Here is a 54525-nt window from a genome sequence, read left to right as displayed (position 1 = left end):
GCCAAGACGGCCGGGTTCCCCGGTTACCGGGTGAGCGCCGGCACGATCGAGCCGGAGCGCGTCTACTCCGTGCGGTCCACCACCTGCGGCGTGGTCTACACCTGCGGGACCGTCAAGGTGGCCGGCACCGTCACCGAGTTCACCATCAAGCTGCGGGCCCGCGACGTGCGCTACGGCGCCGGCGGGACGAACCCGCAGGTATGGGGCTCGTTCAAGCTCTCGCTGACCGAGGACGTCTCCGACGCGCCCGTCTCCTACGGCGCGGCCGCCCACGCGATCGGCGACTCCTTCCTGGGCCGGTCCGTGAGCGCGGACCACGGTGCCGCGGTCGGCACGCGGGTGCGCGGCCTGCCCGCCGGCACGGACGACGACGACGCCGTGACCGGCTCGCCGGCCCGGGTCGCGAGCTGCGACCTCACGTACTCGCTGGTGGTGCCGGTGCGCTCGCAGTCCCCGGCCTACGTCGCCGGCTGGATCGACTTCAACCACAACGGCCGTTTCGACGCCGACGAGCGGGCCGTCACGCGGGTCGCCGACGGGGCGCTGGCCGCCACCCTCAAGTGGACGGTCACGCAGACGCCCCGCACCGGTCCCGCCTGGATGCGGCTGCGCCTGGTCACGAGCGCCGGGGCGACGGCGTCACCGACCGGCTGGGCCGACGGCGGCGAGGTCGAGGACCACCAGATCGAGCTGGTCGAGGGCACTGTCGGCGCGGACACGGCCGAGTCCGGCGCATGGCGCGCCGAGGCGGCCACGAACTGATCACCGGGCGGTGCGCGGGGAACTGAGCGCGGGGAACTGAGCGCCGGACCGCTTCCGGAGAACGCGACGGGCCGGCGACGCATCGCCGGCCCGTCACCGTGTCCGGGATCGCGGGCCCGTGGCCGGTCGCGGCCGGTCGGTGAACGCGAACGGCCCAGCCCGGCACGAGCCGGGCTGGGCCGCGAGCCGTCGCCTAGTCGTTGAGCTGGCCCCGGTAGCCGACCGGCCCCTCGTTCGGGAACTGCGCCGTTCCCTCGAACCTGGAGCCGCTGTCGAAGAAGGTCACCGAGCCGTTGCCCGCGTGGGGGCTGTTCCAGGTGACCGTGGTGCCCGCCTGCGGCCGGCCCCCGTCAGGGACGACCTGACCGCGGTTGGCGATGGACAGGACCAGCGGCTTGTCCTGCTGCCATCCTCCGCCGCCCGTGTGGATCTCCGTGTCGTAGGTGGCCATCGTGGTTCTCCTTGCGTGCTCGGGCGAGGGCGCGGTGCGCCTGATCGCCGTTGTTGGGCGCTTTCATCGTCACACCACCGTTCGCGTTCGCGGCCTCACTGACGGTTAGTGCCAGGTGATGTTGCCGTGCCGATTGGGACAAGGGATAACAGGTGCGCCCACAGGCCAACCTACGGGTGCATGGCAGGCGTCTCGTCCCGGTCAAGGGGTTCGCCGATCGGCCGCGCCACAAGGCGATGCGGGACGGGCGGTGCCGCCACCGCGTCAGCAGCGCGGGGCCACCGCGTCGATCTTGCCGCCGAAGTCGTTCTTGTACACCCGGCGGTAGTCGCCCTTGCGCACGATGCGGGTCTCCTTGCGGTCAGGGACGTGGATCCAGTTGATGAAGCAGCCGTCGGCGTCGGCCTTGAACGAGCCCACGTTGTCGTGCAGCGCCGGCGGCACGTCCACGTAGCCGTTGCCCGGGTTCCAGCACCACGACGCGCCGGTGAAGTCCTTCCCGCTCCACAGGCAGATGTCGCCGGGGCCCGCCTGGGCGCCGGCGGGCGCGGTGGCGCAGGCGAGCGCGGCGAGCGCGATCGCGCCGGTGAGCGCGGCGATCCGGGTTCTCTTCATGAGCGTCCTCCTGGTTGGTTCGCTGGGGAGGCCGTGTTGCGGCCATGTCACAGCATGTATTCGAGTGAACACGTTACGCATCGACCTGGGGGATACAAGGTCGGCGACCGGGGGTGGCCAAGAACTGACGTACTGGTCAGCCCTCTGCCGGAGGTCAGCCGGCGGGGGCGAAGGTGAACCGGGTGAACTCGCGGCTGCCGGTCACCACGCCGTCGAAGGGCTTCAGCCACTGCTTGCCGTCGAGCGGGTTGGTGACGTAGTTGCCGGTGCCATGCTCCTTGAGGTACCAGCCGCCGCCGGGGGCGGCGGCGAAGCTCCAGCGGGTGGCGCAGTTCGAGTCGCCGAGGAAGATGCTGGCGTTGCCGGCGCACCAGGTGTCGTAGCCGCCCCAGTTGAAGCCGGTGGACCTGATGCGGTACGCGTCGCCGTCGCGTTCGAAGACCAGGGCGTCGCCCGTGCCGCCGTCGTCGTCGCTCAGCCGGACGTGGTCCCAGCTCTCGTAGACCTCGTAGGTGGCTCCGCGCTGCCCGCTGCTGGTGTGGCCGATCGCGTGGTAGGGCTCGCCCGGGGTGATCGGGGCGGCCTCGGCGTCCGCGGGCAGGGGCGCGGCCGGCAGGGTCAGGCAGGTCGCGGCGGCGGCGGGCTGCAGCAGCAGGTGGCGGCGCGTGAATCGTGAGGTCATGGGTGGAGTGTGGTCCTCTCTCTGGTTCCGTCCTGGGGATGCGGCCCGGGTGGGTTCCGGGCCGCCATGGACGTCACACAAAGTAATGGATCAGTGACTCTCCGCTTACTATCGGTTTGGTGATCTCTCCCTGACCGGTCCTAGGGTGATGGGGTCCGCCGAGTTCGCGGGCGAAGCCGACGAGAGGAAGGCGGCCGGTCGGTGTGGGGCTGGGAGTGGTTGATCGGGATCGGGGTCGCCCTCTGCGTCGCGTGGCTGGCGCTGATCGCGGCGCTGGCGATCGTCCGGCCGCGTGGCGGGTTGCTGCGCGAGGCGCTGCGGCTGCTGCCCGACGTGCTGCGCCTGGTGCGCCGCCTGGCCGCCGACGACGGCCTGCCGCGCGGCGTCCGGGTCCGGCTCGTCCTGCTGCTGGCCTATCTGGCCGTCCCGATCGACCTGGTGCCCGACTTCATCCCGATCCTGGGCTACGCCGACGACGCCATCATCGTGGTGGCCGTGCTGCGTTCCGTGGTCCGCCGGGCCGGGCCGGCGGCCGTGCGCCGGCACTGGCCGGGCACCGACGACGGCTTCGCCGCCCTGGTCCGGCTGACCGGGCTCAATCGAGGCCGGCGACCTGCCTGAGGAAGACGATGCCGTCCATCGTGCCGAGCTGGGCCGGGTCCAGCGGGAAGTAGGCGAAATCGGGGGAGACCCGCGCCACTGGCTCCGCGCCGGCCCCGGCCAGGCGGCGGGCGTCGATGAGGGCACGTTCCCACGGGAGCGTGGCCAGGAGGCCCTCGACGGTGTCCGGGGGCGGGGTGTGCGCGCCGATCGTGCCGAGGGCCGAGGCCAGGAAGGCGTACCGGTCGCCCAGGTGCGCCCCGGCGATCGCGCCCGCGCTCCACCACTCCAGCGTCTGGTCGCCGAACGGCATGAGGCTCAGGTTCCGCTGCAGGTGCAGGTTGTGGGAGAAGACCAGGGCCGGGCCGTGCTCGGCGACGGCCCGCAGGTTGGCCGCCATCATCGCGTCCCGCAGGGCCGACAGCCGGGGCCACCGTAGCGGGGACGCGTCGGCCAGCCAGTGGTGGTAGCGGAGCAGGCCGGTGGCGGTACGCGCGTACAGGGCCGCGCGTTCCCTGTCGTGCGCGCTCAGCCGGGGCGCCTGGGTGTCGAGCAGCGCCACCAGGTCGTCGGTGATCAGCCGCAGCCGCCGGGCGTCGGCGGACCGGCCGATCGATCGGGACGGGTCCGTGGCGGTGGCCTCGTCCGACCACCGGTCGTCCGGGCCGAGCAGCGTGTCGAGGGTCTCCCCGGTCACCACCGCGTCGGGGAACGGGCCGTCGAGCAGGGCGTGGAGGGCGGTGAGCGCCTGACGCGGGCTGGCCGCCCAGTACTCCAGCGGGCCGTCGAACCCGAAGAAGCGCAGCTTGCCGTCATGCTCCGCGTTGTAGGCCCGCATCCAGGCCACGAGCTCCCGGTTGGCCGGTGACGCGCCGAAGCCGTGGCTGAAGCCGCGTTCCATGACGTCGTCGAGCGTGCCCGTGCCCGTCGCGAGGTAGTCGTCCACCACGAGGCCCATGAGGCAGTCGCTCTCGATGGCGAAGGCCCGGTAGCCCTCGTGCTCGACCAGATGCCGGAAGAGCTCGTTGCGCGCCTGGCCCAGTTCCGCCACGAAGTGCCTGGCCTCGCCCAGGCCGAGCAGCAGCGGCCGGGCGGGGAGCGAACGCAGGAAGGCCGAGACGCCCGGACCGTCGAGCGGCCCGGCCATGTCCTTGATATTCATGCCTTCAACGCTATCGTTGAACACTCTTTGTAAACTTTTCCGCCGAATTCCGGCTCCCTTCACCGTTTACCTTCAAACGGATGACGCGCCTGCTGCGCGGCGCCAGGCGGCCCCGCGCAGCAGGCGCAGCCCGTTCAGGCCGACGATGACGGTGGAGCCCTCGTGCCCGGCCACGCCGAGCGGCAGCGGCAGGTCGCCGAACAGGTCCCAGGCCACCAGGACGGCGATGAAGGTGAAGGCGATGACCAGGTTGGCCACGACGAGCCGGCGGGCCCGCCGGGCCAGGGCGAGCACGGCGGGGACGGCGCTCAGCTCGTCGCGGGTGATGACCGCGTCGGCGGTGTCGAGCGCCAGGTCCGAGCCCGTGCGGCCCATGGCGATCCCGGCGTGCGCGCCGGCCAGCGCGGGAGCGTCGTTGACGCCGTCGCCCACCAGCGCCACGCGCGCCCCGTCCGCCTGCAGCTCGCGGACCGCCGCCACCTTGCCGGCCGGCAGCAGCCCGGCGCGGACGTCGGTGATGCCGGCCTGGCCGGCGAGCCGGTGCGCGGCGCGCGGGTTGTCACCGGTCAGCAGCACCGGCGTGGTCCCGGTCAGCGTCGTGAGCCGGGCGACGGCTTCGGCGGCGCCGGGGCGCATGCGGTCGGCCAGCGCCAGCACGCCGGCCGTCGTGCCGTCCACGCGGGTCACGACCGCGGTGTGCCCGCCCCGCTGCAGGTCGTCCACGAGCCGGGCGGCGGCCTCGTCGCCCGCGTCGAGCAGGTGCGCCGGGCTGCCGACCTCGACCAGGCGGCCTTCGACGCGGGCGCGCACGCCCAGCCCCGGCCGGGAGCCGAACGCGACGGCCTGGCCCGGCGGCAGCCCGGCCGCGCGGGCGGCCCGGACCACGGCCCGGCCCAGGGGATGTTCCGAGCCCTGCTCGGCGGAGGCGGCCAGCGCGAGCAGCCGTCGCTCGTCCAGGCCCGCGCCGGGCAGCACGTGCACCCCGGTCACGTGGGGACGGCCCTCGGTCAGGGTGCCCGTCTTGTCGAAGGCGACCTGGGTGACGGAGCCGAGCTGCTCCATCGCCACGGCGGACTTGACCAGCACGCCGTGACGGCCCGCGTTGGCGATGGCGGCCAGCAGCGGCGGCATGGTGGCCAGGACCACCGCGCACGGCGAGGCGACGATCATGAAGGTCATCGCGCGCAGCAGCGCCTCCTGCAGCGGCACCCCCCACAGCAGCGGGACGGCGAACAGCGCCACGGTGGCCGCGACCATGACGACCGAGTAGCGCTGCTCGACCTTCTCGATGAACAACTGGGTGCCCGCCTTCGTGGCCGTGGCCTCGCGCACCATGGCCACGATCCGGGCGATCACGGTCTCGGCCGCCGGTCGCGTGACCCGGACGCGCAGGACGCCGCTGCCGTTCAGCGTGCCGGCGAACACCTCGTCACCGACGGCCTTGTCCGCCGGCACGCTCTCGCCGGTGATGCCGGCCTGATCGACCGCGCTGGCGCCCGCGATGACCTGGCCGTCCGCGCCGATCCGCTCTCCCGGCCGGACGAGGATCGTCTCGCCGACGGCCAGGTCGGCGGCCGGGACGCGGTCCTCGCCGTGCTCGCCCAGGCGGGTGGCCTGTTCGGGCGCGAGATCCAGCAGGCCGCGCACGGCGTCCTCGGTGCGTTTGGTGGCCAGGGCCTCCAGCGCGCCGGAGGTGGCGAAGATGACGATCAGCAGCGCGCCGTCGAAGACCTGCCCGATCGCCGCCGCGCCGATCGCGGCGACCACCATGAGCAGGTCCACGTCCAGGGTTCGGTCCCGCAGCGCTCTGAGGCCAGACAGGCCGGGCTCCCAGCCTCCGGCGGCGTAGCAGGCGAGGTACAGGCCCCACCACGACCACGACGGAGCCCCGGCCAGGTGGAGGATCCCGCCCGCGGCGAACAGGACGGTGGCGGTCGCGGCCCAGCGCACCTCGGGCAGCGACCACATCCCGTCCCGCCACGCCGAGGCCGCTCGCGGGACGGGCCCGGAGCCGGCGGCGGGGGAGGTTCGCACGTCTGTTGTCACGCTGGCAGCATATATGCGCATCAATGCAGATACGCAAGTAGCGGGGTTCGCGGGTATCGTGGCCGCATGCACACGTCGCTGCCGGATTTCGACATGCCGAACGAGGAGCAGGTGCACCTGGCCGCCGAGTCGTTCCGGCTGCTGTCCGACCCCACCCGCATCAAGATCCTCTGGGCGCTGCTGCAGGGTGAGTCGAACGTCGCCTGCCTGGCCGAACTCGCCGACGCCGCCCCCACCGCGGTCAGCCAGCACCTGGCCAAGCTCCGTCTGGCCGGCCTGGTCAAGGGCCGCCGCGAGGGCACCTTCGTGTACTACAGCGCGGCCGACGATCATGTGCGCCGCCTGCTGACCCAGGGCCTCTACCACGCCGACCACGTCGATCGCGGCGACCTGTCCTCCTCCGCGCACACCTCCGGCTGAGCGCCCGTCCGCCCCTCTCGGAGGGGGCGTGCGGCCATGTAACTGAATGGCGGGGTTTATGTGCCTACTGGGACAGACGAGCTGCCATAGCTGCATGAGGTAGTCGAGCCGATACTGACGGTGACAGACGCTCGACGGAGAGGATCCCCTCATGCCGACCGCACGTATCGCCGCAGGACAGACCGCCCCCGGGCAGGGCTGGCAGCCCTACGGGGCCAACGGCATCTACATCGACGTCAACACCACCGACGGCCGCTTCACCGGCAAGCCCATCTACGTCACCTCCATCGGCGGCGCCGGTGGCAACCAGTGGAACCTCGTCGGCCCCAGCGCCGTCTACGAGGTCACCACCACCAAGTTCCGCGTCTACGTGCAGTGGAAGGACGGCTCCGCCCTGTCGCCCGCCAGAGCCCAGGAGTACGGCTGGTACATCAACTGGATCGGCTACGACAACCCCTGACACCTTGAGGCGGGCCCGCCGGACTCGCCGGGTCGCCGGCCGTCCCCGCGCCTGATCGCCAGGCTGGGCGTGACCTGCCTCGGACGACCATGACAAAAGAGGTGGAGCCCCCGGCGCGCGCCGGGGGCTCCGTCGTGTCCGGGATGGACGGCTACCGATGATCCGGCGGGGTGCGCAGGACCTCGCGGGCCTGCTCGGCGGCGCGGGCGATGCTCTCGGAGACGAAGTCGAGGAAGCGGGCGATGTTCTCCATCCGGACGGCGGCCTGGGTGCCGGGCCCGAGGACCCCGACGCCCTGCCGCGCGATCTCGACCAGGTGGGCGGTGCCCCGGGCGCTGGCCATCATCGACTGATACCAGACGTCGTCGTCCACGACGTAGCGTTCCCGGCGGCGTTCGTCGCGCTCCCGGCGGACGAGGCCCTGGCTCTCGAGGTAGGCCACCGCCTTGGAGATGGACGCCGGGCTGACCTGCAGTCGCTCGGCGAGTTCGGCCGCGGACATGCTGCCGCTGTCGGTGATGGTGAGGCAGGCCAGCACCCGGCCCATCATCTTGGGCGTGCCCGACTGGATGAGGACGGTGGTGAAGATCTCCTCGTACTCGCGCACGGCCTCGGGGTCGCGCCCGTGGGCCTGCCGGGACGCCTGCGGCCCCCGGGGTGTGGCCTGCCTGCGCCGGTGGGCGCGGTGCTCGGTGGCGCGGTGGGCCAGGTCGGCGCGGTAGGCGGTGGGGCCGCCGTTGCGCATGACCTCGCGGGTGATCGTCGAGGTCGGACGATCGACCCGTCTGGCGATCTCCGCGTAGGCGAGGCCGTCGGCCAGCCCCAGCGCGATCTGTTGGCGTTCCTGCTGGGTGAGCCTGCCTCCCGGCATCACGGCCTCCTTCGTGTGTCCCTGATACCGGCAGACTAGCGTTCGCGTTCAAGTCATTGCAACATATGGATCGGCTCATGTTGCGTTACCGAGGAAGCCGTTGCAACGATTATGAGTCATTGACCTGCAATTATGCGTGTAACGTGCAACGAACGACTTGAAGAAACTGCGAAGGCAACGTAGCGTTTGCGTTGTTCGAAACGACAGCCGCAAGGAGCACACCATGCAGAAGTTCGACACCTCCGCCCCGATCACCACCGTCCTCGACATCCCCGCGGGCCGCGTGCAGTTCATCGCCGCCGACCGGGCGGACACCACGGTCGAGATCCGGCCCGCCGACGCCACCAAGGAGCGCGACGTGAAGGTGGCCCGGCAGACCGAGGTCCAGTACGGCGACGGCGTCCTGCGGATCGTGGCCACGGCCAAGAACCAGGCGTTCGGCCCGTCCGGATCCATCGAGGTGACGGTCCAGCTCCCCGCCGGCTCCCGGGTCGAGGCGAAGGCGGCCAGCGCCGAGGTCCGGGCCGTCGGGCGGTTCGGTGACGTCGCCGTCGAGAGCGCGCACGGCTCGATCAAGATCGACGAGGCCGAGAGCGCCCGCCTCACCGTCGTCGCCGGTGACGTCTCGGTCGGCCGCCTCAACGGCCCCGCGCAGATCAGCACCGGCAAGGGGGACATCAGCGTCACCGAGGCCGTGCGGGGCACGGTCGTGCTGCGCACCGAGGCCGGTGACGTGGCGGTCGGAGCCGCCGCCGGAGTCTCCGCCTCCCTGGACGCCGGCACCTCCTACGGCCGGGTCCACAACGCGCTCATGAACACCGAGGGCCCCGCCGCCCCGCTCGCCATCCAGGCGACCACCGCCTACGGCGACATCACCGCCCGCAGCCTCTGACCGCACAGCCTGCTACAGCTTCGAAGGAGCCCGCCATGTCCATTGACCCCACCCCGCTCGACCGCCCGGAGTTGCGGAAGGCCGTCCAGGAGATCGTCGACTCCGGTGTCACCGGGGCGCAGCTCCGCGTGAACGACGAGCACGGCGAGTGGACCGGCAGCGCCGGGGTACGCGAGCTGGGCGACCCCGCCGAACCGCCGGCCGACGGGCACGTCCGGATCGGCAGCAACACCAAGACCTTCACCGCGGTCCTGGTGCTGAAACTGGTGGCCGACGGCACGATCACGCTCGACGACCCGGTGGACGACCACCTGCCCGAGTTCGGGCTCGACCGGCGGATCACCGTGCGGATGCTGCTCCAGCACACCAGCGGGGTGTTCAACTTCACCGGCGAGTACTACGAGGACGGGACGGTCGCGCCGGGCATCACCTGGTCGGGCCGGGAATGGGTGGACAACCGGTTCGCCACCTACCGGCCCGAGGAACTGGTCCGGCTGGCCCTGTCCAAGCCGGCGCGCTTCGAGCCGGGCACGGACTGGAGCTACTCCAACACCAACTACGTGCTGGCCAGGCTGCTGATCGAGCGGGTCACCGGCCACACGTACGCCGAGGAGATGGGGCGGCGGATCCTGGGGCCGCTCGGGTTGTCGGGCACCCTAGTGCCCGAGACCGCCCCGGACCTCCCCGAGCCGCACGCCCACGCCTACTACCGCTACGAGGACGCCGGCCAGGAGCGCACGGTGGACGTCACCCACCAGAACCCCTCCTGGATCTCCACCGGCGGCGACATGATCTCGACCACCCGCGACCTGCACACGTTCATCTCCGCGCTGATGGGCGGCCGGCTGCTGCCGGCCCCGCTGCTGGCCGAGATGTGCACGCCGCATCCCAAGGCCGGCTACGGCCTGGGGGTGTTCGTGCAGGAGACGGCCGGCGGCACCGTCATCACGCACAACGGCGGCATCGCGGGCCACGCCGCGCTGATGTACAGCACGCCCGACGGGAGCAGGACCCTGACCGCCGCGCTGAACTACGTGGACGACGCCGCGCTCTCCCTGGGGGAGGCGTTCCAGAAGGTGACCCGGATGCTCGTCGACGAGGTGTTCGGCGAGCGCTAGGCCGGCCGGGATCCGATGCGGTCAGGCGAAAGAAGGACCTGCCTGCCCTGCGGGTTCACCTGGCCCGCCGCGAAGTACGCCGCCAGTTCGGGGGCGACCGGCGGCACCGTACGCGGCCGTGAGCCGTCCCGCAGCGACTCGGTCGCCAGCGCCGCCGCCGCGACCGCGTCGCGGGCCGCGACCGGGGAGGTCTCCGTGGCCCCGCCGTGCCGGGCGAACCGCAGGAACTCGCTCATCAGCGCCCGGTCGGCCCCTCCGTGGCCGCCCGCCTGCTCCCGCACCGGCACCACGAGGTCGCCGTCGGCGTCGTAGTCGCGGCGGCCGCGGTTCCACACCCGGATGACGCTCTCGCCCCGGTGGTCGCCGAAGTTCTCCATCCGGCCCTCGGTGCCGATCACCGTGTAGTTGCGCCAGTAGTCGGGCGTGTAGTGACACTGCTGGTAGCTGGCCTGGACGCCGTTGTCGAGCCGCATCAGCATCATCGACAGGTCCTCCACGTCCACGACCGGGTTGAGCCCGCGCTGGGCGAGCGGCGGCCAGTTGCGCGCCGGGTCGAACCAGTGCTCGTCCTTGTCCTGGTCGTCCGCGCGCCGGTCGGTGACGCGGTCGTAGACCGACAGGCCGCCCATGGCGGTGACGAGTTCGGTCCGCGCGCCGGTGAGCCAGTGGATGACGTCGATGTCGTGCGCGCCCTTCTGCAGCAGCAGCCCGGTGGTGCGGCGGCGGTCGGCGTGCCAGTCCTTGAAGTAGTAGTCGCCGCCGTGGCCGACGAAGTGGCGGCACCAGATCGTCCGCACCTCGCCGATCGTGCCCTGCCGGATGAGCTCGCGCAGGTGCCTGATGACCGGCATGTGGCGCATGTTGTGGCCCACGTACAGCCGGGCGCGGTGGCGCATCGCGGCCTCCAGGACGTCGTCGCAGTCGCGCACGGTGACGGCCAGCGGCTTCTCCACGAACGTCGGCAGGCCGCGGGAGAGCGCCTCGACGGCGTGCCCGGCGTGCAGGTGGTCGGGTGAGGCGATGATGACGGCGTCCACGTCGTCGAGCGCGTCCCGCACCCGGCTCGACGTGCGCGTCCCCGGGCCGAAGAGCTGACGGGCCGCCGCGAGCCGGGCCTCGTCCAGGTCGCAGACCGACTCGACGCGGGCTCCCTCGCCCGGCCGGTGCGCCTCCTGGGCGATGCTGATCCGCTGGCCCGCGCCGATCACGGCCAGGCGCAGGTCGGTCATCGCAGGTAGTCCTCGGTCAGGATGTCGGACACCAGGCGGGCGTTGCCCGCGCTCAGCCCGCCGTCCACGCGCAGCACGGTGCCGGTGATCCAGGCGGCCTCGTCGGAGGCGAGGAAGAGCACGGCGGCGGCGACGTCGGCGGGGGTGCCGATGCGGCCGAGCGGGTACCAGGCGGTCAGCCGCTCCATCAGGGCGGGGTCGCGGGTCAGCCGCTCGTCCCAGATGGGGGTGCGGATGGTGGCGGGGGCGACCAGGTTGACCCTGACCCCCTTCGGCCCGTACCTGACCGCGAGCCCTCTCGTCAGGCTCTCCAGCCCGGCCTTGGCCGCGCTGTAGGCGTCGTTGCCGAAGAAGGCCGAGGCGTTGATGGAGCCCATCATCACCACGCTGCCGCTGCCGCGTTCGGCCATGCGCGGGATCAGCGCCTGGCTCATCAGGAAGGGGCCCTTGAGCACCGAGGCCAGGTCGGCGTCCCACTCCTGCTCCCCCAACTCGGGGAAGGGCGTGTCGGTGCAGGTGGCGGCGTTGTTGATGAGCAGGTCCGGGACGTCGTCGACGGCGCGGACCGCCGCCGCGTCGGTGACGTCCAGCCGCAGGGGGGTGGCGCCGAGTTCCTCGGCCGCGCGCCACGGGTCGAGGTCGGCGATGGTGACGTCGGCTCCCTCCGCGAGCAGGCGGCGCGCGACCTCCATGCCGATGCCGGACCCCGCCCCGGTGATGAGGGCTCTTCTCCCGTCGAACCTGGCCATGGCCGCTCCTTCCCGGTGATGTCGTTCGATCTTAGGGGGAGCGGGCACGGGTTGCGCAAGCGATTGCCGCAATTTCCATGCGATGCTTGATCGGACCTCGTTTCATGGGGTAGACAAGGTGCGCAACCGCTTGCACCGAGAGGATCACATGAAGGGATACGCACTCGTCGGCGCCCGGGTGGTGCTGGAGGACCGGATCGACGGCGAGTCGGCCGTACTGGTGCGCGACGGCCTCATCGAGGCCCTGACCGCCCCCGGCGACCTGCCGGCCGGAGTGGCCAGGATCGACGCGGGAGGCCGGTACCTGACGCCGGGGCTGATCGACCTGCACGCCCACGGGGCGGCGGGCCACGGGTTCGACACCCCCAGCCGCGCCGGGTACGAGAGCGTGCTGGCCGCGCACGCCGGGTTCGGGGTGACGGCGATGCAGGCGTCCCTGGCCACCGCCGCGCTCGGCTCGCTCGCGGAGACGCTGGCCTTCGGCGCGGCGCTGGCGGCCGAACCCCCCGGCGACGGCGCGCGCCTGCTCGGCGTGCACCTGGAGGGGCCCTTCCTCGCGCCCGAGCAGGCGGGGGCGCACGACCCGGCCCTGCTGATCCCTCCGTCCGCGCGGGCGGTCGAGAAGCTGCTGGCCGCGGGACGTCCCACGATGATCACTCTCGCGCCCGAGCTGCCCGGCGGCGTCGAGGCCGTCCGCGCCTTCGCCGCCGCGGGGACGGTCGTCGCCATCGGGCACAGCCAGGCGCGCGGCGCGAGCTTCGCCGAGGCCGTCGCGGCCGGCGTCACCCACCTCACCCACCTGTGGAGCGGACAGTCGTCGCTCACCCGCGAGGGTCCCTGGCGGGTGCCGGGCCTGCTGGAGGAGTCGCTGGCCTCCACCGGCCTGACGGCGGAGGTCATCGCCGACGGCCGGCACCTGCCGGTCGAACTGCTGCGCATCGCCGCGCGCTGCCTCGGCGGGCGGCTCTGCGCGGTGTCCGACGCCACGCCGGGGGCCGGTCTCGCGGACGGGACGCCGTACCGGCTGGGCGCGCTGGAGTGCGTCGTCGAGGACGGGGTGGGCATGCTCCCCTCGGCGGGCTGCTTCGCGGGCAGCACGACCGGGCTCGACCGGATGGTCGGGCACCTGCACGCGGCGGTGGGGCTGCCGGCGCACGAGGCGGTGGCGACGGCCACCTCCGTGCCCGCACGGGTGCTCGGCCTGCGCCGCCAGGGCACGATCCGGCCGGGCAACCTGGCGGACCTGGCGCTGTTCGACGAGGACTTCACCGCGCGCGCCACGATCGTGGGCGGCCGGTGGGTGGTGGACAAGGACGGGATCGGGGAGAGAGCTCATGACTGAGGACGTACTGCTGCTGCGCGCGGACGACGACGTCGCCGTCGCGCTGCGCGATCTCGAGGCGGGTGAGAGGGTGCGCGCCGGAGGCGGGTGGCTGGCGGTCACCGGGGCCGTCCCGCGCGGGCACAAGCTGGCCTTACGCGCGCTGCCCCGCGGCACCTGGGTCCGCAAGTACGGCCAGCGCATCGGCGTGGCGGGCGCGGACATCGCCGCGGGCGCGCACGTCCACACCCACAACCTCGCCTACGAGGACGACCAGGACCGCCTGGAGGCGTCCGGGACGGCCCCGGAGCGCCTGCCCGCCCGTCCGGCGGCCACCTTCGACGGTTACGTGCGCCCGGACGGCGGCGTCGGCACCCGCAACTACCTGGGCATCCTCACGTCGGTCAACTGCTCGGCCACCGTCGCGAAGCTCGCCGCCCAGCGCCTGTCGGCCGCGCCGCCGCCCGGCGTGGACGGCGTCGTCGCGCTCACCCACGGCACCGGCTGCGGCCTGGCCGAGGACGGCGAGGGCCAGGCGATCCTGCGCCGCACGCTGGAGGGCTACGCCCGGCACCCCAACTTCGCCGGCCTCGTCATGATCGGGCTGGGCTGCGAGGTGAACCAGATCTCCGCGCTCGACCTGCCGGTGCCCGCGCTCACGATCCAGGAGCACGGCGGCACCGCCGGCACCGTGGCCGCCGCCGTGTCGGCGCTGACGGAGGTGGCCGCCGAGGCGGGCGCCGCCCGCCGTACCCCGGTGGCCGCCGCGGAACTGGTGCTGGGCCTGCAGTGCGGCGGCTCCGACGGCTACTCGGGCCTGACCGCCAACCCGGCGCTCGGCGTCGCCGCCGACCTGCTGGTGGCCCAGGGCGGCACGGCGATCCTGGGCGAGACCCCGGAGATCTACGGCGCCGAGCACCTGCTCGCCGAGCGGGCCGCCCGCCCGGAGGTCGCCGACCGGCTCATGGCGCGCATCGCCTGGTGGCGCGAGTACGTGGCGACCCACGGCGGCAGCATGGACCACAACCCGTCGCCCGGCAACCGCGCGGGCGGCATCACCACGATCCTGGAGAAGTCGCTCGGCGCGGTGACCAAGGGCGGCACCAGCCCGCTGACCGCCGTCTACGAGTACGCCGAGCCCGTCACCGAACGCGGCCTCGTCTTCATGGACACCCCCGGCTACGACCCCGTCTCGGCCACCGGCATGGTGGCCGGCGGAGCCAACCTGATCTGCTTCACCACCGGCCGGGGCTCGGTGTACGGCTGCCGCCCCGTGCCCAGCGTCAAGGTGGCCACCAACACCGAGATGTACCGGCGGCTGGCCGACGACATGGACCTCAACTGCGGCACGATCGCCGACGGCGAGGAGGACCTGCACGCGGCCGGGTCACGCCTGTTCGACCTGCTGCTGGAGGTCGCCTCCGGCCGGCGCACCCGCAGCGAGGAACTGGGCGTCGGCGCGGAGGAGTTCGTCCCGTGGCAGATCGGCGCGGTGATGTGATGGGCGGCGAGGGCGTGCTGCACTTCGGCCTGGGGGCTTTCCACCGCGCCCACCAGGCCGTCTACACCCACCTGGCGGGGGACGACTGGGGCGTCTGCGCGGTCGCGCCCCGCTCGGCGGGGGTGGTCGAGGCGCTGCGCGCCCAGGGCCACCGCTACAACGTGCTGGTCCGCGAGCACGACCGGGCCTGGACCGAGCCGGTCACCGCGATCCGGCGCACGCTGCACGCCCCCACGCAGCGGGCCGAGGTGATCGCCCGGCTGGCCGACCCCGCGACCCGCGTGGTCACGTTGACGATCACCGAGAAGGCGTACGCCGACACCTCGCACGGCGCTCCCGTACGGCTGCTGGCCGACGGCCTCGCGGCCCGCGCGGCGGCGGGCGGGCCGCCGCTGGCGGTGGTGTGCTGCGACAACCTGCCCGGCAACGGCCCGGCGACCAGGCGCGCCGTGCTGACGGCCTGCGACGACCGCACGGCCGCCTGGGTGGCGGACGACGTCGCCTTCCCCGCCACCGTGGTGGACCGCATCGTGCCGGCCACGAGCCCGGCCGACCACGCGCTGGCCGCCGAACTGGCCGGAGCGCCGGACGGGGCGGCCGTGGTGGCGGAGCCGTACCGGATGTGGGTGTTGCAGGATCACTTTCCCGGCGGGCGTCCCGGCTGGGAGCGGGCCGGCGCGCTCTTCACCGACGACGTCGCCCGCCACGAGCGGGCCAAGATCAGGGTGCTCAACGGGGTGCACAGCGCGCTGGCCTACGCCGGGGCGCTCACCGGGCACGACCGCATCGACCAGGCGCTCGACGATCCGGCGCTGGCGGCCTTCGCCGAGTCGCTCGCCCACCGCGACGTGCTGCCCACGCTCGACCCGCCGCCCGGCACCGACCTGGGGGAGTACGCGGCCACCGTGCTGCGCCGCATGCGCAACCCCGCCCTGGGCCACCGCTGCGCCCAGGTGGCCGCCGACGGCTCGCTCAAGGTGCCGATCAGGCTGCTCGGCACCGTGCGGGAACGGCTGGCCGCGGGGGCCGAACCGCGCTGGGCCGGCCTGGCGGTCGCCGCCTGGCTGCGGCACGTCGTCACCGGGACGGCCGACGACGGGCGTCCCGTGGAGGTCACCGACCCGAGCGCGGCCAGGCTGCGGGAACTCGCCCGAGGCGAGCCCGCGCGGCACCTCGACGCCCTGCTCGGGGCGGACGACGTCTTCGGCCACGACCTGCCGCACGAGCGGCGCTTCACCGACCTGCTCCGCGCGGACCTGCGCGCCATGGCCCGGCACGGAGCCGGGGAGCTCATCAGAAAGGAACTCACACTGTGACCCAGCCTCTCGCCCGGTTCGACGCGGGGCACCTGGCCGTCGGCGTGCACGCCGACCAGACGGCGCTCGCCGCCGCCGCAGCCCGGCACACCGCCGGCGTGCTGCGCGAGCGCGTCGCGGCCGGCGGCACGGCACGGGTGGTCATCGCCACCGGCAACTCGCAGCTCGGCTTCATCCGGGCGCTGCGCGAGGAGGAGGTGCCGTGGGAGTCGGTCACCGTCTTCCACATGGACGAGTACGTCGGCCTCCCGGCCGCCCACCCCGCCTCGTTCCGCCGCTGGATCAAGGAGAACGTGGCCGACCCCTTCGGCCCCGCCGCCGTGCACTACATCGACGGCGAGGCCCCCGACGCCGAGGCCGAGTGCGTCCGCTACGCCGATCTGCTGCGTGCCGCCCCGCTCGACCTGGTCTGCCTGGGCATCGGCGAGAACGGCCACCTGGCCTTCAACGAGCCCCACGAGGCCGACCTCGCCGACCCGCAGTGGGTGAAGGTCATCACCCTCGCCGAGCGGTCGCGGCTGCAGCAGGTCGGGGAGGGCCACTTCGCCACGGTCGCCGACGTGCCCGCCACCGCCATCACGCTGACCGTGCCCGCGCTGCTCAGCGCGTCGGTCGTGCAGGCAGTCGTGCCCGAGAGGCGCAAGGCCGAGGCCGTCAGGGACAGCCTGCTCGGGCCGGTCGGCGCGCACTGCCCCGCGACATTCCTGCGCGGGACGCCGGGCGCGGTGCTCTTCCTCGACCCCGGCTCCGCGGCTCTCGTACCGGATGTGGCCCATGTCCGGTAACGGCAGGCGCTACGCGCTGTCGGGGATGAGCGCGCGGGCCATGTCGGTGTTCGCCCGGCCGCTGCTCGGCCCGTACGCGGACCACGGCGACCTGGTCGCGGTCGTGGACCCCGACCGGGACCGGGTGGCGGAGTTCGACGACCGCCTGGCCTGGTACGCGCCCGGCGACTTCGACCGCATGGTCGCGGACGCCCGTCCCGACACGCTGCTGGTGGCCGGGCCCGACCACACCCACGCCGAGGCGATCATGGCGGGCGTCCGGCACGGCCTGCGGGTGATCTGCGAGAAGCCCATGGTGACCACCGCCGCCGACGCCGCCCGCGTGCTCGCGCAGGCCGCGCCCGGCCAGGTGCGGGTCGCCCACAACCTGCGCTACGCCCCCCGCCACCGGCTCATCAAGCGCCTGCTCGACGAGGGCGCGATCGGCCGGGTGCTCGGCGTCGAGCTGGTCTGGAACGTCGAGACGCTCCACGGGGCCAGCTACTTCCGGCGCTGGAACCGGCGGGCGGAGCTGTCGGGCGGGCTCCAGGTGCACAAGAGCTGCCACCACTTCGACCTGGTCGGCTGGTGGCTGGGCGACGTGCCCCGGCAGGTGTTCGCCTCGGGCTCGCGCGCGTACTTCGGCGCGGACAGCCCGCACAACCCCGGGGCCGCGCTGCCGGTGTCCGCGCAACGGGACCGGTGCCCGTACGGGCGGCGCTGGCAGGAGGAGGGCGCCGAACTGCCGGAGTTGCGCGGCCACCAGTACGACGGGCCCGAACGTTACATCTACGACGCCGAGATCGACATCGAGGACAACTACGCGGCGCTGGTGCGTTACCGTGGCGGCGCGCACCTGTCGTACTCCATCCAGTTCTCCGCGCCGTGGGAGGGCTACCGGCTGGGGATCAACGGCACGCACGGCCGCATCGAGACCAGCCTGGAGTACGGCAGGCAGTCGGGTCCCGAAGGGCTGCCCGTCGTGCTGTACCCGATGTTCGGCGAGCGCCGCGACATCGAGGTGGACGGGGAGGACGGCGGCCATCTCGGAGCCGACGGGCCGTTGGTGCGCGAGCTGTTCACCGAGGACGGCGCGGGGCTGGCGGACGCCGCGGAGGCGGCGTGGGCGGTGGCGCTCGGCGAAGGGGTGCGCAGGTCGTCGCTGACCGGCGCGGCCGTCGATGTCGAGGCTCTGCTCACAACCGCTTGCGATGCGAAATAGGTGGGGATCGGAGAGGATTGTGGGAGGCTTCCCGCAAGCGCTTGCGAACTCGTCGAGGAAGGGAAGGTGGTCATGACCGTCACGCTGGCCGAGGTGGCGGAGGCGTGTGGGCTGTCGCCGTCCACGGTGTCACGCGCGCTGTCGGACCCGGGCCGGGTCAGCGCCCAGACCCGCGACAAGGTGCAGCGCGTGGCCCGCGAGCTGGGCTACACCCCCAACCGGGTGGCGCGCTCGTTGTCCATGGGACGCACCGGCACGATCGGGCTCATCGTGCCCGACGTCGCCAACCCGTTCTTCCCGCCGATCATCAAGGCGGTGCAGGCCCGCGCGGCGCGCAAGGACCTGGCGGTGGTGCTGGCCGACACCGACGAGCGGCCCGCCGACGAGCTGGAGCGCGCCCGGGTGCTCGCCAAGCAGGTCGACGGGCTCGTCATGGTCTCGCCGCGCACCACCGAGGCCAAGATCGGCGAGATCGGCGCACTCGGGCCGACCGTGTTCGTCAACCGGCACGTGCCCGGCGCGCCGACGGTCATCATCGACAACGCCGACGGCGTCCGGCAGGCCGTCGAGCACCTCGTCGCGCTCGGCCACCGCGCCATCGGCTACCTGTCCGGCCCGCGCCGCTCGTGGTCCAACAAGCAGCGCGGCGCCGCGATGACCGACGCCTGCGCGCACCTCGGGGCCGAGCTGACCGTGTTCGGCCCGTTCGAGCCGCAGGTCCAGGCGGGGGTGCAGGCCGCCGACCTGCTGTACGGCAGCCCGGTCACGGCCGTCGTCGCCTACGACGACCTGATCGCGATGGGCGTCATGGCGCGGATGGCCGAGCGCGGCCAGAGCGTCGGACGAGACCTGAGCGTCATCGGCATCGACGACAGCCCGCTGTCGGGGGTGGCCTACCCGACGCTCACCTCCATCCACGTGCCGGGCGCGGAGGCCGGGGCCACGGCCGTCGACCTGCTGCTCGACGTGCTGGACGGCACGGACGACCCGGCCCCGCTGGTCGAGCTGGAGACCTACCTCGTGGTGCGCAGCTCGACGGGGCCGGCGCCGGAGCGGCGATGACGACGGTCCACGGCTTCGGGCCGCACCTCGACGGGCGGTTCGACACCAGCCACGACCTGCAGGCGCACGTCTACCGGCGCACGATCGAGCGGCTGGGGCACTGGCGCGCGGTCAACGACGCGCTGTCCACGCCCGAGCAGGTCGCCGGGCGCCAGGCCGCCATCAGGGCGCAGGTGCTCGACTCGCTCGGCGGCCTGCCCGCCGCCGAGCCGGGCCCGCCGCAGGCCGAGGCGCGGGGCGTGACCAGGCTCGACGGCATCGACGTCGAGCGGCTGCTGCTGACCACCGCGCCGGGCGTGGCCGTGCCCGCCAACCTGTGGCGTCCCGCCACGGTGACGGAGCCGGCGGGCGCGGTGCTCTTCGTGTGCGGGCACGGCCCGCAGGCCAAGGCGCACCCCACCTACCAGGCCGTCTGCGCCCGCCTGGCCAGGGCCGGGCTGGTCGTGCTGGCCATGGACCCCGTCGGCCAGGGCGAGCGCGCCGGCGCGTCCCGCGACGACGGCGGGGTGTCCGAGCACACCGACGCGGGCGTGCAGTGCTGGTGGGCCGGGCGTTCGGTGGCGCGGCACTTCGTCCACGACGCCATGCGCGGCATCGACTACCTGTGCTCCCGGCCCGAGGTGGACCCGGCGCGCCTCGGGATCACCGGCAACAGCGGCGGCGGCACGCTCACCACGCTGATGATGGCGCTGGAGCCCCGGCTGGCCGCCGCCGCGCCCGGCACCTTCGTGACCAGCCGCGAGAGCTACCTCTGGTCGGGGCAGGCCCAGGACGCCGAGCAGGTGCTGCCGGGCGGCACGCTGGGCGGCGTCGACCACGAGGACCTGCTCATCGCCATGGCTCCGAAGCCGGTGCTGGTGCTGGCGGCCGACTACGACTTCTTCCCCGTCGAGGGCACCGTCGCCACGGTACGGCGGGCCCGCCGGATCTACGGCCTGCTGGGCGCCCCCGACCGGCCGGAGCTGGTCCGGGCTCCCGTGCCGCACGGCTACTTCCCGGAGCTGGCCAGGGCGGCGGTCGCGTTCCTGGCCCGCGAGCTGGGCGGTGCGGTCACCGACGACGCCGAGCCCGAGCCGCTGCCCGAGCGGGCGCTGCGCTGCACCCCGGCCGGCGTCTTCCCGGGCTCCGCCCACCTCAGGGACCTCAACCTGCGCGAACCCGTGGTGCGCAGGGACACGCGCTGGCTGGCCGAGCGGGTGTTCGCGCACCGCCGCCCGCCCGAGGAGTTCTTCCCCCGCTGGTTCGACCGCGCGGACGGCGTCAGGCAGGTGTTCTGGCGCTCGGAGGCGGACCTGTGGGGCTGCGGCGTGCTCGCGGGCGCCGGGGCCGAGGAACTGGTCATCGCGCTGCTGGAGGGCGGCACGGCCGCACTCCCGCACCCGCTGCCGCCGGGACGTCTCGTCCTCTGCCTCGACGTGCGCGGCGTGGGCGCGCTGGCCCCCGCCCCCGTCAACGCCCGGCCGGACGACCGCTACTTCGGCACCACCTACAAGCTGATGACGGACCTGCTCTGGCTGGGCGACAGCCTGGCCGCCGGGCAGGTCTACGACGTGCTGCGGGCCGTGGAGTTCGCCTGGGCCACGCCGGAGCTGGCGCCCGCGCGCCGCCGCCTGACCCTGTACGCCGAGGGGGAGCGCCCGGGGCTGCTGGCCCGCCTGGCCGCCGCGCTCGAACCCAGGGTGAGCGGGCTGGAGCTGGCCGGCCCGCCCCTCGACCCCCGGGCCGCCCTCACCGCCCCCGTCGGTCACACCCCCGACGGATGGGCGGCGGTGATCCCCGGCCTGGCCGGCCTCGACCTGCCCGAGCCCGGCCGGCATTGAGCGAGTGAGCCGCTGCCCGGATCAGGTGGGCAGCGAGCAGAGCGGGCTGTCCGGGTCCCACAGGTCCAGCGCCCGCAGCAGCGCCCCGGCCAGGGCCCGGTGCCCGTACCCGTTGGGGTGGCAGTCGTCGGCCATCCACCGTCCGGGCGCGCGACCTCCCCAGCCCGCGTGGTGGTCCACCAGCACCACGCCGGGGTGGGCCGCCGCCACCTCGCGGACCACCGCGACGTAGGCCGTCAGCCACTCCAGCCGGGCGGGCACCGCCGTGGGCAGCACGGGGTTGGGCGTGTGCAGCACGACCTGGGCGGGGGCCGCCTTCCGCACCAGACCGTGCAGGCCGGCGCGGAAGGCGGGCAGGCCGTCGGGGCCGGCCAGGCAGTCGTTGAGGCCGTACATGATCGAGACCACGCCGGCCCGGAACCGCGAGAAGTCGGGGACGGTGAGCCGGGCCCCGCTGACGGCGGTGTTGATCACCACGTCGGCGGGGCGGTTCAGCTCGAAGCGCACCCGTTCGGCCAGGAGCTGGGTGTAGTCCCGCAGGCCGCCGGTGTGCTTGGCGCCCTGCGTGACGCTGTCGCCGCAGAACAGCCAGGTCGTGCTCATCCCTTCACCGCTCCGACCAGCACGCCCTTGGCGAAGTGACGCTGGAGGAAGGGGTAGATCAGCAGGATCGGCACCAGCGAGATCACCAGCACCGCCATCTGCATGGCCTGCTGCGGCGGCGGCAACTCGCCGGCCAGGGCGGTGTTGTCCACACCCATGGTGCTGTTGTCGACCACGAACGTGCGCAGCACCTGCTGCAGCGGCCAGTCGGCGGCGTCGTTGAGGTAGAGCTGCGCGGAGAAGAAACTGTTCCAGTACGAGACGGCGTAGAACAGCCCGACCACCGCCAGCACCGCCTTCGACAGCGGCAGCACCACCCGCCACAGCACCTGCGTCTCGCCGGCCCCGTCCATGCGGGCCGAGTCGAGCAGGTCGCGCGGCAGGTCCAGGAAGAACGAGCGGATGACGATGACGTTGAAGCCGTTGATGAGCACGGGCAGGATCAGCGACCAGTGCGAGTCCAGCAGCCCGATCTGCCTGACGACCAGGTAGAGCGGGATGATCCCGGGCGAGAACAGCAGGGTGAACAGCACCAGCATCAGCAGCGGCCGGGAGCCGAGACTGCCCGGCCGCGACAGCGCGTAGGCCAGCAGCGCGCTGCACGTCAGGCTCAGCAGCGTGCCCACGGTCGTCACCAGCAGCGAGATCACCAGTGCCCTGGTCACCACGCCGCCCGCGAAGACCGCCCGGTAGGCGTCGAAGGTGACCGGCGAGGGCCACAGCACGTAGCCGCCGGCCGCGTTGATCTGCCGCTGCCCCGCCAGGCTGGTGGCGACGACGGCCACGAACGGCAGCACCACCACCGCGCAGCACAGCAGCAGGACGAGCCCTTTCGCCGCGCGCACGGGAGGCGCCGGAGTACGGGAGTAGGCGCTCATCGCGAGTACACGCCCCTTTCGCCGAAGATGTGGGCGACCTTGTTCGCGCCGAGCACGAGCGCCACTCCGATCACGCCCTTGACCAGGCCGACCGCGGCCGAGGAGCCCCAGTCGCCGTTGATCACGCCGTTGTTGTACACGTAGGTGTCCAGCACCTCGGAGGCGTCCACGCCCACCGCGCGCTGCTGGAGCAGGATCTGTTCGAAGCCGACCGTCAGCGAGTCGCCGAGCTTCAGGATGAGCAGGAGCACGATCACGCCCCTGATGGACGGGAGCGTGATGTGCCAGAGCTGGCGCAGGCGGGAGGCGCCGTCCACCGCCGCCGCCTCGTACAGCGACAGGTCCACCCGAGACAGGGCGGCCAGGAACAGGATCGTCCCCCAGCCGGTGTCCTTCCAGATCACCTGGCTGGTGATGACCGCCTTGAACAGCTCGGGATCGCCGATGAGGCTGAAGCCCTCCATGCCCTTGCTGCGCAGCCAGGCGTTGACCAGGCCGCCGTTGCCGAGCATGTGCTGGAACAGCGCGACCACGATCACCCACGACATGAAGTGCGGCAGGTAGAGCACCGACTGCACCAGGCGCTTGAGCCGTTCGGAGACCAGCGAGTTGAGCAGCAGCGCCAGCGCGATCGGCACCGGGAAGACGAAGACCACCTGGAGGAAGGAGATGATCAGGGTGTTGGCCAGCGCGGTCAGGAACGCCGGGTCCAGATTGAGGATCACGCCGAAGTTGCTCCAGCCCACCCAGGGGGAGTCGGCGATGCCGATGTAGGGCTGGTAGTCCTTGAAGGCGATCACGTTGCCCAGCAGCGGCACGTACTGGAACAGCAGCACCACCGTCATGCCGGGCACGGCCAGCAGCAGCAGGAAACGGTCGCGCCGGAAGCGCTCGCGCCACGTCGGCGTCGCGGGGTCGCGGCGGGGCGGCTTCTCCGCGGCCACGCGGTCGGCCTCGAGCAGTGCCATGGTCAGTCCCTTCAGCCGATGAAGCTCGCCGAGGCGGTCCTGGCGTACGGCAGGCATTGGGCCAGCGCGCCGTCCGGATACGGGTCGTGGCCCTCGAACTCCTCGGGCCCGAACCGCTCCAGGTGGTCGAGCCTGGCCAGCAGCCCGCCGTAGCGCCGGTCGATGACGTCCCAGCCGAACGGCTTGTTGTCGCCGCACCAGGTCTGCCGGTGCAGCTCACGCAGCCGCCGTACCTTCTCCTCCAACCCGGGTACGGCCCGCCGCGCCCGGTGCAGCTCCACCTTGGCGGCCAGGACCTCCGCCAGCAGCGCGGGCAGCGCGAGCCGGGCGTCGCCGCGCCGGGTCGCGCCCAGCCGGTCCGCCAGTTCGCGGTAGTGGCCGGCGAGCCAGCCGGGCAGCCCGGAGGTCAGGAACCCGAGCACGGGGTCGTGCCAGAGCAGCCACTTGGCCGGGTTGCCGCGCCAGCGCACCGGGTCGCCGGAGCCGGGCAGGTAGTCCAGCTCGGCCGCGGCCAGCCACGTCTCCCAGGTGGCGTCGCAGGAGCCGACGAAGTTCGTGGCGTGGCCGGTCGAGCCGTAGGCGAGGTCGGCGAACGCCTGCACGGCCGGCAGCGCGGAGAACAGGTCGCACTCGGTGCCGTCGTTGCCCCACATGGTGACGACCGCCTCGGGCAGGCGGGCCTCGCGCGCGGCCGTCATGCCCGCGGTGATCGTGGCCAGCGCCCTGGGCAGCGCCGCCCACAGCCGGTGGTGGGTCCACCCGCCGGCCGCGAACACCGGGTCCTTGCCCAGGTCGCGGCGGTGCCGCTCGATCCAGTCGGCATAGAAGGCGCTCTCGCCGTGCTCGTAGTCCCAGTAGACCAGCTCGACCTCGTCCGGGATCTGCCCGGCGACCCAGGACGGGATCTCGGTGTCCGGGTCGTAGTAGTCGTTGGCGGCCGAGCCGAGCCTGAAGTACATGTCGCTCCAGATCATCGGCCGCAGCCCGTGCTCCTGGCAGATGGCCAGCACGTTCTTCAGGTGCGAGGAGAGGATCTCGAACGGCTGGCGCTCGCCGAACCGGCGGCGGTACTGCCCGGTGCCGATCCCGTGGGCCTCGTCCATGCCGATGTGGATCCGGCGGCTGCGGAAGCAGGAGGCGACGGTGGCGATCATCCTGTCGATCAGCTCGTAACCCTCGGCCGCCTCCGCGAGCAGCACCCGCTCGGTGTCGCGCAGCGGCCAGTAGGCCGGCCACTGCAGGATCTGCTCGAAGTGCCCGAGCGTCTGCACGCACGGGATCACCTCGATGCCCAGGCGGTGCGCCTGGTCGTCGATGGCGCGCAGTTCCTCGGGGGTGTACGCGCCGCGGGCGTAGCCGAGCATGGGCTCGCCCTCGACCCGGTAGGTGTCCTCCATGTAGAGCCAGAGGGTGTCGATGCCCATCAGGGCACATTTACGCAGGTAGGAGGCGATGGCCTCAGGGCGCATGACGGCGTTGCGCGAGGTGTCGAGCATCACCGCGAGCGTCCGGAACGGGCTGGACCCGCGCTGCTCGGGCACGTCGCCCGTGGCGAGGTAGGAGCCCATCGCGACGCCGAGGCCGCGCAGGGCGTCCCGGGTGCGGTCGAAGCCGATGCGCCAGCCGCCCTCCTCACGTGTGATCGAGAAGCCCTCGGCCGTGGTGTCGGGGACCAGTCTGAACAGCGGGCCCCCGTCCTGCGCGAACCGCCACGGGTACTCCGCGGCCAGCTCTTCGGCCAGTTCGACGGGTGCGGACAGGCGCATCGGCGCGGACCTCCTAGGAGCGGGTCAGGACGATGCCTGAGTTGGGCTGCAGCGTCACCTGTCCGGTGTGGGCGACGCCGTGGGTGTCGGTCCAGGTGCCGGTGGGCAGCGTGTGCACGGCCGGCAGCGTGGAGGACGGGTTGACCAGCGTGCGGCCGAGCTGGTAGTCGCGGTACCAGGCGCCCGTGCCGTCCTGCGCGGGGGCGGCCGTGGGCGTGCCCAGGTTCACGTCCAGCTCGGGCCGGTCCAGCCAGACGCCGTACTCGAAGCGTCCGCACAGGGTCAGCATCGTGCGCGGCTCACGTACCAGCAGGTAGTTGGCGATGACCCAGTCGACCTGCTGCTGGCTGGCGTCCACCAGGTGCGTGGTGGTGGTCATCCCGACGGTGACGACGGGCTTGCTCTGCACGACCGAGCGGTAGAGGGCGAAGGTCTGCGCCCACTCGTCGTCGTTGATGTTGATGTCCCGGCCGCGGGTGAAGCCGCCCTCGTGCAGCCACAGGTCCACGATCTGCACGGCCGCGGCCGACTGCGTGCGCTGGAAGGTGTTGACGCCGAGCGGGCTGATGTTGCCGGCCAGGCCGACGTCATAGGTGTTGAGTCGGTTGCGCAGCCAGGTCAGCCAGTCGAGGTACACCGTGGCGTAGGCGGGGTCGTCGAGGCCCGCGTACTGCTGGACCCACGTGCCGGCGGAGTTGAAGTGCCCGGCGGCCGAGGTCCAGTTCCACGGGACCACGTTGTCCAGGGCGATCCACTTGTAGCCGGCTTGGATGTTGGGCAGCACCAGGTTGGTGAAGTAGAACTCGCGGACCGCGGGGTCGGCCACGTTCAGGGTGACGATCGGGGAACTGCCGCTCTGGATGACGGGGGTGACCTGGTCGGCCTGGTACATGATCCAGTCCGGGTGGTTGGCCTGGTACCAGGCGAGGGGCCGGTCCGGGCTGTTGTCCCTGATGGAGGGCAGGTAGCGGCTGGGCACCACGTCGGACGGCTGCGCGTCCAGCGGGTAGGCGCCCCAGACGAAGGGGACGCGGCCCTGGTAGACCGAACGGTCGGGGATGGCGCTGTCGAAGATCTGGGCGCGGCTGATGCCGTCGGGACGGGGCTGCGGGAGCTCCAGGTCGACCCTGCGCCGGCCCGCGTCGGCGGCGGTGACGGTCGAGGCGATGACGGTGGCGGCTAAGGCGGTGACGGTGAGCAGACGACGGATCATCTCAGTTCCTCCCTGATTTCTGCAGCGCCTCGCTGTACTCGGCGCGGATCTTGTCCCCGCCCTCCGACTTCCACGCGGCCACGCCCTCGTCCCATGCCGAGACGGGCTTGCGGCCCTGGATGATGTCGGCCTGCAGGTCCTTCATCTTCTTGTCGAGCCCCGCGCCCCGCGCCTGGTCGGTCGGCGAGTACAGGCCGCCGATCGGCCAGGCTTCCGCGGTGGTGAGGGCCTGCTTCTCGGCCTCGTACTCGTTCTTGGTGATGTCGGGGAAGCCGGGCGCGTAGTGCACGACCGGCGAGGCGCCGATGTAGAGGGTCGGCACGGTCGTCTCGGACTTGCCGACGTCGGTGTGGATGGGGTCGCTGCCCTTGAGGGTGAAGTCCCAGTCCTGGACGCCGTAGACGCGCTGGCGGTGCTCGGCGGTGCCGAACGGGGAGACCAGCCAGTTGAGCACCCGCAGCACCTCCTCGATGCGCTCCTTGGGCGCCTTCTTCAGGCCGGTGATGGAGAAGATCGCCGGGCCGAGGTAGTTGGCCGCCTGGCCGCCGCCGTCGAACTTGGGCGCGGCGATGGCCCTGATCTCCGCCTTGGGGTCGGCGGCGCGGGCGGCGATGGCGATGTTGGACCAGGTGGACGCGCCGACGTGGATCTTGGTGGCGCCGCTGGACATCCAGGCCACCTTCTGCGCGCCCGTGGCGGTGAAGGCGTCGGGGTGGAAGGCCTGCTCCTTCCACATCTGGGCGACGATCTCCAGCGCCTTGCGCATCTCGGGGGCCTCGTAGTTCTTGGTGAAGCTCCCGCCCTCGGCCTTCCAGTTGTTGGCGATGCCGAGCATGGCGCCCACGTACTCGAGGGTGGACAGCGGTTCGTCGATGGCCCACTTGTTGGCGGACGGCTCGGTCAGCGCCCGGCACAGCTCCAGGAACTCCTCGCCGGTCTTGAGTTCCGTCGTGAGCCCCTTGGCCGCGATGAGGTCGGCGCGGGCCGAGGCGGCCAGCCGGATCGCGGGCAGGTGGATGGGGATGCCGTAGATGCCGCCGTTGTAGATGGTGGACTGCCAGCTCACGGTGGGGATGTTGGCCAGGCCGGGATAGTCGTTGATCTTGTCGCCCGACAGGAACTCGGTCAGGTCCTGGAACTTGGCCTCCAGCAGCCCCGGGAGTTGTGGGGTGTTGGCCCTGACCTCCATGGTGTCCGGCAGGTCGCCGCCGGCCATCAGGGTCTGGAACTTGTTGATGTAGTCGGCGGTGGGTGCGCCGGTGATGCGCAGTTCCGCGCCGAGCGACTTGTTGAGCGCCTGCCAGTAGCGGTTGCCGCCGAGTGGGGTGGGCGGGGTGTTCATCGTGCAGAGCGCGTGGACCACGCCGCCCTTGGCGGGGGGCTCGGTGGTGAACGCGACCGGGTTGGCGGGGTAGCTGAAGAAGGCGGGCAGCACGCCTTCGGGAGTGCCGGGGAGATCGGGCTTGAGCCCCGTGTAGGGGACGTAGCCGGGCAGGCGGACCGAGCCGCCGCCCGACCCGGCCGATCCTGAGGTGGTGCCACCCGAACCGCAGGCGGTCAGAGCGCCCATCACCGCAGTCCCGAGTGCACCCCTGAGCACCTGCCGTCTGTTCAAGCGGATGTAGTCCATCGAGGAGCCACGCCTTTCGTGATCGCTCGTGACTGGGGTGGTGCAAAGATTGCAAGCGCTTGCCTAAGTTGTCAATAGTTGCGGGCTAGACAACAAGTCAGGGCTGGTGAGAACGTAAGGCAAACGCTTGTCATCGATAATGCGGTCGCGGTGAGCACACGCCACGTGACCGCCCGTTGGCCGCGCGGTGCGGAGGCCGGGCGCGGACGGCGGCGGTGCGACCAGGGGCGGATCCACCCTGGTGGGCCGGGCCCCCCTCGCCCGCAGCGCGTGGCGGGGTTCGTGCGGAGGGTTCGTGCGGGAGGCGCGTGGCGGGCTTCGTGCGGAGGGTTCGTGCGCAGGCGCGTGGCGGGTCAGGCGCGAAGGCGCGCGCCCGACCGGCGGCCGGTCGGGCCGGTCGGGCGCGTCGGGCGGGTCACCGCCGGTCGAGCGTGTTGAGCAGCATCCAGCCGGCGATCACGGCGAAGAAGACGCAGAACGCGATCTGCACGACCAGACCGAACCCGGGGGTCAGGCCGTACGTCAGGGCGGTCGAGACCAGGTTCACCGGCAGGAAACTCAGGAACATCCAGGAGAACGTGCGGAAGGCGAGCATGAAGAGCCCGTCCCACCAGCCGAACAGCAGGCCCCACAGCGTGACGCCCAGCCCGAGGAAGGCCAGGAGCAGCCAGTACCGGAGCGATCGGCTGGGCGCCGGTTCGAACCACTGCGCGTCACCGGTCGCCCGCAGGCCGACGACCTCCCCGCGCCACAGCCGTAACGTGACCGCCTGCCCCTCGGCGACCCCGCCGTAGAAGCCGGACGACACGTCGCGGCTCTCCTCGGCCCCACCGGCCCGCCGCCAGGTCACCTCGTAGTGGGTGGTGGTGTCGGACGTCGTGTACGTGTGCCCGTTCGCGTCGGTGTGCGTCGTGGTCGAGGTGGTGGTGTAGGTCCGGCGCTTGACGACGGAGCCCGGCTCGCTGTCGAAGCAGCCGCCGGTGCGCTGCTCGCAGGCGACGACCTCGCGAAACGCCCCCGTCTGGCGATAGGGGCCGGCGGCGCCGGCGAGCGCCACGACGATGATGCCGAGACCGAGCACCACCACCGTCCACCGCCGGGGGGTGGCCGCGCCGAGCGGTCGGCGGGGCGGCAGACGTGGTAACCGGCGGAGCCGGGGATTGATCCTCATCACGAAGGGTCATACCCCGTGTTCCGCCGGTGAGACCGGCTCATCGGGGTTCGTCACGGGTGTTTCACACGAGGCCCTCCCCCGTGGGAAGGAGGTCCGGCAGGCGCGTTGACCCGGTGCCGCCCGCTTTCGCACTGTCCGGGAGCTCAGCTCACCGCCTTCTCGACCAGCTTCCTGAGCGCCGCCTCACCGGCTTCGCTCAACTCCGTCAAGGCGTAGGCCGTCGTCGTCGAGACGCGTGCTCGGTCCTGATCGGTTGCTGCCGCTCAGGGCGCCTTCAGCAGCAGGTTGATGACGACCGTCAGCACGACGGACAGCACGATCGACGCGACGATCATCGCCAGGCAGCCCATCCAGCCGCCCAGCGGACGCACGTCCCACTTCCCGATTCGCACACCATGTCGCCTACCCGCAAACGCGGCGACCATGAGTCTCAGCTCAGCAGCATCGCGCTGTCCCATGACGTCGCCGGCGCGTCCCCCGTCGCGTAGGCGTGCAGGACGAGGGCGATACCCGCCGCCCCCTCCAGGAAGCCGGGCCGGTCGAGGTCACGCGCCGCGAGCGCGTGCCGGTACCGGTAGCGGAACGGCGCTTCGGGGTCGTACCCGGCCAGCACCCGCGCGGCCAGCCCGTCGGCGAGGGCGTGGTAGCCGGAGCCGGGGCTGTCGTGCGCCATGCGCAGCACGATCTGCAGCAGCCCGGCCCAGCCGTGACACAGCGCCGAGTCGTGGATCAGCTCGTCGCTCGCCACGGTCAGCGCGCCCCGCAGGGCGGCGTGCGCCTCGGCGCGCCAGTCCGCCCGGTCGAGCGCGACGCCCGCCAGGTGGACGGCGCGGGCCGTGCCCGCGGCCCCGTAGCACCACGAGTCGCGGGCGCGTTCGGGCGGTCGCCCGCTCCGGAGACGGGGCAGCGTGATCAGGTGCGGCCAGCGCGGGCCGGCGTCGTCGGTGGCGCGCCAGCGGGACAGCAGCGCCATGATCCGCTCGATGGCCTCGTCCTGCCGGTCCACCCGGACCCCCTGCCGCCAGGCGACGGAGAGCAGCGCGAGCGGACCGCTGACCCCGTGGGCGAGACCGAGGTTGACGTGCTCGGGCAGCCCGTGTTCGAGTCCGTCGGTGACCCACCACGAGGGCAGCCGGGTGCCGTGGCGGTCGAGGTCGTCCGCGACGGCCGTGGCCACCAGCGATTCGAGCACGTCGGTGAGCGCGGGCCGGACGGCCGGCCCGGCCGCCGAGTCGTGCCGGGCCAGCAGGTAGCGGCCGATCCCGGCGGCGCCGCCGAGGACGTCGTAGCGGTTCCACGCGCCGGCCGGCTCGCCGGCGCGCAGCCGTTCCCGGTCGGCCCGCGCGCGCTCGCGGGCCTGGCCGGTGATGTGCCGGTCCAGCCCGGCCAGCATCGAGGCGTAGCCGCCGAAGCCGGTGGCCGCGGCGTGCCCGGCGAACGCGAGCGCCACCATGCCGCTGAACAGCGACTGCGGCAGCAGCCGGATCCCGCTGCCGAGCGCCGCGGACAGGTGCGCGTGCGCCCGGCCGCGCAGTTCCGGCGCGCCCGCGGCCAGCTCGGCGAACAGCAGGCCGACGCCGGGGTGACCGTCGGACAGCAGCAGCGGATGCCACACCGGCTGCGGGTCGCCCGGGTAACGCATGAGGTTGTCCGGCGCGCCGGCGATCCCGGCCACCCGGTCCGGCTCCGCCAGCCGGTCCGCGATCTCGGCGACGACCCCGGCGGCGGCCCGCCGGTGGGCCGCGCCCCGGTCAGCCGGTGCCGGCGCGGGTGACGGCACGGAAGCTCTCCAGTTCCTGCAACAGGCGGCGGACCCCCGCGCGCTCGGCCACGGGCAGCTCGCCGACCCGCACCACCGCGCCGGCGGCCAGCCGGGCCAGCACCGCGAGGGCCGCCGCGTCGGCCACGCCGGACGAGACGTTGCCGTTCGCGGCGAACCTGCGGGGGCCGTCGCCGGGCGCGGCCGGCAGCGCGGCGCACGCGCGTACGGGGGTGTCGTCGTCGAGCGGGCGAAGCTGCGCGGGCGGCTGTGTCGGCCAGAACCCGCCCGCCGTCCTGACCCGCAGGGCCAGCGCGGTGGCCCGGTCGGCGAACCCGTCCTGGCCCAGATGTCGCGCGAAGGCGTCCACGGCGTCGGCCAGGGCCGTGGGCAGCTCCTCGGCCAGCCGGCCGTCCGGACCGGCGTCCGGGGTGAACAGCGGGGCGGACGCGGCCGGCCGGGTGCCCCGGAACAGGTCCTTGATCTCGTAGTACGGCCGGTGCTCGCGGCGGGGCACGCCCACGTTGACACTCGTCGCCGGCACATCCCCGGCGCTCTCCCCGACGTGGTGGTAGCGCGCCGGCCAGTACAGCAGATCGCCCGGCTCGACCTCGGCGACGAACGAGGACGCCAGGTACGGCTGGTAGTCCAGCACCGTGTGCACCGGATCCGACCACGGACGTTCGGCCCAGAACCGCATCCGCTTGGTGCCGCGCACGCAGAACATGAAGGTGGCGAACCGATCCTGGTGCACGCCGACCGGGCTGTGCTCGTACGAGCCGTGGAACATCGTGGAGCCCGCGGTGTGCGTCGGCTGACCGACCCGCTCCCAGAGGCCGGAGTAGAACCGCTGCGCGCGCGCCCACAGGGGGTGGGAGAAGGCGTGGAACCGGTGCACCACGAGGGCGTATCGTTGCCCCCGCAACCGGTCGGCCATGCGCGCCTCGTAGCCGTCGAACGAGCGGTCCGACAGCTCCGGCAGGTAGTCGCGGGGCCGGGTCTGCTGCCCGCGCCGGATGAGGAACTGCACGTTGGCCGGCACGGCGAGCGGATGCGGCGGCCGGCTGCCGAGCACCGCGCTCTCGAACACCTCCGCCTCGGCGAACGGCACGTCGGCGATCCCCTTGTACAACACCGGCCGCCGGTCCCAGAACCGGTCGGCGAAGGTGTCCCAGTCGAACGAGTGCTCGGTCGTCAGCGTCATCGCACAGGCTCCTCGACCACGTCGATGCCGCGCAGCCGGTACAGCCGGTCCAGCAGCGCGAGCACACTCCTGTCGCCGGCGCCGATGGCGTGGCACACCTCGGCGACGGTGGTCTCCTCCCCGTCGCGCAGCGCGGCGAGCACCCGGTCGCCGGCGGCTCCCGGCAGGGTGAAGACGTTCCCGTTGATCGCCCAGACCTCGTGGCCGGGCCCGTCGGGCATCCGGACGATCTCGCCCGAGCGGCGCACGCGGGTCTCCCCGGTCATCGGGACGCCCTCGCGCGGCACCGGAATCGGTTCGAGCCCGGCCGCCGACCGCAACGCCGCCCAGCGGACCCGCAGCAGCCGGCGTAACCCGTCGCCGTCCACGACCGCGCGCAACTCGTCGCCGAGCGCGGTCAGGTGGGGCAGCACCCCGTCCGGGTCGTCGATCCCGGTGCCCGGACCGACCGGGAAGTACGGCACGCTCTCGTCGTTGCCCTGCCGGCCGTGCACCAGGTCGGCGAGCAGGTCCCGCAGCGCGGTGAACGGCAGCCGCCGGTCGACCGGGATCCGCAGGCGCAGCGCCACGCACCGCTCGCGGTAGGTGTCCACGTGCCGCCGGTCGGCCGGCCAGTACAGCAGCTCACCGGCGGTGGCGCTCAGGGTGCGCACGCCGTCGAGGTCATGGTCCGGGTCGGCGATCTCGGCCGGTGGCGGGCCCTGGCGCTCGTCCCACAGGCGTACGTCCATCCGCCCGCGCAGCACCCAGGTCAGCGCCGCGTGGGTCGGCGTCTCGGCCGCGCCGACGTGCTGGGTGAACCGGTCGCCGATCAGCACCTCGGCGAGCACCGGGAGGTTCGGCCAGCCGACCGCCCGCCACAGGCCGCTGATCGCCTCGCGCACCGCGGACCACAGGACGAAGTCCAGGAGCAGCGGCTGCCGCACGGTGAGCAGGTAACCCTGCCCGGACACGTCGGCGTCCAGCCGGTCGAGGTAGTCGTCCAGGGTCCGGTCGGCGAGGTCCGGCAGCCGCGCGCCCGGCGCGCGCAGCCAGCCGTCGCCGAGCAGGAAGCGGACGTCGGGCATCACCCAGAACCGGGTGCCGGCCCGGAACGGGGCGCACGACCGGACAATCAGGGCGTGGATCCGGTCGAGGCCGGCCGGTGGCCGGGCCCGCAGCCGGGCCGGCTCCCTGCCCCAGTACCGCCGCGCGAACTGCTCCCAGTCGATGTCGTCGGACGCCTGCCGCGCCTCGTGGATCAGTGTGGTCATGATGCCTGCCTGCCCGTCAGGGGGAATCGCCGCCGGATCCGGATCGTGTGTTCGGCCAGCGGCTCCATGCCCATCGCGGCGCGCCGGCGGTCCACGCCGTCCGGGTCCTCGATCGGGCACGGCTCCAGCCGTCCGGCCACGGGCTCGAACTTCGTGCCGTACACCTGGGGGAGCCCGTCGGCCAGGCGCAGTTCGTCGGTCAGGTACGCGACCTCACGCCACGGGAGGTCGCCGCCCTCCGCCGCCTGCCGCATCAGCACCAGGCAGTGCCGGCGGAAGTCCAGATGCTCCCTCGCGTGCTGGACGAGCCGGCTCGCCGCCCCGGCCGCCGCGGCGCCGACCATCGTGCGGCCCGGCCACCCATGCTCGGCCACCACCTGGGACAACCAGGCGATGCCCGCGTCGGTCAGGGTGCGCAGGCGGCGCTCGGCGGCGGCGTCGGCCATGCCGCCGTCCGCCCACGGCACCCTGATCGTGCCGTCGAGCCGGTCCAGCCGCAGCAGCCGCCGCCGGATCTCCCCGGCGGGCGCCGGTTCGGCGGGCACCTCCGGCGCGTCCACCGCGTCGATGCGCAGCCGGACCTTCTCCCGGTTCCAGACGTAGGTGACCCGCCGGCCCACCTCCGGCCAGTCGAAGCCGACCTGGCCCTCGGCGGGGCTCTGCAGGTGCAGCCGCACGCCCAGCGACTCGTCCGTGACGACGTGCTCGGTCACGTCGTCGAACACGTGCTCCACCGCGTCCCGGAGCGCCACCCCGAGACCGGCGAGTTCCAGGTTCGTGCCGTCGAGCAGTTCCGGCAGCGGGGGCCAGCCGCCCTCGGGCTCCGGCCGGGCCGCGACCCGGGCCGTCCCGAACGGCTCCGGCGGCGGCTCGACCCGCAGCACCGGCCCGCCGTCGAGCGAGCGCACGAAGTAGGGCACGTCCATGCGCCGGAGCTGGTCCAGCTCCGCCCGGTCGAAGCGCACGCCCGGCTCGGCGGGGACCGGCGCGGCGCCGCCGCCGGACAGCCACCGGGGCAGCAGCGCGTCGAAGTACCGGTACGTGTGCTGCCGCAGCACCCGGACGTGGTGGCCGGGGGCGGCCGTGGCGAGGAAGCGCCGGATCGCCGGGCGCCGGCGGCACATCAGGGTCCAGGCGTCGAACATGCCGCGCAGCATCGCCGGCAGGTAGGGGCCGTAGCCGGCCCGGCCTTCGACGTCCGCGACGACGGTCCTGGTCTCGTCCCTGGCGAGGGAGCGGCGACGGCGGTGCAGGACCAGCGCGCCCGCCGGCCCCGCGCGCCAGCACACCGGCGCTCCCTCGGGGCCGCAGAAGCGCGGGGTGCTCTCCAGGCCGACGTGGTGCTGCTCGACCTCGGCGGACGGGTCGTACAGCAGGCCCGTGTCGTAGAGCCGGGGGACCCGGCAGAAGTAGACCTCCAGGTCGATCGGATACAGCAGCGGCTCGCGCTCGCCGGGCCTGCTCCCGGTCACCACGTTGCCGCCGATCATGTCGGAGATGCCGAAGGCGAACATCGCGGCGGCCAGCGAGCCGGCGCGGTGCCAGAACCGGACCGCCTCGCGCGGGGTCAGCCGGGTGCCGCTCAGCCGCCACGTCTCGGACGTGCGGATCGGCCCCCACTGCGCCGGCGGCTCGATCCACTCCTGCCACAGGTAGCCAGGTTCCGTACCGGACCAGCACGAGAGCACCGGCAGCCGGACCTCCCCGGACGCCGCGGGCGCGCGGTTGAGCAGCTCGAACACCGACGCCGGCGCGCCGCCGCCGTCGCCGTCGCCGCACGCGGTGAACAGCAGCTCGCCGGACGCCGGCCGCGGTTTGTAGGCGACGCGGCCGCCGCCCGCGCAGTCCAGCCGCAACACCCGTTGCCGGCCGTTGTGGGTCTCCTCGCCGTGCGCCCACAACCCGACGACCGGGCCGCGGAAGGCCGGGTCACCGGGCCAGGAGGCGCTCATGTCACGCAGCAGCCGGTCGAGGAAGAGGGTCAGGAACGCCTCGCAGCGCGCCGCCCACTCCGCCACCCGGACGCGGGCGTGGTGCGCCCGGCCGGTCGCGCACGCCACGAACGCCTCCGACACCACGGGCCCGAACACGTCGGCGTTGGTGATGTCGAGCACGCCGGGGGCGATGACCGCCGGGTAGCGCCGGGCGGCGGAGGCGCACCAGCCGTCCAGCCGGGCGAGCAACGTCAGCAGCGGCGTGAAGCGGCGGTCCTGGAGGGCGTGCGCGAGCATGTCCGCGTCCGTCACGCCGCCGAGAAGACGGTCGATCCGGACCGTCCCTTCCGGCCCGGCCGTGACGACCGGCGGGAACAGCCCGCCCGCGGTGCCCGCGCGGACCGCCGCGATCACCCGTCGCGCCACCGGTGGCAGCGCGGCGCAGGCGTCCTGATCGGCGGCGCCGGCCCGGGGGCGCAGTTCCCAGAGCGGCTCGACGTCCGCCGGTGCGTCCGACAAGGGTCCCTCCCGACTCGTCGTCACGTGGACACGAAGCGGGTGGTGCCGTCGTCCGGCGGCACCACCCGTCACGTCAGCAGCAGTACTGGCCCGCGCAGGTACCGCAGGCGGTGCCGCTGCCCGAGTTCGTCGGCGACGCCAGTGGCGGAATCTCCTTCTCCAGGTCGCCGATCACCAAGTCGAATACCTCGTCGACACTCTGATCCGTTTCGGCCGGCTGCATGAGCACCTTCCTCCCGCATGGAGTGATGAATCCGAAATTCACTACAACTGGGTGAAATATCCTTGTCAATGGTTCGCGACTCTTGGTCAAGAAGCTCGCGATTCACGGTTAAAACCGCTGGTCGCGGGCGGTGTACGCACGCCGGGACGCCGATTCGCGCGAAGCGCTCACGGCCGGTCGTTTCGGCGCGGTCGCGAATTCGGCCAGGTCGAAAGCGTGTGACGGCCGAAAATGCGAGACGAGCGTTCCGCCGATCGACGCGATCCCGGCCGCATGGCCTCTCCTGACATTCAGTAGCCAGACGACTACGGACGGCGCATACTTGGTCTGCTGTTCGCGGACACCCGCCTGATCACGGATCAGATCTTCGTCGTGCCCCGTCGAGCAGCACCCTGAAAAACCCGGCAGCACCCCCAGGCGAAGCGCCGTGGGGGGAAGTCCACGAGCACGAAGGAGATCCATGTCCCTCATCAAGTTCTCCGCCTTCGCGGCGGCCCTGATCGCCCCGGCCGCGGCCGGCCTGATCGCCACCGGTTCACCGGCCGCCGCGGCGGCCACCGGGTACTGCCTCGACAGCGGTGGCAACACCTCGTCGGGCAAGGTGCCCGCGTACCTGTATCGCGACTGCTCCAGCTCCTCCGCGAACCTGCGGTGGGTCATCGAGGGCGGTCAGATCAAGAACGTGGCGACCGGGTACTGCCTCGACAGCGGTGGTAACACCTCGTCCGGGAAGGTGCCCGCGTACCTGTACCGCGACTGCTCCAGCTCCTCCGCGAACCTGCGGTGGGTCATCGAGCGGGGTCAGATCAAGAACGTGGCGACCGGGTACTGCCTCGACAGCGGTGGTAACACCTCGTCCGGGAAGGTGCCCGCGTACCTGTACCGCGACTGCTCCAGCAGCTCCACGAACCTGACGTGGATCATCGAGCGCGGCCAGATCAAGAACCGCTAGCGGTTCACCCGGCATCCGCCGATCGCGGCCCGGTCACGCGCAACCGGGCCGTCCCTCCGTCACCCCCGGATCCCTCACGAGGGGTCGGCCGGATTGACGGCGAGCACGCAGGCGACGGGCGGGTCCAGGTCGAGGGTCTCGACCCGGAGGCCGGTGAATCCGGCCCGGGTGAGCAGGTCCCGAAGCTCCTGGGCGGCCCGGTCCGTGGTGTCGTGGGTGGCGCCGGGGCAGCGGGGCTGGCTGACCAGCGCGATGCGTCCCGCCGGACGGAGCAGGTGGCGCAGCTCGCGGAGCCGATCCACCGGCTCGGGCCAGAACCCCGCGGAGTTCACGGCGAGAATGACGTCGAGCGGACCGTCGAAGCTCGGCAGCCGCTCCACGGAAGCGCGCGTGAGGCGCACGCGACCGGCGCGGACGGCGGCGGCGTTGCGACGGGTGGCCTGCCGGACCATGGTCCGCGAGTGATCGACGCCGAAGACGCGGCCCCTGGTGGCGCGGCGGGCGAACTCGGTGATGGCGATCCCCGGACCGAAGCCGACCTCGAGCACCCGGTCGGTCGGCCGCACCTCCAGCAACGACACCGCCCAGACGTTGCGCTGCCGGTTGGAGGGACGCAACGCGAACATCCAGCCGGTCGCCCACCCGACGACGCCCCGTGGGCGGTGCGCCTGGCTCACCAGCCTGCTGATCACGTGCTGCTTGAGCGATGTGTCTCCTGTCTGCATGATCGCCAGTCAACGGCTTCAAGTACGCTTGAAGTCAATGGGCGAGCAACTGACGATCGGCGAACTGGCGAGCCGCACGGGCGTCGCCACCTCCGCGCTGCGCTACTGGGAGGAACTCGGCCTGCTGCCCGCCCCCGCCCGGGTCTCGGGGCAGCGGCGTTACCCGCCCTCGGCGGTCGGGCTGGTCGGGCTGGTGCTGCTGCTGAGGAACGTCGGTTTCACGTTGCGCGAGGCCAACGGGTTCATCGAGGCCCGTTCGGCGTCCGGTGACGGCTGGCGGGAGCTGTACCGGCGCAAGCTCACCGAGCTGGAGCAGCGGATCGCCCAGGCGCAGGCGGCACGGACCGCCATCGCCCACGGCCTGTGCTGCCCGCACGAGGACCTCCTCGAATGCCGCAAATTCGCCGACGGAGTCGAGGCGCTCATGTCCGGCGCCTCCGTCGAGGAGGCCCACGACGAGGTTCATTCGCGCTGACCTCACCGCAGGGCCCGGCGTCACTGGTGCGGGATGCGCACACCGGCGGAGCGGAGTTTCGCCTCGACCAGGGCGGTCAGCCGGGCCATGGTCGGTTCGTGGTCCTCGCCGAAGTGGTTGAGCAGGCCGTAGCGGGTGGTGTCGATGCGGGCCTGGAAATCGGACGAGACCGTGAGCAGCGCCCGGTTGGCGAGGAACTGCTCGGCCATGGCGGTGGCTAGTTCCTCGATCCGGGAGTCGTCCGGCTCCCAGTCCTTGGCGACCCAGCACCGCCTGACCAGCTCGACGAACCGGGTGTCGTCGAAGGCGTCCTCGACCTGGGCGAGGTAGGCGTCGAAGCCGTCCGGGACCAGGGCCCTGACCAGCACCAGGCTCTCGCGGTAGATCGCCACCTGCTCCGCGGTGAAGCCGAGGGCGGCGGTGCGGTTCAGCAGCGCGCAGGCCCGGTCGGGCAGCAGGGCCCGGTCGCCGCCGGCCAGCCGGCGCAGCGTGTCGCGCCGCGCGATCAGCTCGTCGATGCGGTCGGTGAGCCGCTGCTCGACGTCGACGAGCATGCCGGCGAACCGTTCGGGATCGGCGTCGAGCAGGGGCCCGATCTCGGCCAACGGCACGCCGGCCGCGGCCAGCGTCCGGACCTGGACCAGCCGCAACAGCTCGGCCGATCCGTAGCGCCGGTAGCCGGAGGAATCGCGGCGCGGCTCCTCGACCAGGCCGTGCTTGTGGTAGTGCCGCACGGTCTTGATCGTGACGCCGGCGAACGCCGCCGCCTGGCCGATCGTGACGCCGATCGTCATCCGTTCAACCGACTTCCTGTCCGAGCCCGCGGACCACTTCGGCGATCGCGCGGAAATCCTTGCGCACGATGGAGCCGTGGTTGCTGGCGACCTTCGCGCCCACCTTCAGGTTCGGGTTGCGGGCGAGCAGCGGGTCGAGGGTGGCGCGCATGTCCTGTTGCAAGGTACCGGAGCTGCCGAACGCCTCGCCCGAGGCGACCACGTACCGGATCGGGACGGTGACGCCGTCCAGGACCGGTTCGAGGGCGGCGTGGATCTTGTGGGCCTCGATGTTGACCTCGGCGTGCTGTTCGGCGCTCATCCGCGCGGCGTTGCCGATGAGGCGCATCACCGGCAACGCCCACCGCAAGCGCCGGAACAGCCGCCGGACGCGTTCGTGGCCGGCCTCGTCGGTCCAGCCGACCGGATAGGGGCCGTCCACCCCGACCACCCCGGCGACCCGGTCGGGGTGCCGGGCCGCCCAGTGCACCCCCAGCAACGCCCCGTACGACCAGCCCACCAGCAGCGGGCGCGGCACCCGCCTGGCCCGCAGCACGGCGTCGAGGTCGCGGACGCAGGCTTCGAACGAATAGTCCGCCGAGCGCTTCGACCGGCCCCGGGCCCGCTCGTCGTAGCTGAGGTGCCGCCAGCCGGAGCCGAGTTCGGCGATGACGGGACGCCAGTGCCGCCGGCTGGCGTAGGAGCCGTTCAGGTAGACGACGCAGGGCGCGGACCCGCCGGTGTCGGTGACGGCCAGCTCGGTGTCGTCGACCGGCACCATGCCGGTCCAGGCCGACTTCGTCAGTTCGGTGTCGTTCATGATGCGAGGGTGCACCTTGACCTCGGGTCAGGCTCAAGCCGGGATTTCGCGGGCCCGCCTCTGGTTGCCGTGCCGACCCGGCCCAGCCGGATCAGCCGAAAGTACCGCCGCCGGAGCGCGAGCCCGGCCTTGCGGCCGAGGCGGGCGCCGGGCCGGGTCCGCAGGATGGGCGCATGCGCTGTGAAGATCACATTCCGGGATCGGCGGCCGGTGCCGTGGCGACGGCGGGGGAGGCGTCGTGGTGCGGCCCATGGGCGAGTGGGATCCCTGGCTCGGGCTGCCGGTCTTCTCCCTGCTGTTCGGGGTCGGGTTCGCGCTACTGATGGAGCCCGCCGCGAACCGCGTCCCCCGGCCGCGGCTGGTCCTGCTGCGCCGGCTCATGGCGCTGCTCGCGATGGCCTGCCGATCGGCCACTCCTTGACGGCGGCGTACTGGACGGCGGGAGCCATCCTGGCAGCCCAGTGGCTGTTCTGCACCCTCTGGTCACGTTACCGCCAGGGCCCCGCGGAGTGGCTCTGGCGCTGGGCCACCTGGGCCCACCGCCCACCCCTGCGCCTCCCCGCGCCCTGACCCCGTGATCACTGCTACTTGTTGGTGAACGACTGGCCGACGATCTTCGCCTTGCGGAAGAGCCCCAGACGCGAGCACTCGACCCACGAAACGTTCCAGAAATGCGTGCCGGGGCTCCGCAGCGGCCCCCAGATGAATTCGTCGTCCGCACACACGGCCCAGGCCTGATGCCTGCCCGTGCCCGAAAGGCAGACGCTCCTGGCGCCGGAAAGCTGGCCGTTGATCGTGAGCTTCTGCAGGCGGCACTGGCTCGGCGATGCCTGAGCCGGCGGGGCGAAGATGAGGGCGCTCGCGGTCGCGACCGTCGCCGCCAGGGCGACGCCGGTGACACGGGCGAGCGCCGTCCGGCGGAGACGGGACGATCTTGAGCTTTCCTGGCAGGGTCGTTGCAGTCTGGGTGTCCGCACGCGCGTGTTCCTTCCGCTGGAGTACGTTTCGCGAGGCCCTCCTCGCCGGGCGCTCGTGTGCTCCGAGCATGCCGATCGCCGTCATCATCCGGTCATAACCGCCGGCCGGGGACGCCGGCGTGGACGTCCGGGTCGGTGGCTCCGATGGCGGCCAGCAGTTCGCGGACCTGCGCGTGGGCCGAGGCCGCCGCGTCCTCGGCGCCGCGTTCGCTGTGCACCCCGGCGAGCTGGTGCAGCACGCGCGCCTGCCAGATGGGGGCGTTGATGGCGGTCGTGAGCCGCTGCGCCCGGCTGAGCCGGCGCAGCGCGGTCTCGTGGTCGTGGCGGGCTCTGCTGGCCGCGCCGAGCGCCAGCCACGCCTTGGCCTCGACCAGCGGCTCGTCCACCGCGCCGGCCAGTTCGATGGCCTGGTGGAGGTACTCCTCGCCGGTGTCGTGGCGGTCGCGTTCGAGGTGCAGGTAGCCCAGGCCGTAGCGGGCGAACGCCTCGCCGCGCAGGTCGCCGAGGTCGCGTACGGTGGCGAGCAGGTCGGTGAAGGACTGTTCGGCCTCGTCGAGCCGGCCGGAGCCGAGCAACAGTTCGCCGATGCGGTAGACGACCTCGGGGTGGGTGTGCCGGCCGAGTGCTCTGCTGGCGGCGAGCGCCTCGTCGAGGTAAGGACGGGCGGAGTCGAGATGGCCGACGTCCACCAGGAGCTGGCCGAGCAGCCTGAGCACGAGGATCTCCGCGCCCGCGTCGCCGACCTCCCGGATCGCGTGCAGCGCGGAACCGCACTGGGCGACCGCCTCGGCGTACAGGCCCCGCATGCCCGCGGTGAAGGCGGCCACCGCGCGGGCGAGCGCCCAGCCGTGCCGGTCGTGGCAGCGCTCGAACAGGTGCAGGGCCTCCTCGACGGCGGCCGCGGCGGGCTCGTAGCGGTGCCGGTAGGACTCCAGCAGGCCCAGCCCGGTGAGCAGGGCGGCCGAGCCGCGGGTGTTGCCGGCCGCGCGGGTGGCCAGCAGCGCGACCCGGTGCGTCTGCTCCCAGTCGTCGTAGTGGCCCCGCGTCTGGAACAGCGAGACCGCGCTGACGGCCAGGTCCCAGCAGAGCTCGTCGAGGCCGAGCGCGGCGGCCTGGCGGACGGCGGCCACGATGTTCGGCCGCTCGGTCTCGTACCAGGACAGCGGGTCGGTCTCGGCGAGCTCCGAGCCGGGCGGGTCCCAGCGGGGAGCGGTCCCGTGGAGGACGGCGAAGTCGCCGCCATGGGCCGCGCGGTGCGCCCGCTCGGTCAGCGCGAGCCAGCCGCCCAGCATGGGGGTGATGTCAGGGGCCGCCAGCTCGCGGGCGTGCAGGCGGACGAGGTCGTGCAGGCGGTAGCGCAGGTGCCCGGCGACCTGGAGCAACTGGGCGTCCACGAGGCTGTCGAGGAGGTCCTGCGTGCCGTTCACCGCCAGGGCCGCCCATCCGGGGAGCTCAGGGGCGTCGGCCTGGGCCAGCGCGGACAGCAGCCGGAGCGCGGCCGGGTCGAGCCCGGCGGTGGACAGCGCGAGGTTGCTGCGGACCGCCAGGTCGCCGTGGGTCAGCTCGTCGAGGCGGCGGCGCTCGTCCCGCAGCCGGTCCACCATGTGGCCGACCCGCCAGTGCGGGCGGCCGGCCAGCCTGGCGCCGGCGATCCTGAGCGCCAGCGGCAGGTTCCCGCAGAGCCGGACGAGGCGGGCGGTGGCCTCCGGCTCCGCGCGCAGCCGGTCGGGACCCGCGACCTTGGCCAGGAACCGTACGGACTGGGCCGGTTCCAGCTCCTCCAGCTCCACCCGGCCCGTGATGGGCAGGCCGGCCAGCCGCGGCCTGGCGGTGATCAGCACCGCGCATCCCGCGCCGCCCGGCAGCAGGGGGCGGACCTGGGCTTCGTCGAGGGCGTCGTCCAGGACCACCAGCACCCGCCGCCGCGACAGGCACTCCCTGAACCTGGCCGCCCGTCCGTCCACGCCGTCGGGCAGGTCCTGTACGGGCTCGCCCAGCGCGCGCAGGAAGTCCGCGAGCACCTCTCCCGGCTCCACCCGCCGGTCGGGCACGGCGCGCAGCCGGGCGAACAGCCGGCCGTCGGGGAAGCGGTCCGCCACCTGGTGCGCGACGTGCACGGCGAGCGTGGTCTTGCCCACCCCGGCCCGGCCCGCGACGACCGCGACCGCCACCGCGGGGCTCGCCTGACGGGGGAGCAGCGCGGCGGTCACGTCGAGCGCGTCGCGCTCCCGTCCGGTGAAGTCGGGCACGTCGGCGGGTAACTGGCAGGGCCGCCGCCGCGGCCGGTCCAGGTGCAGGGAGGCGTCGTCGGTGAGCACGGCTCGTTCCATCAGCCGCAGCGGCGGTCCGGGCTCCAGGCCGAGTTCGGTCACGAACGTGGCGCGGGCCGTCCGGTAGAGCTCCAGCGCCTCCGCCTTGGACCCGCACCGGTAGAGGGCGAGCATGCGCAGCGCCCACAGGCCCTCGCGCAGCGGGTGCTCGCCGGTGAGCGCGGCCAGTTCGGGCAGCAGCTCGCGGTGGCGGCCGAGCTGCAGCTCCAGTTCCAGGCACTCCTCCAGCGCGGCGACCCGGGCCTGCTCGATGCCGGCGGTCTCGGCCGTCAGCCCCGCGTGCTCGATCCCGGCCAGCAGCGGGCCGTGCCACAGGGCCAGGCCCCGGCGCAGCGACCGGACGGCCTCCGGCCGCCTGCCCTGCGCCGCCGCCTGCCGTCCGGCCTCGGCGTGCGCGGCCCATTCCAGCAGGTCGAGCGTGTCGGGCCCGGCCCGCAGGCGGTAGCCGCCCGGCACGGTCGCGATCACGTCGGGGCAGCCGGCTCCGGCCAGCGCCCGGCGCAGCCGTCCGACGGTGTTCTGGATCTGGCGGCGGGCCGAGGACGGCGCCCGCGCCGGGAAGGAGATCTCCACGAGCCGGTCCACGGTGACCGTGTCGTTCGCGCGCAGCAGCATGACCGCGAGCAACTCGCGCTGACGATGCCCGAGATCGAGTGGCTGCCCGCCGACGCTGACCCCGACCCGTCCGAGAACCTGGAACCGCACCACCATGCGCCTGCCCTTTACCCGCTTCGCCCCGTTGGCTGACAATCGTCATCGAGGGGCCCGCGCGGGTCCAGGCATTGCAGTCAGGGCTTAAAAGCCCAGCCAGTACGTGGGGAGGCGGCCTCGGGCAATGTTGCGCATCCACTTCACCGACGAGGACCTCGCCCGTACGTGCATCGCCCCGACAGCCGATCCGCTGTGGGAGATCGCGCTCAGCATGTTCCGGCTGGCGGGACGCAACGGCAGGGGGTCGTTCGCCGCCTGGCGCGGCCGGGCCCGCCACGACCTGGCCAGACGCGACGGTCTCGGCATGGTGCGCCGCGTGCTGTCCCCGCTCTTCCCGGCCGGCTCCTCGTACTTCCCCGACTTCCTCACCCCGCCCGACGGCGCGCACGGGCTGGGCGCCGGGGTGGACGCGGTGCTGAGCACGCCACGCGCGCTGCTGCGCAGGGAACTGGACAAGCTGGCGACCAGGACGGGCACGCCGTCATGGGCGTGGGGGCTGGCCGACGGCCGCGTGGACGCCTTTCACCACCTGCGCGACGCCATGTGCGGCTACTTCGACGCCGCCGTCGCGCCGTACTGGTCCGAGATCCAGGGGATGGTGGACGCCGACCGGGCCAGGCGCGGGCGCGCCTTCCTGGACGGCGGGGTGGGCCACCTGCTGGCCGGCTTCCGTCCGGTCATCCGGTGGCGGCCACCAGTGCTGAGCATGGACCATCCGGTCGATCGGGACGTGCGGCTCGACGGGCGGGGACTGGTGCTGATCCCGTCGTACTTCTGCTGGGGCGCGCCGGTGCCGCTGGCCGATCCCGACCTGCCGCAGGTGCTGGTGTACCCGATCGAGCGGGACCACCCGCTGGCCATGCCGAAGGAGCCGTCCGGCCGTCCGGACGCGCGGCTGCTCGGGCCCACGAGGGCCGCCATCCTGAGGGCCGCCGTGGATGGGGCGACCACGGGGGAGTTGGCCCGCCGCCACGGGATCTCGCCCTCCGGGGTGAGCCAGCACACCCAGGTGCTGCGGGAGGCCGGGTTGATCGTCAGCCGCAGGTCCGGCGGCCACGTGATCCACACGGTCACGCCGCTCGGCGTCGCGCTGCTGACGAGTTGCCGGTCGATGCGGCGCGAGCCGTTCGCGGACTGACCGGCACCGGTTGTCTGTGGGGGGTGCGTCCCGGCGTGCGGGGGGCGCGGGCCGGGGCCGCACGCCGGGATCGGGCTGCGCCTGGGCGCTCAGGCCCGGACGGGCGCTATGGGGCCGAAGAGGCCGGCCCCGTAGGCGCCCGGGTCGTCGGTGCAGAAGAATCCCTTGGCGGCGAGGTGGACCTGGTCGTGGGTGAGGTCGCCGCCGCCGGTCTCGTCGAGGGCGTCGAAGGCGTCGCGGGCCGCGTCCTCGGTCAGGCGGAAGGCGTGGATCATGGTCTGGACGAACTCGTGGCGGCTGATGACGCCGTCGCCGTCACCGTCGGCGAGGGTGAGGAACGCCTGGGCGAGGGGGCGGAAGTGCTCGTAGCCGGTGGTGGGGTCGTGGAGCGCGTCGTGGTGGGCGTCGACGAGTTCGTCGAAGGTGAGGATGTTGTCCTGGTCGGAGTCCATCGGGGCGTAGGTCTTGTCCCAGATCTGGGTGTAGGCGTCCCTGATGAGGTGGTGCGCCTGCGAGCCGTGGGTGTGACCGAAGGCGAGGGTGACGCGGTCGGCGGCTCCGTAGAAGTCGTCGAGGGTCAGGGCGCCGTCCCCGTTGTCGTCGAGGAGCTGGATGATCTTGTGCATTTTGTCGAGGAAGAAGGCGTTCATGGAGGCTCTGCCTTTCTGTTGTCGGGGTGGGACGGCCACCCCCTTCGCGATAACCAAGAGTAAGGTAACTTAAACGCAGAGTAATGACGCCGTCATTCCGCAGGTCCGGCCAGGGCCGCGGGGATGCGTTCGACGAACTTGTCCCAGTCGGGCAGCGCGATCGGATGCCGGGCGAAGACGTCCTCGGGGATCATGAAGGCGTCGATGAGCGTCGTCACGTGCGGGGCCAGTTCGGTGAGGGCCTGTTCGCGGGCGGCGTGCAACTGCTCGATGTGGTCAGGACGCAGGTGGCCGGCGGCGAGGAGGTCACCGGTCCGGGGCACGAGCAGGCCGATGGCCAGGAGCCGGTGCAGGGTCAGCAGCAGGCCGGCGGCCCGCGCGCTGGGCGAGGCGCGCGCGGCGTCCAGCAGGGACTGGGCGGCCAGCCGGGCGGCGGTGGCCTCGGCGAGCCGCAGCGCGGGCCCGGTGGCGTGGTTCCAGCGGGACAGGGTTCCTTCGGCGGGGGCGCGCAGGGCGGCGCGGGCCCGCCGGCGGTGCAGGTCCTCGCCCTGGCGCAGCGCGTACTGGAGGAAGTCGGGGTCGACTGGTGAGGTGTGCGGCGGTGGCCCGGCGGGCGACCCGCCCTCGTGGCCCATCATCAGGTGAGCGGCGGCCTTGACGAGGATGGGCAGGTTGTCGCCCTCGGCGGTGATCGGCCCCTCGATGGTGGCCAGGTAGTCGGCCAGGCCGTTGACGGGGAACAGGCCCTGGGCTCCGCAGCGTTCGCGGCATTCGATCAGGATCTGCCGGGCCTGCCAGGTGATCCACGCCTTGGTGAGGGCGGCGTGGATCTCGGCGTCCTCGCGGTCGGCGCCGGGTGTGATGAGCGCGTCCTCCCAGCGGGCGAGCGTGGTGCGGTGGAGCAGCGTGGCGGCGTACGCGGTCGCGAGCGCCTCCAGCAGCGGGGCGTGGTGGGAGCGGTAACTCCACAAGGGCACCTGGTCGGCGTTGCGGCCGGTGAGGGCCGCGGCGTGGCGGATGTGGGCGTAGCGGACGGCGAGGGCGAGCGCCTGCCGGGCCCCGCCGAGCGCGGCGGCGCTCATGCAGAACTTGCCGATGGTCACGCGGGCGATGGAGGCGAGCAGCCGCAGGCGGCGGTTGCCGATGTCGCTGCGGAAGGTCCCGTCGGGGGCGAAACGGCCCTGGGGGCCTTGCAGCAGGGCGTCGGGGCCGAGCCGTACGTGGGTGAACGTGGTCAGGCAGTGGTCGATCGCGGGCCCGATGCGGGGTTGCAGCAGCCGTACCCGGACGCCGGGCGCGTCCATCGGGACGAGGAACAGCATGACGCCCTCGTCGGCCCCCTCCACGATGAGCCGGGCGGCGACGACGCCGGTCTTCGGCCCGCCCGCCGGGCTGGTGTTGGGCATGAACTTGGCGGCGGCCGGACCGGGAGTGTGCAGGACGAAGCCGTCCCGGTCGCGTACGGCGGTGGTCTCCAGTTGGGCGGCGTTGTTGCCGTAACCGAGTTCGGTGCACAGGAAGGTGCCGATGCGTTCGAGGCGTTCGTAGCCGGTCAGGGAGCGTCCGTGGTCGGCGAGGCTGCCCAGGAACAGGTTGTAGTGGATGCCGGCGACGGCGGCCAGCCCGCCGTCGACCGCACCCGCCCATTCGTGGAAGGCGGCCAGGCGCCGGGGGTCGTCGACGAACTTGGCGACGTCGTCGATGGCGGCGTTGACGTCGTGCAGCCGCCGGTAGGTCAGCTCGACGCGGTCGATGAAATCCAGGTGGGGCTGCGGGGCGAAGGCGGGGGTGGAGAACAGGGTGCGCCAGGGTTCGTGGACATCGGAGAAGCTGTGCCCGAAGAGCGCATCGGTCTGGCCCCGCGGACCAAGCTCGGGCCGGGCGGGCGTCGCCGGCATCGGGCTAGGCGCCGGTGGCGGCGTCGTAGCGGGCGATCACGTCGTTCCAGTTGACCAGGTCCCAGAGCCGCTCGACGTAGTCCGGACGCACGTTGCGGTACTGCAGGTAGTAGGCGTGCTCCCACGCGTCGAAGACGAGCAGCGGGGTGGTGTTCATGCCGACGTTGCCGTGGTGGTCGTAGACCTGCTCGACCACGAGCCGGCGGCCCAACGGCTCCCAGGCCAGCACGCCCCAGCCCGAGCCCTGCACGGTGGCGGTGGCCACGGTGAGCTGCTTCTTGAAGGCGTCGAAGGAGCCGAAGTGCTCGGCGATGGCCGCGCTCAGCTCGCCGTCGGGGCGGTCGCCTCCGTCGGGGGACAGGTTCTGCCAGAAGATCGTGTGCAGGACGTGGCCGGAAAGGTGGAACGCGTACGTCTTCTCCAGCCCGACCAGGCCGCCGAACTCGCCCTTGTCGCGTGCCTCGGCCAACTGCTCCAGGGTGTCGTTGGCGCCCTTGACGTAGGCGGCGTGGTGCTTGGCGTGGTGCAGTTCAAGGATCTCGCCGGTGATCGCGGGCTCCAGTGCCGCGTAGTCGTAGGGCATGTCGGGAAGGGTGTACTGGCCCATGACGTCTGTCCTCCGAACTCCTACTTGCATATCGGTTGCAATAACCATATCTCTGCAACTGGCTCGCGTCATGGAGAAATGCCGGCAGCGCCGGTCGTGAAGGGGCCGGTCATGAAGGGGCCGGTCATGAGCCCGGGTGCGTCAGCGAGTGGGCGGCACGCCCGTCGGTCAGTGGCCCTGGCGGTCGTCCCGGCGGGCCCTGGCTGCCCGGCGGCGCAGGTCCGCCCGCTCCAGCCAGGCGTAGATCGCGTCGTACCCGGCCATGCTGAGCGCGATCACACTCAGGCACCCGGTGATCACCGCGACCGGGATCAGTTTCAGCACCGCGCACAGCACGGCCACGACCAGCAGCACGACGCCGCTGCCGAGGCTCCACCTGCCGATGCCGCTCATGCCGCCGTCAGCTCTGCGCGTGGTCCGTTCGTCCCGGCTTCCTGGAGTGTGTACGCCACTGGTGTCCGTTCGTCGCCGTGCTCGGTTCCCGTGGCTGGAGCATAGACGGTCGCGCCGGGGCCCTTCGCGCGCTAGTCCTCCTCGGAGGGCACCACGTTGTAGGGGATGTCCTGATCGCGCAGTTCCTGAAGAGTGCGCTCGGGCGCGGCGTCGTCGGTGAGCACGAGGTCCCAGGCCGACAGGGGGGCGACGCGGTGCAGGGCCACGCGGTCGAGCTTGGTGTGGTCCACCATGAGGACGCTGCGCTGGGCGGCGCGCATCATGGCCTGCTTGACCAGCACGACCTCCTGCTCCTGGTGGTAGGTGAAGCCGCCGGACACCGCCGAGATCGAGGCGAACAGCAGATCGACGCGCAGGGCGTCGATCGCCTCGATGCACGGCACCCCGAGGAACGACTCGTGCGGCCGGTACCACTCGCCGCCCAGCGCGATCAGGCGGATGTTGGGCAGGTCGCGCAGCACCGAGATGGCGCCCATGAAGTTCGTGACGACCGTGAGCGGGATGTCGTCGTCGAGCAGCCGGGCGAGCTCCAGCGTGGTGGTCGAGCCGTCGATCATGATGGCCATGCCGGGCTCGATCAGCTCGCGCGCCCGCCGCGCCAGCGTGCGCTTCTCGCGTACGGCGCTGCGCATCCGGTAGGCGACGTTGGACTCGAAGATGCTCGACGGCTGGACGCTGACGCCGCCGCGGTGTTTGCGCACGATGCGCTGGCGTTCGAGCTCGTCGAGGTCGCGGTGGATGGTCATGGTGCTCACGGCGAAGCGCTCCGCGAGGTCCGCGGCCGTGGCCGAGCCGTTCTGGAGCACGAACTCGGCGATGTCGGCCTGGCGCTGGGCCCGCTTGCTCCCCAGCCCGTTCTTGATTTCAGACATCGCTCTCCTGTGATCATCTGCTGACGAAACGAGCATAGGCACGGCCCCTGGCGCCCGGGATGCTCACAGGATTGATGTTTTCATAACATGTCCATCCCAGCACCGCCGAGTGTTCATCCCGGCAGGTCCTGCTCGTTGCGGCCTCGTCTGGTATGGACGAATGTTACATGCAGGACGCCATTGCGACAAAACCATTGCGAAGTTCACATCTGGTTTGTTAGATGTAGCACCGAAGCAACATCCTCGCGGGTGGCCCGGAGCGGCCGCTCGTCACCCTCCCAGGAGGACAAATGCCCCCCGGCAGGATCCTGCGCGGCATCGCCATGGCCGTCTCCGCCGTCATGGTCACCTCGGTGACCGCCTGCGGCGCAGGAGGCGATGGGTTCAGCGGCCAGACCGTCACGTTCTGGCACTCGATGGCCGGCAAGAACGGCGAAGCGGTCGCCAAGCTCGTGGCGGACTTCAACGGCAAGAACTCCGGCAAGATCCGGGTCCAGGCCATCTACCAGGGCAAGTACAACGACGCGCTGACCAAGCTACGCGCCTCCATCCAGTCCAGGCAGACCCCGAACCTCGTGCAGGTCTTCGAGATCGGCACCCGGCTGATGGTCGACACCAAGGCCATCGTGCCGTTCGCCGACCTCGCCCAGGCGGGCGGGTTCTCGCTCGACGACCTGGAGCCGGGCATCGCCCGCTACTACACGATGGGCGGCAAGCTGCAGTCGCTGCCCTTCAACGCCTCCGCCCCGCTGCTGTTCTACAACAAGGACGCCTTCCAGGAAGCCGGCCTCGACCCGGAAAAGCCGCCCACCACACTCGGCGAGATGGCCAAGGCCGCCAAGAAGCTCACCGTCAAGTCCGGCGACTCCACCAGCCGGTACGGCTTCGTCGCCTCCATCGACGGCTGGCTCGTCGAGCAACTCCTGGCCAACGCCGGGGTCGAGTACTGCGACGCGGGCAACGGACGGGCGTCCGCGGCCACCGCCGTCAACTGGAACACCCCGACGCTCAAGGGCATCGTCGACTTCTGGTCCACCTCGGTGAAGGACGGCGTGGCGCTCAACGTCGGGCGTAACAACACCGACGCCTCCGCCGCGTTCCAGGCCGGACGGGCCGCGATGCTCCCCTTCACCTCCGCGAACCTGCGCGACATCATCAGCGGCTCCAAGTTCGAGGTCGGCGTGGCGAACTACGTGCGGCCCGACGACGCCGAGTCCGGGAAGGGCGGCGTCTTCAACGGCGGCGGCTCGATCTGGACCCTCGCCGGCCACCCCAAGGAGCAGCAGGACGCCGCCTTCGACTTCCTGAAGTACCTCGCCTCCCCCGAGGCCCAGGCCGCCTGGTCCACCAGCACCGGCTACATCGCGGTCAACAGCAAGGCCCAGGAGACCGAGACCTTCAAGGAGGTGCTGAAGACCTACCCCGACTTCGCCAAGCCCGCCGAGGAACTGCGCGCGGCGGCCGACGTCCCCGCGGCGCAGGGTTGCCTCATGGGCGCGATGCCGCAGGCCAGAGACAAGATGAACGACATCGTGGAGAGCGTCATCCTCGGCCGGGCCACGCCGGAAACCGCCATCGCCGACGCCGAGACGGCCATCAAGCCGGCGATCGAGTCCTACAACAAGTCCGTCGGACAGTGACGAGGAGACCCCTTGCCGATCCTGATTGGTCACCGTGGCGCACCCCTGCGACTGCTGGAGAACACGACCGAGTCTCTGAGGCTGGCGCGCGAACTGGGCGCCGACGCGGTGGAGTTCGACGTGCGCGCCAGCCGCGACGGGCACCCGGTGCTGCTGCACGACCGCACACTCGAACGCTTCTGGGGACGCCCGTCGCCCGTGGGTGAGCTGACCGTGGCGGAACTGCGCGAGCTGCGCTGCGCCGAGCACCCCGACGCCCGGATCGCCACCCTGGACGAGGTCGCCGAGAAAGTGGACCTGCGGCTGGTCGTGGACGGCAAGGACCCCGCCCTGGTCCCGGCCATCGTCGAGAGCCTGCGCCGCTACGACGCCCTGGACCGCTCCTGCTTCATCGGCGCCCCCGACGTGCTCGGCGTGGTCAGGGACGCGCTGCCCGGCGCGGAGATCATCCTGTCCTGGTCCGGCACCGAGCCACCCGGGCCCGACCTGCTCGACCGGCTGCGGCCGAGCACGATCAACCTGCCGTGGAAGGGCTTCCCCGAGTCCGTGTGCCAGGCCGTGCGCGAACGCGGCTACCAGGTGTGGACGTACTCGGTGGACACTCGCGCCGACGCCGAACGGGCCAGATCGCTCGGCGTCGAGGGTCTCATCAGCAACGACCTGCCGAGCGTCGCATGAGCGCCCCGCTGGAGGAGTGGCACGACCTGGCCGTCGAACTCGCCACCTGGGCCGTCGGGGTGATCGCGGCCGGCCGTCCCGACCCCGCCACCGCCGAGACCAAGATCAACGCCGGTGACTGGGTGACCTCGTTCGACCGGGAGGTGGAACGGCACGTCCGCGGCGAGCTGCGACGCCTGCTGCCCGGCCATCGCGTGGTCGGCGAGGAGTACGGCGCCGACGCCGGGGAGGCCGAGGTGACCTGGTACCTCGACCCGATCGACGGCACCACCAACTTCGTGCACGGCGTGCCCTGGGTGGCCTTCAGCCTGGCCGCCTGCGACGCGAAGGGCGCCGCGGTGGGCGTGGTCGCCGACGTGTACCGCGGCGAGATCTTCAGCGCCGTACGCGGCGGCGGCGCCCGGATCGACGGTGAGCCGGTGCGCTGCGCCGAGGACGCCGCGCTCACCGGCGGCGTGCTGCTCACCGAGTGGTCCCGGCAGGACGCCTGGCCCGGCATGTACGACTACCTGTCCCGGGTCTCCGCCACCTGCGGAGCCACCCGGATCATGGGATCGTGCGCGCTCGCGCTGGCCACCGTCGGCGTCGGCCGGGCGGCGGGCGTGGTGCTGCCCGGCCACTACAACGCGTGGGACGTGGCGGCCGGCGTGCTGATCGCCAGGGAGTCCGGCGCGCTGATCTACGACCGCGAGGGCCCGCACGACGACGTGCCGCTGCACGGCGTGCTGGCCGCCCCGCCGAGCTCGGCCGAGGAGCTGTGGCGTACGTGGGTGGGGACACCATGAGCACGGCCTCCCTGCCCGGCGGGCGGTACCGGCGCAAGGACATCGTGGTGGCACTGTGCTTCCTGGCGCCCGCCACCGCGGTGTTCGTGATGTTCGGCTTCTACCCGCTGGCCAGGACCATCTGGCTGAGCGTGGCCGCGAGCGACATCTTCGGCAACGTCACCGGGTTCGTCGGACTGGACCGTTACGGGGACTTCTTCTCCGACCCGGCGCTGCGGCGGGTGCTGCTCGTCACGCTCGCGTTCGTCGTGCTGACCGTGCTGCCCACGCTGCTGCTCGGGCTGTTCCTGGCGCTCGTGCTGCAGGCCAGGGTGCCGGGCATCGGCTTCTTCCGTACGCTGATGGCCACGCCGTTCGCCTTCTCCGCCGCCGCGGCGGCGGTGGTCTTCGACATTCTCTACAGCCCCAGCGTCGGCCTGTTCAACGGCCTGCTCGACTGGGCCGGGCTGCCGGTGGTCGAGTGGCTGACCGATCCGGCGACGGCGCTGCCGAGCCTGGCCCTGGTGTCGGTCTGGCGCGACCTCGGCTACGCCATGCTCGTCTTCTCCGCCGGCCTGCAGGCCATCCCGGAGTCGCTGTTCGAGGCGGCCCGCACCGACGGCGCGGGGCGCTGGACGCTGCTGTGGCGCATCGTGCTGCCGCTGCTCAGCCCGACGATGTTCTTCCTGCTCGTGGTCTCCACGATCAGCTCGCTGCAGACCTTCGGCGAGATCAACATCCTCACCGGCGGCGGCCCCGACGGGGCGACCACGACCCTGGTCTACGGCCTCTACCAGTCGGCGTTCGCCTTCGGCACCAGCGACTACGGCCTGGCGTCCGTGCAGGCCGTGGTGCTGCTCGTGCTCGTCATGGTGATCACGATCATCCAGTTCCGGCTGCTGCAACGGAAGGTGTTCTACGGATGAGGAAGGCGTCCATCCTGGCCGGGCTGACCCTGCTGCTGGCGGTCGTCATCTTCCCGCTCTACTACACGGTCGCGGGCTCGCTGATGACCCAGGAGGATCTCACCCGCTTCCCGCCCGCGCTCTTCCCGACCGGGCTGAACTGGGAGAACTTCGCCGGCGTGCTGCAGGCGGTGCCGCTGGCCCGGCAGTATCTGAACAGCATCGTCGTCTCGCTCTGCGTGGTGGCGGGCATCCTCGTGACGTCCGTGCTGGCCGGGTACGCGTTCACGTTCCTGCACTTCCCGTTCAGGCGGTTCGCGTTCGGGCTGTTCCTGTCCACGATGATGATCCCGGCCGAGGCGTCGATCATCCCGAACTACCTGACCATGGCCGACTGGGGGCTGGTGAACACCTTCCCCGCGCTCATCCTGCCGTTCCTGGCCAGCGGGTTCGGCACGTTCATGATGCGGCAGTTCTTCATGACCTTCCCCAGGGAGGTGTACGAGGCGGCCAAGGTCGAGGGCTGCGGGCACCTGCGGTTCCTGTGGTCGATCCTGGTGCCGCTGTCACGACCGGCGCTCGGGACGCTGGCCGTCTACTCCTTCATCGGCACCTACAACCACTACTTCTGGCCGCTGCTGGTCACCAACACCCCGTCGATGCAGACCCTGCAGATCGGGCTGGCGCAGCTCAACTCGGTCGAGGAACGGGCGCCGAACCTCATCCTGGCCGGGGTCGTCATGGCCATCATCCCGATGCTGGTGATGATCTACGCCTTCCAGCGGCACATCGTCCGCGGGCTGACCACAGGAGCGGTGAAATGAGCACACTGCTGCCGGGCGAGCCGCTCGGCGGGGGCACCGACGAGGCGTACCGGCGCCTGCGGCCCGGCCCCGCCGAGCCGCACCGGTCGCGTTGGGACTTCACGCCGCCGCTCGTCCCCGGCCGGGGCGGCGGCCGGGTCGTGGCC

56 protein-coding genes (2 of these 56 cut by a window edge) are annotated in these 54525 nt (G+C 72.4%); 24 read left to right on the top strand and 32 right to left on the bottom strand.

Annotated features, from left to right (window positions below; all coding sequences use genetic code 11):
* Positions 1–762 carry the 3' portion of a GEVED domain-containing protein gene (locus FAF44_RS55650; RefSeq protein ID WP_237101065.1) on the top strand. It extends 477 nt beyond the left edge of the window, so the window shows 762 of its 1239 coding nt (coding positions 478–1239); the start codon falls outside the window, past its left edge; the stop codon is at positions 760–762.
* A 193-nt stretch (positions 763–955) separates the two neighbouring features.
* Here the strand turns inward: FAF44_RS55650 and FAF44_RS01165 are convergent, their stop codons facing one another.
* From FAF44_RS01165 to FAF44_RS01155, 3 genes are all read right to left on the bottom strand, one after another.
* The gene (locus FAF44_RS01165; protein WP_237101064.1) at positions 956–1213 is read right to left on the bottom strand and encodes a hypothetical protein; all 258 of its coding nucleotides are present in this window, start codon (positions 1211–1213) and stop codon (positions 956–958) included.
* A 264-nt stretch (positions 1214–1477) separates the two neighbouring features.
* Positions 1478–1828, bottom strand: a complete 351-nt coding sequence (locus FAF44_RS01160; RefSeq protein ID WP_237101063.1) for a peptidase inhibitor family I36 protein — start codon at positions 1826–1828, stop codon at positions 1478–1480.
* A 154-nt stretch (positions 1829–1982) separates the two neighbouring features.
* Positions 1983–2510 carry a hypothetical protein gene (locus FAF44_RS01155; protein ID WP_237101062.1) on the bottom strand — a complete coding sequence of 176 codons (528 nt, stop codon included), beginning with the start codon at positions 2508–2510 and terminating at the stop codon, positions 1983–1985.
* A gap of 201 nt (positions 2511–2711) precedes the next feature.
* On the opposite strand from FAF44_RS01155, the gene FAF44_RS01150 reads away from it, so the two are divergent.
* A complete protein-coding gene (locus FAF44_RS01150) occupies positions 2712–3131 on the top strand; it encodes a YkvA family protein (RefSeq protein WP_237101061.1) in 420 nt (139 codons plus the stop codon).
* On the opposite strand, the gene FAF44_RS01145 is transcribed toward FAF44_RS01150, so the two are convergent.
* Complete coding sequence (locus FAF44_RS01145) at positions 3106–4272, bottom strand: erythromycin esterase family protein (protein ID WP_237101060.1); 1167 nt, start codon at positions 4270–4272, stop codon at positions 3106–3108. The genes FAF44_RS01150 and FAF44_RS01145 overlap by 26 nt on opposite strands.
* Before the next feature lie 72 nt (positions 4273–4344).
* Positions 4345–6240 carry a heavy metal translocating P-type ATPase gene (locus FAF44_RS01140; protein WP_272893912.1) on the bottom strand — a complete coding sequence of 632 codons (1896 nt, stop codon included), beginning with the start codon at positions 6238–6240 and terminating at the stop codon, positions 4345–4347.
* A 144-nt stretch (positions 6241–6384) separates the two neighbouring features.
* On the opposite strand from FAF44_RS01140, the gene FAF44_RS01135 reads away from it, so the two are divergent.
* Both FAF44_RS01135 and FAF44_RS01130 read left to right on the top strand, forming a co-directional pair.
* Positions 6385–6738 (top strand): metalloregulator ArsR/SmtB family transcription factor, encoded by a 354-nt coding sequence (locus tag FAF44_RS01135; RefSeq protein WP_237101059.1) that lies wholly within the window; start codon positions 6385–6387, stop codon positions 6736–6738.
* 151 nt (positions 6739–6889) lie between these two features.
* Complete coding sequence (locus FAF44_RS01130) at positions 6890–7198, top strand: hypothetical protein (protein WP_237101058.1); 309 nt, start codon at positions 6890–6892, stop codon at positions 7196–7198.
* A gap of 151 nt (positions 7199–7349) precedes the next feature.
* Here the strand turns inward: FAF44_RS01130 and FAF44_RS01125 are convergent, their stop codons facing one another.
* Positions 7350–8069, bottom strand: coding sequence for a helix-turn-helix domain-containing protein (locus FAF44_RS01125; protein ID WP_237101057.1), 720 nt, complete (start codon positions 8067–8069; stop codon positions 7350–7352).
* A gap of 223 nt (positions 8070–8292) precedes the next feature.
* Here FAF44_RS01125 and FAF44_RS01120 point away from each other — a divergent pair, with 223 nt between their 5' ends.
* Positions 8293–8961: a DUF4097 family beta strand repeat-containing protein gene (locus FAF44_RS01120; RefSeq protein ID WP_237101056.1), complete on the top strand. Its 669-nt coding sequence runs from the start codon at positions 8293–8295 to the stop codon at positions 8959–8961.
* A 35-nt stretch (positions 8962–8996) separates the two neighbouring features.
* The gene (locus tag FAF44_RS01115) at positions 8997–10079 is read left to right on the top strand and encodes a serine hydrolase (protein ID WP_237101055.1); all 1083 of its coding nucleotides are present in this window, start codon (positions 8997–8999) and stop codon (positions 10077–10079) included.
* On the opposite strand, the gene FAF44_RS01110 is transcribed toward FAF44_RS01115, so the two are convergent.
* Together FAF44_RS01110 and FAF44_RS01105 are read right to left on the bottom strand one after the other, a co-directional pair.
* A complete protein-coding gene (locus FAF44_RS01110) occupies positions 10076–11308 on the bottom strand; it encodes a Gfo/Idh/MocA family protein (RefSeq protein WP_237101054.1) in 1233 nt (410 codons plus the stop codon). The genes FAF44_RS01115 and FAF44_RS01110 overlap by 4 nt on opposite strands.
* Entirely contained in the window at positions 11305–12057 is a 753-nt protein-coding gene (locus FAF44_RS01105) for an SDR family NAD(P)-dependent oxidoreductase (RefSeq protein WP_237101053.1), read from the bottom strand. The genes FAF44_RS01110 and FAF44_RS01105 overlap by 4 nt, the downstream gene beginning before the upstream one ends.
* Positions 12058–12205: 148 nt before the next feature.
* Between FAF44_RS01105 and FAF44_RS01100 the strand changes: the two genes are divergently transcribed.
* The 7 genes from FAF44_RS01100 to FAF44_RS01070 all read left to right on the top strand — a co-directional run bounded on the left by FAF44_RS01100 (position 12206) and on the right by FAF44_RS01070 (position 21063).
* Positions 12206–13399, top strand: coding sequence for an N-acetylglucosamine-6-phosphate deacetylase (locus FAF44_RS01100; RefSeq protein WP_237101052.1), 1194 nt, complete (start codon positions 12206–12208; stop codon positions 13397–13399).
* Positions 13392–14879: a UxaA family hydrolase gene (locus FAF44_RS01095; RefSeq protein ID WP_237101051.1), complete on the top strand. Its 1488-nt coding sequence runs from the start codon at positions 13392–13394 to the stop codon at positions 14877–14879. Before FAF44_RS01100 ends, FAF44_RS01095 begins: the two co-directional genes overlap by 8 nt.
* Positions 14855–16195, top strand: a complete 1341-nt coding sequence (locus FAF44_RS01090) for a mannitol dehydrogenase family protein (RefSeq protein ID WP_237101050.1) — start codon at positions 14855–14857, stop codon at positions 16193–16195. Before FAF44_RS01095 ends, FAF44_RS01090 begins: the two co-directional genes overlap by 25 nt.
* Complete coding sequence (locus FAF44_RS01085; RefSeq protein WP_237101049.1) at positions 16192–16980, top strand: glucosamine-6-phosphate deaminase; 789 nt, start codon at positions 16192–16194, stop codon at positions 16978–16980. The genes FAF44_RS01090 and FAF44_RS01085 overlap by 4 nt, the downstream gene beginning before the upstream one ends.
* A complete protein-coding gene (locus FAF44_RS01080) occupies positions 16970–18181 on the top strand; it encodes a Gfo/Idh/MocA family protein (protein ID WP_237101048.1) in 1212 nt (403 codons plus the stop codon). The genes FAF44_RS01085 and FAF44_RS01080 overlap by 11 nt, the downstream gene beginning before the upstream one ends.
* Positions 18182–18253: 72 nt before the next feature.
* Positions 18254–19243, top strand: coding sequence for a LacI family DNA-binding transcriptional regulator (locus tag FAF44_RS01075; RefSeq protein WP_237101047.1), 990 nt, complete (start codon positions 18254–18256; stop codon positions 19241–19243).
* Positions 19240–21063 (top strand): S9 family peptidase, encoded by a 1824-nt coding sequence (locus FAF44_RS01070; RefSeq protein WP_237101046.1) that lies wholly within the window; start codon positions 19240–19242, stop codon positions 21061–21063. The genes FAF44_RS01075 and FAF44_RS01070 overlap by 4 nt, the downstream gene beginning before the upstream one ends.
* A gap of 21 nt (positions 21064–21084) precedes the next feature.
* Here the strand turns inward: FAF44_RS01070 and FAF44_RS01065 are convergent, their stop codons facing one another.
* From FAF44_RS01065 to FAF44_RS01005, 14 genes are all read right to left on the bottom strand, one after another.
* A complete protein-coding gene (locus FAF44_RS01065; RefSeq protein ID WP_237101045.1) occupies positions 21085–21666 on the bottom strand; it encodes an SGNH/GDSL hydrolase family protein in 582 nt (193 codons plus the stop codon).
* Positions 21663–22544: a carbohydrate ABC transporter permease gene (locus FAF44_RS01060; RefSeq protein ID WP_237101044.1), complete on the bottom strand. Its 882-nt coding sequence runs from the start codon at positions 22542–22544 to the stop codon at positions 21663–21665. The genes FAF44_RS01065 and FAF44_RS01060 overlap by 4 nt, the downstream gene beginning before the upstream one ends.
* On the bottom strand, positions 22541–23512 hold the full coding sequence (locus FAF44_RS01055; RefSeq protein ID WP_237101043.1) for a sugar ABC transporter permease: 972 nt from the start codon (positions 23510–23512) through the stop codon (positions 22541–22543). Before FAF44_RS01055 ends, FAF44_RS01060 begins: the two co-directional genes overlap by 4 nt.
* A gap of 11 nt (positions 23513–23523) precedes the next feature.
* A complete protein-coding gene (locus tag FAF44_RS01050; RefSeq protein WP_237101042.1) occupies positions 23524–25278 on the bottom strand; it encodes a beta-N-acetylhexosaminidase in 1755 nt (584 codons plus the stop codon).
* Positions 25279–25291: 13 nt separating this feature from the next.
* Positions 25292–26491, bottom strand: a complete 1200-nt coding sequence (locus tag FAF44_RS01045) for a putative glycoside hydrolase (protein ID WP_237101041.1) — start codon at positions 26489–26491, stop codon at positions 25292–25294.
* 1 nt (position 26492) lies between these two features.
* Positions 26493–28061 carry an extracellular solute-binding protein gene (locus FAF44_RS01040; protein ID WP_237101040.1) on the bottom strand — a complete coding sequence of 523 codons (1569 nt, stop codon included), beginning with the start codon at positions 28059–28061 and terminating at the stop codon, positions 26493–26495.
* A 475-nt stretch (positions 28062–28536) separates the two neighbouring features.
* Entirely contained in the window at positions 28537–29292 is a 756-nt protein-coding gene (locus FAF44_RS01035) for a hypothetical protein (protein WP_237101039.1), read from the bottom strand.
* A gap of 266 nt (positions 29293–29558) precedes the next feature.
* Positions 29559–29687, bottom strand: a complete 129-nt coding sequence (locus tag FAF44_RS54325) for a hypothetical protein (protein WP_272893890.1) — start codon at positions 29685–29687, stop codon at positions 29559–29561.
* 38 nt (positions 29688–29725) lie between these two features.
* On the bottom strand, positions 29726–31075 hold the full coding sequence (locus FAF44_RS01030; protein WP_237101038.1) for a lanthionine synthetase C family protein: 1350 nt from the start codon (positions 31073–31075) through the stop codon (positions 29726–29728).
* A complete protein-coding gene (locus FAF44_RS01025; RefSeq protein WP_237101037.1) occupies positions 31047–32258 on the bottom strand; it encodes a cupin-like domain-containing protein in 1212 nt (403 codons plus the stop codon). The genes FAF44_RS01030 and FAF44_RS01025 overlap by 29 nt, the downstream gene beginning before the upstream one ends.
* On the bottom strand, positions 32255–33511 hold the full coding sequence (locus FAF44_RS01020) for a hypothetical protein (protein WP_237101036.1): 1257 nt from the start codon (positions 33509–33511) through the stop codon (positions 32255–32257). Before FAF44_RS01020 ends, FAF44_RS01025 begins: the two co-directional genes overlap by 4 nt.
* Positions 33508–35964, bottom strand: a complete 2457-nt coding sequence (locus FAF44_RS01015) for a type 2 lantipeptide synthetase LanM (protein WP_237101035.1) — start codon at positions 35962–35964, stop codon at positions 33508–33510. The genes FAF44_RS01020 and FAF44_RS01015 overlap by 4 nt, the downstream gene beginning before the upstream one ends.
* A gap of 73 nt (positions 35965–36037) precedes the next feature.
* Positions 36038–36187: a hypothetical protein gene (locus FAF44_RS01010; protein ID WP_237101034.1), complete on the bottom strand. Its 150-nt coding sequence runs from the start codon at positions 36185–36187 to the stop codon at positions 36038–36040.
* Positions 36188–36295: 108 nt separating this feature from the next.
* Positions 36296–36649, bottom strand: coding sequence for a hypothetical protein (locus FAF44_RS01005; RefSeq protein WP_237101033.1), 354 nt, complete (start codon positions 36647–36649; stop codon positions 36296–36298).
* Between FAF44_RS01005 and FAF44_RS01000 the strand changes: the two genes are divergently transcribed.
* The gene (locus FAF44_RS01000) at positions 36648–37139 is read left to right on the top strand and encodes an RICIN domain-containing protein (protein WP_237101032.1); all 492 of its coding nucleotides are present in this window, start codon (positions 36648–36650) and stop codon (positions 37137–37139) included. The two genes, FAF44_RS01005 and FAF44_RS01000, sit on opposite strands and share 2 nt — an antisense overlap.
* 74 nt (positions 37140–37213) lie before the next feature.
* Here FAF44_RS01000 and FAF44_RS00995 read toward each other — a convergent pair whose 3' ends face one another.
* The gene (locus FAF44_RS00995; protein WP_237101031.1) at positions 37214–37864 is read right to left on the bottom strand and encodes a class I SAM-dependent methyltransferase; all 651 of its coding nucleotides are present in this window, start codon (positions 37862–37864) and stop codon (positions 37214–37216) included.
* 37 nt (positions 37865–37901) lie between these two features.
* On the opposite strand from FAF44_RS00995, the gene FAF44_RS00990 reads away from it, so the two are divergent.
* Entirely contained in the window at positions 37902–38339 is a 438-nt protein-coding gene (locus FAF44_RS00990) for a MerR family transcriptional regulator (protein WP_237101030.1), read from the top strand.
* Positions 38340–38359: 20 nt separating this feature from the next.
* Here FAF44_RS00990 and FAF44_RS00985 read toward each other — a convergent pair whose 3' ends face one another.
* The gene (locus FAF44_RS00985; protein WP_237101029.1) at positions 38360–39133 is read right to left on the bottom strand and encodes a MerR family transcriptional regulator; all 774 of its coding nucleotides are present in this window, start codon (positions 39131–39133) and stop codon (positions 38360–38362) included.
* Positions 39134–39137: 4 nt separating this feature from the next.
* Positions 39138–39932 (bottom strand): alpha/beta fold hydrolase, encoded by a 795-nt coding sequence (locus tag FAF44_RS00980; RefSeq protein ID WP_237101028.1) that lies wholly within the window; start codon positions 39930–39932, stop codon positions 39138–39140.
* A 250-nt stretch (positions 39933–40182) separates the two neighbouring features.
* On the opposite strand from FAF44_RS00980, the gene FAF44_RS00975 reads away from it, so the two are divergent.
* Positions 40183–40353, top strand: a complete 171-nt coding sequence (locus FAF44_RS00975; protein ID WP_237101027.1) for a hypothetical protein — start codon at positions 40183–40185, stop codon at positions 40351–40353.
* Complete coding sequence (locus tag FAF44_RS00970; RefSeq protein WP_237101026.1) at positions 40350–40502, top strand: DUF418 domain-containing protein; 153 nt, start codon at positions 40350–40352, stop codon at positions 40500–40502. The genes FAF44_RS00975 and FAF44_RS00970 overlap by 4 nt, the downstream gene beginning before the upstream one ends.
* Before the next feature lie 14 nt (positions 40503–40516).
* Here FAF44_RS00970 and FAF44_RS00965 read toward each other — a convergent pair whose 3' ends face one another.
* Positions 40517–40909 carry a hypothetical protein gene (locus FAF44_RS00965; RefSeq protein WP_237101025.1) on the bottom strand — a complete coding sequence of 131 codons (393 nt, stop codon included), beginning with the start codon at positions 40907–40909 and terminating at the stop codon, positions 40517–40519.
* Positions 40910–41001: 92 nt separating this feature from the next.
* Positions 41002–43950, bottom strand: coding sequence for a BTAD domain-containing putative transcriptional regulator (locus FAF44_RS00960; RefSeq protein ID WP_237101024.1), 2949 nt, complete (start codon positions 43948–43950; stop codon positions 41002–41004).
* Between the two features lie 124 nt (positions 43951–44074).
* On the opposite strand from FAF44_RS00960, the gene FAF44_RS00955 reads away from it, so the two are divergent.
* Positions 44075–45088 (top strand): helix-turn-helix transcriptional regulator, encoded by a 1014-nt coding sequence (locus FAF44_RS00955; RefSeq protein WP_237101023.1) that lies wholly within the window; start codon positions 44075–44077, stop codon positions 45086–45088.
* Between the two features lie 89 nt (positions 45089–45177).
* Here FAF44_RS00955 and FAF44_RS00950 read toward each other — a convergent pair whose 3' ends face one another.
* The 5 genes from FAF44_RS00950 to FAF44_RS00930 form a co-directional block, all read right to left on the bottom strand.
* A complete protein-coding gene (locus FAF44_RS00950) occupies positions 45178–45738 on the bottom strand; it encodes an EF-hand domain-containing protein (protein ID WP_237101022.1) in 561 nt (186 codons plus the stop codon).
* Between the two features lie 92 nt (positions 45739–45830).
* Positions 45831–47636 (bottom strand): acyl-CoA dehydrogenase, encoded by a 1806-nt coding sequence (locus FAF44_RS00945; protein WP_237101021.1) that lies wholly within the window; start codon positions 47634–47636, stop codon positions 45831–45833.
* A 4-nt stretch (positions 47637–47640) separates the two neighbouring features.
* Positions 47641–48243, bottom strand: a complete 603-nt coding sequence (locus FAF44_RS00940; RefSeq protein ID WP_237101020.1) for a superoxide dismutase — start codon at positions 48241–48243, stop codon at positions 47641–47643.
* A 168-nt stretch (positions 48244–48411) separates the two neighbouring features.
* Complete coding sequence (locus tag FAF44_RS00935; protein ID WP_237101019.1) at positions 48412–48636, bottom strand: hypothetical protein; 225 nt, start codon at positions 48634–48636, stop codon at positions 48412–48414.
* Positions 48637–48767: 131 nt separating this feature from the next.
* Positions 48768–49568: a DeoR/GlpR family DNA-binding transcription regulator gene (locus FAF44_RS00930; RefSeq protein ID WP_237101018.1), complete on the bottom strand. Its 801-nt coding sequence runs from the start codon at positions 49566–49568 to the stop codon at positions 48768–48770.
* 290 nt (positions 49569–49858) lie between these two features.
* On the opposite strand from FAF44_RS00930, the gene FAF44_RS00925 reads away from it, so the two are divergent.
* The 6 genes in view from FAF44_RS00925 to FAF44_RS00900 are tightly spaced (at most 12 nt apart) and all read left to right on the top strand, a layout consistent with a single transcriptional unit that may run on beyond the window.
* Entirely contained in the window at positions 49859–51208 is a 1350-nt protein-coding gene (locus FAF44_RS00925; RefSeq protein WP_237101017.1) for an ABC transporter substrate-binding protein, read from the top strand.
* A gap of 12 nt (positions 51209–51220) precedes the next feature.
* On the top strand, positions 51221–51886 hold the full coding sequence (locus FAF44_RS00920) for a glycerophosphodiester phosphodiesterase (RefSeq protein WP_237101016.1): 666 nt from the start codon (positions 51221–51223) through the stop codon (positions 51884–51886).
* Complete coding sequence (locus FAF44_RS00915; protein WP_237101015.1) at positions 51883–52671, top strand: inositol monophosphatase family protein; 789 nt, start codon at positions 51883–51885, stop codon at positions 52669–52671. The genes FAF44_RS00920 and FAF44_RS00915 overlap by 4 nt, the downstream gene beginning before the upstream one ends.
* Complete coding sequence (locus tag FAF44_RS00910) at positions 52668–53576, top strand: carbohydrate ABC transporter permease (protein WP_237101014.1); 909 nt, start codon at positions 52668–52670, stop codon at positions 53574–53576. The genes FAF44_RS00915 and FAF44_RS00910 overlap by 4 nt, the downstream gene beginning before the upstream one ends.
* Positions 53573–54379, top strand: coding sequence for a carbohydrate ABC transporter permease (locus FAF44_RS00905; protein WP_237101013.1), 807 nt, complete (start codon positions 53573–53575; stop codon positions 54377–54379). The genes FAF44_RS00910 and FAF44_RS00905 overlap by 4 nt, the downstream gene beginning before the upstream one ends.
* Positions 54376–54525, top strand: partial view of a metallophosphoesterase gene (locus FAF44_RS00900; RefSeq protein ID WP_237101012.1) — the start only. The gene runs 1350 nt beyond the window's last position; the window shows 150 of its 1500 coding nt (coding positions 1–150); its start codon is at positions 54376–54378; the stop codon falls past the right edge of the window. The genes FAF44_RS00905 and FAF44_RS00900 overlap by 4 nt, the downstream gene beginning before the upstream one ends.

Origin of the sequence: Nonomuraea sp. MG754425, assembly GCF_021699195.1 — a bacterium.
Taxonomy (GTDB): Bacteria; Actinomycetota; Actinomycetes; order Streptosporangiales; family Streptosporangiaceae; genus Nonomuraea.
This window is presented reverse-complemented; position numbering and strand designations above follow the sequence as displayed.

Coding starts and splice junctions, on each gene's coding strand:
- FAF44_RS01165 (WP_237101064.1), bottom strand. CDS start 1,213: ATGGCCACCTACGACACGGAGATCCACACGGGCGGCGGAGGATGGCAG.
- FAF44_RS01160 (WP_237101063.1), bottom strand. CDS start 1,828: ATGAAGAGAACCCGGATCGCCGCGCTCACCGGCGCGATCGCGCTCGCC.
- FAF44_RS01155 (WP_237101062.1), bottom strand. CDS start 2,510: ATGACCTCACGATTCACGCGCCGCCACCTGCTGCTGCAGCCCGCCGCC.
- FAF44_RS01145 (WP_237101060.1), bottom strand. CDS start 4,272: ATGAATATCAAGGACATGGCCGGGCCGCTCGACGGTCCGGGCGTCTCG.
- FAF44_RS01140 (WP_272893912.1), bottom strand. CDS start 6,240: ATGTGGTCGCTGCCCGAGGTGCGCTGGGCCGCGACCGCCACCGTCCTG.
- FAF44_RS01135 (WP_237101059.1), top strand. CDS start 6,385: ATGCACACGTCGCTGCCGGATTTCGACATGCCGAACGAGGAGCAGGTG.
- FAF44_RS01130 (WP_237101058.1), top strand. CDS start 6,890: ATGCCGACCGCACGTATCGCCGCAGGACAGACCGCCCCCGGGCAGGGC.
- FAF44_RS01125 (WP_237101057.1), bottom strand. CDS start 8,069: ATGCCGGGAGGCAGGCTCACCCAGCAGGAACGCCAACAGATCGCGCTG.
- FAF44_RS01120 (WP_237101056.1), top strand. CDS start 8,293: ATGCAGAAGTTCGACACCTCCGCCCCGATCACCACCGTCCTCGACATC.
- FAF44_RS01115 (WP_237101055.1), top strand. CDS start 8,997: ATGTCCATTGACCCCACCCCGCTCGACCGCCCGGAGTTGCGGAAGGCC.
- FAF44_RS01110 (WP_237101054.1), bottom strand. CDS start 11,308: ATGACCGACCTGCGCCTGGCCGTGATCGGCGCGGGCCAGCGGATCAGC.
- FAF44_RS01105 (WP_237101053.1), bottom strand. CDS start 12,057: ATGGCCAGGTTCGACGGGAGAAGAGCCCTCATCACCGGGGCGGGGTCC.
- FAF44_RS01100 (WP_237101052.1), top strand. CDS start 12,206: ATGAAGGGATACGCACTCGTCGGCGCCCGGGTGGTGCTGGAGGACCGG.
- FAF44_RS01095 (WP_237101051.1), top strand. CDS start 13,392: ATGACTGAGGACGTACTGCTGCTGCGCGCGGACGACGACGTCGCCGTC.
- FAF44_RS01080 (WP_237101048.1), top strand. CDS start 16,970: ATGTCCGGTAACGGCAGGCGCTACGCGCTGTCGGGGATGAGCGCGCGG.
- FAF44_RS01075 (WP_237101047.1), top strand. CDS start 18,254: ATGACCGTCACGCTGGCCGAGGTGGCGGAGGCGTGTGGGCTGTCGCCG.
- FAF44_RS01070 (WP_237101046.1), top strand. CDS start 19,240: ATGACGACGGTCCACGGCTTCGGGCCGCACCTCGACGGGCGGTTCGAC.
- FAF44_RS01065 (WP_237101045.1), bottom strand. CDS start 21,666: ATGAGCACGACCTGGCTGTTCTGCGGCGACAGCGTCACGCAGGGCGCC.
- FAF44_RS01060 (WP_237101044.1), bottom strand. CDS start 22,544: ATGAGCGCCTACTCCCGTACTCCGGCGCCTCCCGTGCGCGCGGCGAAA.
- FAF44_RS01055 (WP_237101043.1), bottom strand. CDS start 23,512: ATGGCACTGCTCGAGGCCGACCGCGTGGCCGCGGAGAAGCCGCCCCGC.
- FAF44_RS01050 (WP_237101042.1), bottom strand. CDS start 25,278: ATGCGCCTGTCCGCACCCGTCGAACTGGCCGAAGAGCTGGCCGCGGAG.
- FAF44_RS01045 (WP_237101041.1), bottom strand. CDS start 26,491: ATGATCCGTCGTCTGCTCACCGTCACCGCCTTAGCCGCCACCGTCATC.
- FAF44_RS01040 (WP_237101040.1), bottom strand. CDS start 28,061: ATGGGCGCTCTGACCGCCTGCGGTTCGGGTGGCACCACCTCAGGATCG.
- FAF44_RS01035 (WP_237101039.1), bottom strand. CDS start 29,292: ATGAGGATCAATCCCCGGCTCCGCCGGTTACCACGTCTGCCGCCCCGC.
- FAF44_RS01025 (WP_237101037.1), bottom strand. CDS start 32,258: ATGACGCTGACGACCGAGCACTCGTTCGACTGGGACACCTTCGCCGAC.
- FAF44_RS01020 (WP_237101036.1), bottom strand. CDS start 33,511: ATGACCACACTGATCCACGAGGCGCGGCAGGCGTCCGACGACATCGAC.
- FAF44_RS01010 (WP_237101034.1), bottom strand. CDS start 36,187: ATGCAGCCGGCCGAAACGGATCAGAGTGTCGACGAGGTATTCGACTTG.
- FAF44_RS01000 (WP_237101032.1), top strand. CDS start 36,648: ATGTCCCTCATCAAGTTCTCCGCCTTCGCGGCGGCCCTGATCGCCCCG.
- FAF44_RS01005 (WP_237101033.1), bottom strand. CDS start 36,649: ATGGATCTCCTTCGTGCTCGTGGACTTCCCCCCACGGCGCTTCGCCTG.
- FAF44_RS00995 (WP_237101031.1), bottom strand. CDS start 37,864: ATGCAGACAGGAGACACATCGCTCAAGCAGCACGTGATCAGCAGGCTG.
- FAF44_RS00990 (WP_237101030.1), top strand. CDS start 37,902: ATGGGCGAGCAACTGACGATCGGCGAACTGGCGAGCCGCACGGGCGTC.
- FAF44_RS00985 (WP_237101029.1), bottom strand. CDS start 39,133: ATGACGATCGGCGTCACGATCGGCCAGGCGGCGGCGTTCGCCGGCGTC.
- FAF44_RS00980 (WP_237101028.1), bottom strand. CDS start 39,932: ATGAACGACACCGAACTGACGAAGTCGGCCTGGACCGGCATGGTGCCG.
- FAF44_RS00975 (WP_237101027.1), top strand. CDS start 40,183: ATGGGCGAGTGGGATCCCTGGCTCGGGCTGCCGGTCTTCTCCCTGCTG.
- FAF44_RS00960 (WP_237101024.1), bottom strand. CDS start 43,950: ATGGTGGTGCGGTTCCAGGTTCTCGGACGGGTCGGGGTCAGCGTCGGC.
- FAF44_RS00955 (WP_237101023.1), top strand. CDS start 44,075: ATGTTGCGCATCCACTTCACCGACGAGGACCTCGCCCGTACGTGCATC.
- FAF44_RS00950 (WP_237101022.1), bottom strand. CDS start 45,738: ATGAACGCCTTCTTCCTCGACAAAATGCACAAGATCATCCAGCTCCTC.
- FAF44_RS00945 (WP_237101021.1), bottom strand. CDS start 47,636: ATGCCGGCGACGCCCGCCCGGCCCGAGCTTGGTCCGCGGGGCCAGACC.
- FAF44_RS00940 (WP_237101020.1), bottom strand. CDS start 48,243: ATGGGCCAGTACACCCTTCCCGACATGCCCTACGACTACGCGGCACTG.
- FAF44_RS00935 (WP_237101019.1), bottom strand. CDS start 48,636: ATGAGCGGCATCGGCAGGTGGAGCCTCGGCAGCGGCGTCGTGCTGCTG.
- FAF44_RS00930 (WP_237101018.1), bottom strand. CDS start 49,568: ATGTCTGAAATCAAGAACGGGCTGGGGAGCAAGCGGGCCCAGCGCCAG.
- FAF44_RS00925 (WP_237101017.1), top strand. CDS start 49,859: ATGCCCCCCGGCAGGATCCTGCGCGGCATCGCCATGGCCGTCTCCGCC.
- FAF44_RS00915 (WP_237101015.1), top strand. CDS start 51,883: ATGAGCGCCCCGCTGGAGGAGTGGCACGACCTGGCCGTCGAACTCGCC.
- FAF44_RS00910 (WP_237101014.1), top strand. CDS start 52,668: ATGAGCACGGCCTCCCTGCCCGGCGGGCGGTACCGGCGCAAGGACATC.
- FAF44_RS00905 (WP_237101013.1), top strand. CDS start 53,573: ATGAGGAAGGCGTCCATCCTGGCCGGGCTGACCCTGCTGCTGGCGGTC.